This is a genomic window from Anabaena sp. PCC 7108 (assembly GCF_000332135.1).
Classification (GTDB): Bacteria; Cyanobacteriota; Cyanobacteriia; order Cyanobacteriales; family Nostocaceae; genus Anabaena.
Genome location: NZ_KB235896.1, coordinates 829,355 through 887,025 on the forward strand (window position 1 = coordinate 829,355; position 57,671 = coordinate 887,025).

At 38.7% G+C, this 57,671-nt stretch carries 38 protein-coding genes, 1 rRNA gene and 2 pseudogenes; 24 read left to right on the forward strand and 17 right to left on the reverse strand.

Annotated elements, in window-relative coordinates; genetic code table 11:
* The first annotated feature begins 189 nt into the window (after positions 1-189).
* Positions 190-307: ribosomal RNA gene (gene rrf / locus ANA7108_RS0104465) — 5S ribosomal RNA — on the forward strand.
* A 404-nt stretch (positions 308-711) separates the two neighbouring features.
* Here rrf and ANA7108_RS0104470 read toward each other — a convergent pair.
* Positions 712-1,344: a CPP1-like family protein gene (locus ANA7108_RS0104470; RefSeq protein WP_016949569.1), complete on the reverse strand. Its 633-nt coding sequence runs from the start codon at positions 1,342-1,344 to the stop codon at positions 712-714.
* A gap of 646 nt (positions 1,345-1,990) precedes the next feature.
* Between ANA7108_RS0104470 and ANA7108_RS0104475 the strand changes: the two genes are divergently transcribed.
* The gene (locus ANA7108_RS0104475) at positions 1,991-2,704 is read left to right on the forward strand and encodes a response regulator transcription factor (RefSeq protein WP_016949570.1); all 714 of its coding nucleotides are present in this window, start codon (positions 1,991-1,993) and stop codon (positions 2,702-2,704) included.
* A 40-nt stretch (positions 2,705-2,744) separates the two neighbouring features.
* Here ANA7108_RS0104475 and ANA7108_RS28545 read toward each other — a convergent pair.
* Positions 2,745-2,951 (reverse strand): annotated as a pseudogene (locus tag ANA7108_RS28545) (DUF2811 domain-containing protein).
* Between the two features lie 758 nt (positions 2,952-3,709).
* Here ANA7108_RS28545 and ANA7108_RS0104480 point away from each other — a divergent pair.
* Complete coding sequence (locus tag ANA7108_RS0104480) at positions 3,710-5,440, forward strand: iron uptake porin (protein ID WP_016949571.1); 1,731 nt, start codon at positions 3,710-3,712, stop codon at positions 5,438-5,440.
* 126 nt (positions 5,441-5,566) lie between these two features.
* Here the strand turns inward: ANA7108_RS0104480 and hisIE are convergent, their stop codons facing one another.
* Entirely contained in the window at positions 5,567-6,217 is a 651-nt protein-coding gene (hisIE, locus tag ANA7108_RS0104485) for a bifunctional phosphoribosyl-AMP cyclohydrolase/phosphoribosyl-ATP diphosphatase HisIE (protein WP_016949572.1), read from the reverse strand.
* A 783-nt stretch (positions 6,218-7,000) separates the two neighbouring features.
* Here hisIE and hemL point away from each other — a divergent pair.
* On the forward strand, positions 7,001-8,299 hold the full coding sequence (gene hemL, locus ANA7108_RS0104500; RefSeq protein WP_016949575.1) for a glutamate-1-semialdehyde 2,1-aminomutase: 1,299 nt from the start codon (positions 7,001-7,003) through the stop codon (positions 8,297-8,299).
* A gap of 444 nt (positions 8,300-8,743) precedes the next feature.
* Positions 8,744-10,327, forward strand: a complete 1,584-nt coding sequence (locus tag ANA7108_RS0104505) for a serine/threonine-protein kinase (RefSeq protein ID WP_016949576.1) — start codon at positions 8,744-8,746, stop codon at positions 10,325-10,327.
* Positions 10,328-10,331: 4 nt separating this feature from the next.
* On the opposite strand, the gene ANA7108_RS0104510 is transcribed toward ANA7108_RS0104505, so the two are convergent.
* Positions 10,332-10,946, reverse strand: coding sequence for a TetR/AcrR family transcriptional regulator (locus tag ANA7108_RS0104510; RefSeq protein ID WP_016949577.1), 615 nt, complete (start codon positions 10,944-10,946; stop codon positions 10,332-10,334).
* Positions 10,947-11,229: 283 nt separating this feature from the next.
* On the opposite strand from ANA7108_RS0104510, the gene ANA7108_RS0104515 reads away from it, so the two are divergent.
* From ANA7108_RS0104515 to ANA7108_RS0104530, 4 genes are all read left to right on the forward strand, one after another.
* Positions 11,230-12,423, forward strand: a complete 1,194-nt coding sequence (locus tag ANA7108_RS0104515) for an ABC exporter membrane fusion protein (RefSeq protein ID WP_016949578.1) — start codon at positions 11,230-11,232, stop codon at positions 12,421-12,423.
* A 57-nt stretch (positions 12,424-12,480) separates the two neighbouring features.
* A complete protein-coding gene (devC, locus tag ANA7108_RS0104520; protein ID WP_016949579.1) occupies positions 12,481-13,692 on the forward strand; it encodes an ABC transporter permease DevC in 1,212 nt (403 codons plus the stop codon).
* Positions 13,693-13,938: 246 nt separating this feature from the next.
* Positions 13,939-14,859, forward strand: coding sequence for a M23 family metallopeptidase (locus ANA7108_RS0104525; protein WP_016949580.1), 921 nt, complete (start codon positions 13,939-13,941; stop codon positions 14,857-14,859).
* An 83-nt stretch (positions 14,860-14,942) separates the two neighbouring features.
* Positions 14,943-15,488 (forward strand): late competence development ComFB family protein, encoded by a 546-nt coding sequence (locus ANA7108_RS0104530; RefSeq protein WP_016949581.1) that lies wholly within the window; start codon positions 14,943-14,945, stop codon positions 15,486-15,488.
* Between the two features lie 197 nt (positions 15,489-15,685).
* Here ANA7108_RS0104530 and ANA7108_RS0104535 read toward each other — a convergent pair whose 3' ends face one another.
* A complete protein-coding gene (locus tag ANA7108_RS0104535; protein WP_016949582.1) occupies positions 15,686-16,510 on the reverse strand; it encodes a L,D-transpeptidase in 825 nt (274 codons plus the stop codon).
* Positions 16,511-17,095: 585 nt separating this feature from the next.
* Between ANA7108_RS0104535 and ANA7108_RS0104540 the strand changes: the two genes are divergently transcribed.
* Together ANA7108_RS0104540 and ANA7108_RS0104545 are read left to right on the forward strand one after the other, a co-directional pair.
* Positions 17,096-17,752 carry a sigma-70 family RNA polymerase sigma factor gene (locus ANA7108_RS0104540; RefSeq protein ID WP_016949583.1) on the forward strand — a complete coding sequence of 219 codons (657 nt, stop codon included), beginning with the start codon at positions 17,096-17,098 and terminating at the stop codon, positions 17,750-17,752.
* Between the two features lie 157 nt (positions 17,753-17,909).
* Positions 17,910-18,542 carry an anti-sigma factor gene (locus ANA7108_RS0104545; RefSeq protein ID WP_016949584.1) on the forward strand — a complete coding sequence of 211 codons (633 nt, stop codon included), beginning with the start codon at positions 17,910-17,912 and terminating at the stop codon, positions 18,540-18,542.
* A gap of 12 nt (positions 18,543-18,554) precedes the next feature.
* Here ANA7108_RS0104545 and ANA7108_RS0104550 read toward each other — a convergent pair whose 3' ends face one another.
* Positions 18,555-18,977 (reverse strand): gamma-glutamylcyclotransferase, encoded by a 423-nt coding sequence (locus ANA7108_RS0104550; RefSeq protein WP_016949585.1) that lies wholly within the window; start codon positions 18,975-18,977, stop codon positions 18,555-18,557.
* Positions 18,978-19,084: 107 nt separating this feature from the next.
* Here ANA7108_RS0104550 and ANA7108_RS0104555 point away from each other — a divergent pair, with 107 nt between their 5' ends.
* Positions 19,085-19,495, forward strand: a complete 411-nt coding sequence (locus tag ANA7108_RS0104555) for a hypothetical protein (RefSeq protein WP_016949586.1) — start codon at positions 19,085-19,087, stop codon at positions 19,493-19,495.
* Between the two features lie 89 nt (positions 19,496-19,584).
* Positions 19,585-20,940 (forward strand): caspase domain-containing protein, encoded by a 1,356-nt coding sequence (locus ANA7108_RS26765; RefSeq protein ID WP_016949587.1) that lies wholly within the window; start codon positions 19,585-19,587, stop codon positions 20,938-20,940.
* Here the strand turns inward: ANA7108_RS26765 and ANA7108_RS29465 are convergent.
* Positions 20,908-21,126 carry a hypothetical protein gene (locus ANA7108_RS29465; RefSeq protein ID WP_144052350.1) on the reverse strand — a complete coding sequence of 73 codons (219 nt, stop codon included), beginning with the start codon at positions 21,124-21,126 and terminating at the stop codon, positions 20,908-20,910. The two genes, ANA7108_RS26765 and ANA7108_RS29465, sit on opposite strands and share 33 nt — an antisense overlap.
* Here ANA7108_RS29465 and ANA7108_RS0104565 point away from each other — a divergent pair.
* On the forward strand, positions 21,109-21,996 hold the full coding sequence (locus ANA7108_RS0104565) for a DUF4351 domain-containing protein (RefSeq protein WP_016949588.1): 888 nt from the start codon (positions 21,109-21,111) through the stop codon (positions 21,994-21,996). The two genes, ANA7108_RS29465 and ANA7108_RS0104565, sit on opposite strands and share 18 nt — an antisense overlap.
* A 231-nt stretch (positions 21,997-22,227) precedes the next feature.
* On the opposite strand, the gene ANA7108_RS0104570 is transcribed toward ANA7108_RS0104565, so the two are convergent.
* Entirely contained in the window at positions 22,228-22,671 is a 444-nt protein-coding gene (locus ANA7108_RS0104570; protein ID WP_016949589.1) for a DUF29 domain-containing protein, read from the reverse strand.
* Positions 22,672-23,007: 336 nt separating this feature from the next.
* Here ANA7108_RS0104570 and leuS point away from each other — a divergent pair, with 336 nt between their 5' ends.
* Entirely contained in the window at positions 23,008-25,587 is a 2,580-nt protein-coding gene (gene leuS / locus ANA7108_RS0104575; protein ID WP_016949590.1) for a leucine--tRNA ligase, read from the forward strand.
* Between the two features lie 203 nt (positions 25,588-25,790).
* On the opposite strand, the gene tnpA (ANA7108_RS0104580) is transcribed toward leuS, so the two are convergent.
* Positions 25,791-26,228: an IS200/IS605 family transposase gene (tnpA, locus tag ANA7108_RS0104580; protein ID WP_016949591.1), complete on the reverse strand. Its 438-nt coding sequence runs from the start codon at positions 26,226-26,228 to the stop codon at positions 25,791-25,793.
* Between the two features lie 114 nt (positions 26,229-26,342).
* Between tnpA (ANA7108_RS0104580) and ANA7108_RS0104585 the strand changes: the two genes are divergently transcribed.
* The gene (locus tag ANA7108_RS0104585) at positions 26,343-27,575 is read left to right on the forward strand and encodes an AAA family ATPase (RefSeq protein WP_016949592.1); all 1,233 of its coding nucleotides are present in this window, start codon (positions 26,343-26,345) and stop codon (positions 27,573-27,575) included.
* A 17-nt stretch (positions 27,576-27,592) separates the two neighbouring features.
* Entirely contained in the window at positions 27,593-28,543 is a 951-nt protein-coding gene (locus ANA7108_RS0104590) for a hypothetical protein (RefSeq protein ID WP_016949593.1), read from the forward strand.
* Between the two features lie 291 nt (positions 28,544-28,834).
* Here the strand turns inward: ANA7108_RS0104590 and tnpA (ANA7108_RS0104595) are convergent, their stop codons facing one another.
* Entirely contained in the window at positions 28,835-29,272 is a 438-nt protein-coding gene (gene tnpA, locus ANA7108_RS0104595) for an IS200/IS605 family transposase (protein ID WP_026103982.1), read from the reverse strand.
* Between the two features lie 130 nt (positions 29,273-29,402).
* The gene (locus tag ANA7108_RS0104600) at positions 29,403-35,261 is read right to left on the reverse strand and encodes a choice-of-anchor I family protein (RefSeq protein ID WP_042490794.1); all 5,859 of its coding nucleotides are present in this window, start codon (positions 35,259-35,261) and stop codon (positions 29,403-29,405) included.
* A 426-nt stretch (positions 35,262-35,687) separates the two neighbouring features.
* Here ANA7108_RS0104600 and pabB point away from each other — a divergent pair, with 426 nt between their 5' ends.
* Entirely contained in the window at positions 35,688-37,853 is a 2,166-nt protein-coding gene (pabB, locus tag ANA7108_RS0104605) for an aminodeoxychorismate synthase component I (protein WP_016949596.1), read from the forward strand.
* A 218-nt stretch (positions 37,854-38,071) separates the two neighbouring features.
* On the opposite strand, the gene ANA7108_RS0104610 is transcribed toward pabB, so the two are convergent.
* The 5 genes and pseudogenes from ANA7108_RS0104610 to ANA7108_RS0104630 form a co-directional block, all read right to left on the reverse strand.
* Positions 38,072-38,674 carry a TIGR02466 family protein gene (locus ANA7108_RS0104610; protein WP_016949597.1) on the reverse strand — a complete coding sequence of 201 codons (603 nt, stop codon included), beginning with the start codon at positions 38,672-38,674 and terminating at the stop codon, positions 38,072-38,074.
* Between the two features lie 113 nt (positions 38,675-38,787).
* Positions 38,788-41,082, reverse strand: coding sequence for an alkaline phosphatase (locus tag ANA7108_RS0104615; RefSeq protein WP_016949598.1), 2,295 nt, complete (start codon positions 41,080-41,082; stop codon positions 38,788-38,790).
* A 686-nt stretch (positions 41,083-41,768) separates the two neighbouring features.
* Positions 41,769-44,681, reverse strand: a pseudogene (locus ANA7108_RS0104620) (esterase-like activity of phytase family protein); the annotation flags it as partial.
* Positions 44,682-45,052: 371 nt separating this feature from the next.
* A complete protein-coding gene (locus ANA7108_RS0104625; RefSeq protein ID WP_016949600.1) occupies positions 45,053-47,227 on the reverse strand; it encodes an alkaline phosphatase PhoX in 2,175 nt (724 codons plus the stop codon).
* Positions 47,228-47,887: 660 nt separating this feature from the next.
* Positions 47,888-49,411, reverse strand: coding sequence for a phenylacetate--CoA ligase family protein (locus ANA7108_RS0104630; RefSeq protein WP_016949601.1), 1,524 nt, complete (start codon positions 49,409-49,411; stop codon positions 47,888-47,890).
* Positions 49,412-49,539: 128 nt separating this feature from the next.
* On the opposite strand from ANA7108_RS0104630, the gene ANA7108_RS0104635 reads away from it, so the two are divergent.
* The 6 genes from ANA7108_RS0104635 to ANA7108_RS0104670 all read left to right on the forward strand — a co-directional run bounded on the left by ANA7108_RS0104635 (position 49,540) and on the right by ANA7108_RS0104670 (position 56,963).
* Positions 49,540-50,658, forward strand: coding sequence for a WD40 repeat domain-containing protein (locus ANA7108_RS0104635; RefSeq protein ID WP_237741480.1), 1,119 nt, complete (start codon positions 49,540-49,542; stop codon positions 50,656-50,658).
* Positions 50,659-50,746: 88 nt separating this feature from the next.
* The gene (locus tag ANA7108_RS0104640) at positions 50,747-51,253 is read left to right on the forward strand and encodes a DUF1993 family protein (protein WP_016949603.1); all 507 of its coding nucleotides are present in this window, start codon (positions 50,747-50,749) and stop codon (positions 51,251-51,253) included.
* 214 nt (positions 51,254-51,467) lie between these two features.
* Positions 51,468-51,695: a hypothetical protein gene (locus ANA7108_RS0104650; RefSeq protein ID WP_016949604.1), complete on the forward strand. Its 228-nt coding sequence runs from the start codon at positions 51,468-51,470 to the stop codon at positions 51,693-51,695.
* Positions 51,692-52,114, forward strand: a complete 423-nt coding sequence (locus ANA7108_RS0104655) for a type II toxin-antitoxin system VapC family toxin (protein WP_016949605.1) — start codon at positions 51,692-51,694, stop codon at positions 52,112-52,114. Before ANA7108_RS0104650 ends, ANA7108_RS0104655 begins: the two co-directional genes overlap by 4 nt.
* A gap of 962 nt (positions 52,115-53,076) precedes the next feature.
* The gene (locus ANA7108_RS0104665) at positions 53,077-54,795 is read left to right on the forward strand and encodes a serine/threonine-protein kinase (protein WP_016949607.1); all 1,719 of its coding nucleotides are present in this window, start codon (positions 53,077-53,079) and stop codon (positions 54,793-54,795) included.
* A gap of 65 nt (positions 54,796-54,860) precedes the next feature.
* A complete protein-coding gene (locus ANA7108_RS0104670) occupies positions 54,861-56,963 on the forward strand; it encodes a serine/threonine-protein kinase (RefSeq protein ID WP_026103983.1) in 2,103 nt (700 codons plus the stop codon).
* A 275-nt stretch (positions 56,964-57,238) separates the two neighbouring features.
* Here ANA7108_RS0104670 and ANA7108_RS0104675 read toward each other — a convergent pair whose 3' ends face one another.
* Positions 57,239-57,604: a helix-turn-helix domain-containing protein gene (locus ANA7108_RS0104675; RefSeq protein WP_016949609.1), complete on the reverse strand. Its 366-nt coding sequence runs from the start codon at positions 57,602-57,604 to the stop codon at positions 57,239-57,241.
* Positions 57,605-57,671 lie beyond the last annotated feature (67 nt).

The following is a 57,671-nucleotide window of genomic DNA, read 5'->3' on the forward strand; positions in this document are numbered from 1 at the left end:
CAAGATGAGTGCTCTCACTACATAAGTAGGTAAGGTCACGGGCAGAACACCCGTTCTTAGGCGGTAGGTGGAAGTGCAGTAATGTATGCAGCCGAGCCGTGCTAATAGACCGAGGGCTTGACCTCTATATATCATTGGTAAATATCTCGTTACTTGCAGTCTTCAGGGTTTTGTGACCCTACAGTTTTTCCTGGTGTTTATTGCGCGGTGGAACCACACTGATCCCTTCCCGAACTCAGAGGTGAAACGCTGCTGCGGCGACGATAGTCTGGGGGTTGCCCCACGCCAAAATAGCTCGATGCCAGGTCTTTTATTTCCATAACATCATTATCCTCCCTTCTCATGAACGGAGGATTTTGCTTTTTTCCTACCCTAAGCTTGCACACACCAACAAAAAGCGGATAAAGTAGTACAAGGGAACTAACTTCGATGATATGAGTATCCGGTTTAATTCCTGATAGCTTGCGTGGCGTAGGCATATTCATTTCTTTAGGAAGGGAAGAGGGAAGAAGATTAGTAGTGAGTTTTGTAAGCACAGATAATACCAACAGAAATCAAATATGAGTCCTATAAAGACTTTTTACCCGGTGGGTGGATCGTGGATTTAATAAGCTACTATTTTGCTAAGGTTTTTATCAAAATACTGTAAATTATCTTCTTCTGCGATCCTTTGGGTGGTTTAATCTGTGTCTCTCTCTATCTCCAATATTTTTACCGAAGAAAGCTGCTAATTAACCACATCAGTATAAACGTTAGTACTGTTGAAAACTGATTTGGCATTAGCCTCATAAATGGTATTTGTTGCAGCAATGAAGAGGTAGAAATCAGTCCGCCAGCAATTAAGCCAATACTTAGAGTGATCAGTGTGAACAAAACTGCACGACCAAATCTGCTTTCCTTGCGATTGAGAAAGTAAATGCTAATTCCTATGCCAACCACCAGAGCTATTTGTAAAATCTGGTCGTTATCAGCAGCATAAAAAATGCTGATAGCACTTAAACCTAGATAACAAGCTCCTGGCAATAACACATCTGATAGTGTTGGTTGATCCAACATTTGCTGTAGCCATGCTGGTGAATGCTCACGAGGGATAGGACTTTCTTTCGGAGGAGATTGCACTCGCATTTCCGGAAATCGGATACGCTCAGGCACTTTAATTTTCCCTTCCTGGCGCATCCGTAAACGCTCCATTAAAATAGCATCATAAGCTGCTTCAATTAGTTCTAATCTATTACCATCGCCACTACCAGGTTGCTCCAATAGGCGATTGCGAGCATCCTGAATTTCATCGAAGCTAGCATCTTCTGACACCCCAAGTTTTTCGTAGGGATTTTGATCGCTCATGGCAGTTTATTACTTCAGCCTTAGTAAGCGGCAGTCTTTTGTTGAGAAAAAAACAACCTTAGGTTTTACCTAAATTGAAACAAACGTACTAACAGATTTTAATCCTTTACTCAGGATATTAGCGCAGATTAGTTTGTTCGACTTAGGAATTTTAACTATAGTTAGTTTAACATATTGCCATAACACCGTGTAGACCCTCAAGTTGTTTACTAGTTGGGGTTTTCCCTCAGTATTTTAACTAGGAATATTTACTATTTGAGGATAGTATTTTTATTTAGATGCGTCATCTTCTTCTAATCGTGTTTTTCTGAATGAGGCATTATGATCACCATTTATGGTATAAATTTACATATACGTCTAAAATTAGAAGATTTTAAACTCCATCTTACTAAATAGGCAGTATAATTTTTGACAGGAACTTGACGACTAAGATGAGAACATAAGTTTAGTGGATATACTAAAGTATCTATCCGCTTACTAGAAGTTTAGTTTACTTGTGTATTTCATAATGGTGATTACAACTTCTCTGAATAATCAGGATATTCGTACCTTAGCCTTGTAGATTCTTAATTACTGCCAAAGTGGAAACTGCGTTCTTACGCAACACCCCTGTTAATCCTATGAATATTTGTGCAAAGTGATGGTCATGGCTCCTGCCAAGATTCTTGTAGTTGATGACGACCCTGCGGTTCGGAATTTAATCCAACGCTTTTTGATCAAACAGAACTATCAAGTAGAAGCTGCTGAAGATGGTAAGGCAGCCCTATATCTATTTGAGCAATTTAATCCAGACTTGGTAATTCTAGATGTAAATCTACCAGATGTAATTGGTTTTAACCTCTGTCAAGAGATGCAAAGTCGTAATGGTGTTTTTGTACTCTTGCTCACTAGCCGGACAGATGAAGCCGACAAAATTCGTGGTTTTTCTAAAGGTGCTGATGACTATTTGACCAAACCATTTGGTCTGGGAGAACTAGAAGTTAGAGTTGCAGCAATTTTGAGACGTCAGCGGGTTGTGACTACCGCAGAACAAAAGCGCCTCATTTTTGAAAAGCTGATGATTGATCCAGTACGAAGAGAAGTAACACTTAACAACCAAGCAGTACCATTAACTGCGCTAGAATTTGACCTGCTGCATTTTTTAGCTAGTCATCCAGGTCGAGTTTGGCGGCGAGCAGAGCTTATTCAAGAAGTCTGGGACTATGAATATGTGGGAGACCAGCGGGTTGTGGATGTCCACATCGGTCAAATTCGCAAGAAAATTGAAATTGATGCTACTCAGCCAGCTTTAATTCAGACTGTGCGTGGTGTAGGTTACAAGTTTGAATCTACCACTAATCCACAGGAAGACAGATTTTAGCATATAGGGTGTAGGGTAAGAATTTTCTCTTTATTCCCCATCACCCCATTTTCTTCAAGCATTTCAACTTACACTGATGGAACAAAGTTTCTAAATAGATACGCGCAGCGTGGCGATTTCCATGTCTAGTTTGCAGCAAAAACAAGGATAGCGCCGCAGTCAAGACTTATCCTTGATCTCAATCAGGATGGGTTTCTCAATAGTTTTTTAAGAGGATGTCTGTAAAGATATTAACTGTTACATTCATAATATTTTCGCTTTAGGAGGATAATTGCAGCTAATGATAAAAATTACAAAAATATCAAACTTTGGTCATATGTTCATCAAATTAATACATATCTAAAATTCTATAGTAATCATAAATAATATCTGATAGCTTGCGTGGAGTAGCCATAAAATTTTAAATTTTTTGGTTTACGTAATACAGATAATATCTATATTACAAAGAAACTCAAATAGAAGTCATATAGTATTATATATAGTACACAAATGCGTGAATAAACTAACCATAAAAATCTCCAAAAGCATACCATACAAGCTTTTAAAAATTTTTAATTTTGTAAAAATGTCCCACTGTCGGCACTATTTCTAATTCCCAGAAAGCGGTAATAGTCATTGTCTCTCATCTATTCTTCCACATGTAAATATTTTTTTAGTTAATCACAGGTATAAAAAAAGTTAACGATTATTTGTGTTGATTTCTGATATAACTAAATTTACGATAAATATCGTTCTTAGAATGACAAATTTATCAAAAGTTGTACTTAAAGATCACCAGTTATCTTCAGAAATATAATGCTGAAGATAACATATGCTTCTCTAAATCAAGGAATCTAGAGGAGGATTTTCTCTGCAATTAACCCAGTAGTCCCAGAGGAAGAAGGCATTTCAGAGATGGAATCACATATATTACTGCATCTGTAGTAAAAATTGTTGACCAGTCAAGAGCCTCATTAGCTCTTGATCTAAAAATCTTACATTCAAATTTAGCTGTGAGGAGTCATCATGAAAGTAAATGTCCCCAATTTTGGTAAAGTAGGTTTACTCTGCTTACTGTCTGGATTTTTGCCTATACAGGCTATGGCTGTTGAAAGCCCTCAACAGGATTCAGCTATTGTCAGTCAAAAACAACAAAGTGCTGATTTATCCACATCATCACCTCAAGTTGTAGCTTCAGATGGGATAGAGCAAGTTACATCTGTCTCCCAACTGTCAGACGTACAGCCTGAAGATTGGGCTTTTGGTGCATTACAATCTTTAGTTGAGCGATATGGTTGTATTGCAGGTTATCCCAATGGTACATTCCGGGGTAATCGCGCCATGACCCGTTATGAATTTGCTGCGGGTTTAAATGCTTGTTTAGACAGAGTCAACGAGTTAATTGCTACTGCTACAGGTGATTTATTAACAAAACAAGATTTAGCCACCCTGCAAAAACTACAAGAGGAATTTTCTGCCGAACTGGCAACGCTCAGAGGTAGAGTCGATGCAGTAGAAGCCCGGACAGCAGAACTAGAAGCAAATCAGTTTTCCACCACAACTAAATTGAGTGGTGAAGCCATTATCGCCGCTATCGGTGCTACAGGTGGCGTAAAAGGAGGATCTGATCCAAATATCATCCTTACCAATAGAGTCCGTTTAAATCTCACCACCAGTTTTACAGGTAAAGACTTACTGATTACAGGTTTACAAGCTTATAATTTTCAGGGTGGTGTAGATGGTTCTGGTAGTCTGCAAAATAGTTTAGGATTATCCTCATCATTATTGAGTGCTAGTAGTGCGCGGACTAGCTTTGAACCACAATTTCCGGGAGTGGATGTAAAGACTTTAAATTCCGTTGGTGCTAACTCACTGGAACTTTATAAACTGCTGTATATCTTTCCCGTTGCTGAGAAATTAACCTTGTTTGCGGGGACTGCGGCGGAAGTTTCTGATGCTTTTCCTGCTATCACTCCCTTTTATGGAGAAGGACAAGAATCTATTTCCCGTTTTGGTAATTTAAACCCTGTTCTTCGCATTTCTGGTGGTACTTCCGGTACTGGTTTAGCATCTGCGGCTGGTTTTATTTATAGTTTTTCCCCAAAACTCGATTTAAGAGCTTTGTATGGTAGTGTAAATGCTAACCTACCTCAAAACGAAGGTTTTCCTGGAACACCTTTAGGTGCAGGTGTATTTAATGGTAGTAGCGTAATTGCTGCCCAATTGACATTTAAACCCACCAAATCCATAGATGTGGGATTAAACTACGCCAATAGTTACCACCAAATAAATATTTTAGGTACTGGTTTAACCAGTAGTGATATTGGTGCTTTAAATAATGTCGCAACAACAACACCTGTAAACATTAACTCTGTTGGTGGAACTTTAACCTGGCGCTTTTCTCCAAACATAGCTTTATCTGGTTATGGTGCAGCAATGTTTGTAGATTCTCCTAGCGTTGATGCTTCCACAACTTTCACCAGTTGGATGGTAGGTTTGCATTTTAATGATTTAATCAAAAAAGGGAATAATGCAGGTTTGCTTTTTGGACAACCTCTTTATCGTACTGAAGCTAGTGGTGCAGCCACATTAGGTACAAATAGAGCCACACCTTACCATCTCGAAGGTTATTACCGTTTTCGCGTTAATGACAATGTGAGTATTACCCCTGGCGCGTTTGTGCTGTTTAATCCAGAAGGTAACACCAACAACGAAACCACTACTGTAGGTGTACTCCGGACTACTTTTACTTTTTAGGTGATTGGTAATTGGTGATACAATTTTGGATTTTGGATTTTGGATTGTATTTCATGAACTCCAATCTAAAATCTAAAATCTACAATCAATCTACAATCTAAAATTTTTCTCCCCAGTCCCCAGTCCCTATTTTCGACGTTCTTCTAATTTGCGATAAACTGCTTTTAAATCAACTTGATGATGAGCCAAAGCTACAAGAGTATGATAAAACAGATCCGCAACTTCACCAGCGATCGCATCAGCATCATCATCTTTACAAGCCATCACTACCTCGGCGCTTTCCTCCCCAATCTTCTTTAAAATCTTATTATCACCACCTGCTAACAGCTTACAGGTATAGGAACTTTCATTGGGATGATCACGGCGATCGCATATCACCCCAAACAATTGTGATAACATATCTGCTGGTGGTGGGTTAATTTTCCCATCAACCTGATGAAAACAACTCCGTTCCCCAGTGTGACAAGCTACATCTCCCAACTGCTCAACACCAATCAGTAAAGCATCACTATCACAGTCATAACGAATAGTCTGTACCTTTTGAATATGTCCAGAAGTAGCGCCTTTATGCCAAAACTCCTGACGAGAACGACTCCAAAACCAAGTTTCTCCAGTTTCCAAAGTCTTTTGTAGAGACTCCCGATTCATCCAAGCCATCATCAACACAGTCCCATCCAAATAATCTTGGATAATCGCCGGTACTAAACCCTTGTCATCATAGCGAATTTTTTCTACAGGGATAGCAGATTGGAGCGTTAGCATTTCAGGAGAAGACATACCAGATAACTTTCTTGAATTTAACAATTACTAATGGATTCAAGATATCATTCCTCAAAAAAAATAAAAAATAAAAAAATAAAAAATGAATATCCGCGTTTATCTGCGTTTATCTGCGTTTATCTGCGTTTAATAAAATAATTTGTCAGAATCAGGATATCCAGGATTAAAGGATTTACAGGATGGTTTTTTTGTTAACATCAGGATTTCAGGATTTACAGGAATTTTTGTCAGAATCAGGATATCCAGGATTAAAGGATTTACAGGATGGTTTTTTTGTTAACATCAGGATTTTAAGTATAGGGTGTGTCAGATTGCATAGCCCAATTTTTGATATCTGATGCACCCTACTGATGTGCTAGTTGCGTAAGTTTTGATGTGTATATATTTATTCTGTAAATTTTTAAATCCTACACATCCTGATTCTGACAGTTTATCAAGTGCCTCAGACTACATAAATCTATCAAATAAACAGATTGAATTATCCTGTAAATCCTGAAATCCTGGACATCCTGATTCTGACAAAAATTCCTGTAAATCCTGAAATCCTGGACATCCTGTTTGTCTAGTGACTTCACTGAAAATTATATAATTTTTTACCCTGTTCCTTGCCTCAATGAAAAAACTTTTATCCTTCTGCGCCATACTCAGAAATTTACAGAAATCACAACAGCCAAAAAAATTACAGCAGTAGCCAATTCTCAGAGGATAGAAATTTTCAGCATTATTTTGTCTTATCCTCAGATAGAAGCTCAATTTAGTTACCTCTTATAGGAGATAACCTTGGTAAACACCTCGATTAAAACCACAAAATCACAAGAAATCTTTAGTGCTGCTCAAAACCTGATGCCAGGAGGCGTTAGTTCTCCAGTTCGCGCGTTTAAATCTGTTGGTGGACAACCTATAGTATTTGATCGCGTTAACGGTGCATACATCTGGGATGTAGACGGTAACAAATACATAGACTACGTTGGTACTTGGGGTCCTGCTATTTGTGGTCACGCTCATCCAGAAGTTATCAGCGCACTACACACAGCCTTAGAAAAAGGTACAAGCTTTGGCGCTCCTTGTGTACTAGAAAACGTTTTAGCAGAAATGGTAATTGATGCTGTTCCTAGCATCGAAATGGTAAGATTTGTCAACTCTGGAACTGAAGCTTGTATGGCCGTACTCCGGTTAATGCGAGCCTTCACCAAACGAGATAAAATCATCAAATTTGAAGGCTGTTATCACGGACACGCTGATATGTTCCTCGTTAAAGCTGGTTCTGGTGTAGCTACATTGGGTTTACCTGACTCCCCTGGAGTTCCCAAAGCTGCAACCAAGGACACATTAACAGCACCTTACAACGATTTAGAAGCAGTTAAAGCCTTATTTGAAGAAAACCGCGACGAAATCGCCGGTGTAATTCTTGAACCCGTGGTTGGTAATGCTGGCTTTATTACTCCTGATGCTGGGTTCTTAGAAGGGTTGCGTGAACTTACCCAAGAACATGGAGCCTTATTAGTATTTGACGAAGTGATGACTGGGTTCCGTATCGCTTACGGTGGCGCTCAAGCTAAATTCGGTATCACCCCTGATTTAACCACAATGGGTAAAGTCATTGGTGGTGGCTTACCAGTGGGGGCTTATGGTGGTCGCCGCGATATTATGTCAATGGTTGCTCCTGCTGGACCTGTATATCAAGCTGGGACTCTTTCTGGTAATCCTTTAGCGATGACTGCTGGGATAAAAACGCTGGAATTGCTGCAAAAACCCGGTACTTATGAGTACTTGGCACGGATTACTCAAAAACTTGCCGATGGTTTAGTAAAAATTGCTCAAGAAACTGGTCACTCAGCTTGCGGTGGTAATATCAGCGCTATGTTTGGCTTATTTTTTACAGATGGACCAGTTCATAACTATGAAGATGCTAAAAAGTCAGATACAGCTAAGTTTGGGCGGTTTCATCGTGAGATGTTAGAGCGTGGTATTTACTTAGCACCATCTCAGTTTGAGGCTGGATTTACTTCTTTGGCTCACACAGATGAAGATATTGAACAGACTTTAGCTGCTGTACGAGATGTGATGTCCAATCTATAAACAAACTCTTCTGAGTGGGGAGTTTTGAGATCGTCGTCTCTCTCAAAACTCCCCACTATTTGACCAGGAATTTGAGATTTGAGATTTGAGATTAAAAAAAATTTGATAAACTGCCATTATAATATAGAAAAAATACTGAAATATTAAGAATCTAATTATACAGGTTAAAAGTATAAAAAATAATTAGGTTTTCCAGTAACTTTACATAAAAAAAGCAGACGTTCTGTCTCAATTTTAATGAGATAATATTAGAGAAAAATATTTTAATCCTGGGTATAGTTAACAGAGATCAATTATTGAAGCTTGAATTAACTTCACCATAACTTTAAAAACTCTTTAAGAGATTTCCAGCAGAAATGACCTGGCAAAATTCAAATTTGCTCTCAATAATGTAATCAGAGTTTCACTTTCTCAGTTATTTTTCGTGCAGCGAGTTAACAGTGCATGAGCTACTGCTTCAATCCTACCTGTTCCCATCCAAAAAATTTGGCATCTAGCCAAAGATGTCAGTCTTGTGGTGAGCCGCTATTTTTGCGCGATCGCTATCGAGTCATCAAACCTTTAGGTCAGGGGGGCTTCGGAGCAACCTTTGTAGCACTCGATCAAGCCTTACCTGGAGAACCAAGTTGTGTAATTAAGCAACTACGTCCCTCAGGAACAGCCCCCCACATATTACACATGGCAAGAGAACTGTTTGAGAGAGAAGCCAAAACTTTGGGTAAAATTGGCAATCATCCGCAAATACCACGACTCTTGGACTATTTTGAAGAGCAAAAGCAATTTTACTTGGTTCAAGAATATGTCAGTGGTGCAACTCTCCAACAAGAAGTCAAAAAAACCGGACTCTATAGCGAAGCTGGAGTCAAGCAGTTCTTAAGTGAAATCCTGCCATTACTGCAATATATCCATGAGCTAAAGGTAATTCACCGGGATATCAAACCAGCTAACTTAATTCGTCGCGCTCAAGATGCAAGACTAGTACTCATTGATTTTGGTGCTGTCAAAAACCAAGTCGGCCAAGTGGCTGCAAATCAATCGGGACAGACAGCTTTAACTGCTTACGCCATTGGTACTCCTGGTTTTGCTCCTCCCGAACAAATGGCTATGCGTCCAGTTTATGCCAGCGATATCTACGCTTTAGGGGTAACTTGTATTTATCTACTGACTGGCAAAACTCCTAAAGATTTGCCATACAATCCCACAACAGGTGAAATCATGTGGGAGCAGCTGGTGGATATAAGTGACCATTTAACCAGCGTATTAAAAAAAATGTTAGATGTTTCAGTCCGCAATCGCTACCAGTCAGCCCCAGATGTACTCAGAGCGCTAGAGATAGAACCATATTTAGACAGTTTAGCAAAGGGATTAATCGTCAAATCGGATGTTAGTGTTAAAGAACGAATCAACAAACGCCCAGAAAATTCCGGTGTTTTATCCAATAATCCTGGTGCCAATAATGTAGCAGCGGCGATTCGTGCTAGACGAGCTAAGTCAGCAGAAACATCAGGATTTCAGGCTGGAAGCATCCAACATAGGCAGTTAATATCCAAATCTCCAGATGTAACTACTAGTAATAGCAATGGTTCTCAAGGAACACGCAAATTAGATTCTCAAGGTCTGCTCACAGCTTATTTGAAGGGAAGACGGGATTTCGCTTCCTACAACATCAATCTATTAAACTTACAAGGTGCTGATTTATCAGATACTAATTTCCATTACGCTCAATTACAAAAAACCAACCTCCAAAGCGCTAATCTCAACAATAGTGATTTTGGTAGAGCTAGTCTCATCTACGCGAATCTGAAAGATGCTAATTTGAGCAAAGCTTACCTCAGTCATGCAGATTTAGAAGGGGCAGATATGAGAGGAGCTGATCTCAGCTATGCTTATCTGAGTCAGGCTAATCTCCGGGGTGCTAATTTGTGTGGTGCTAATCTCACTGGTGCTAAGGTGACTGAGGAACAACTAGCATTAGCTAAAACTAATTGGCTGACAGTACGCCCCAATGGAAAACGTGGCTTTTTATAGATCGCTATTCGGCACAATTGACAATCAAATGTGTCAAAGCATCAATCAAGCGATCGCTCTCCATCGGCATAATCTCCTTACCATGTAAAATTTGCTGAGTAATAGCAAAATGTGCTAAGGAACCAATCAAAATCCTCGCTGTTGCCTCTGGATCAGGTATTTTTAGTTCTGGATGTGATGCTAGATATTTAGTGATGGTCTCAATTGCTGGTTTAGCAATGCAACGCACAAAAACTTGAGCTAGTTCTGGAAAACGCACCGACTCACCAATTAGCACTCGCTCAAAAGCTAAATATTCTGGATCTGTTGTCATCTGCTCTAAGGCTGTTTTAGCCAATCCCCTCAAAACTATGTAGGGTTCTCCCACTAGAAGATGTTGTCCAAAAATCGACTGAAACCTTTTTCTTGCTAATTGCTCTATCAGCGCACTAAAAAGTCCGACTTTATCTTGAAAGTGGCTGTAAACCGTTGCTTTAGAAACTCCGGCAGCTTCAGCTACCCGATCCATACTAGTCGCTGCATAGCCATTTCTTAAAAACTCCTGCATCGCTCCTTGGAGAATCTTTTCGACTTTATCTGAATTTGATCGCTGTATCTCCCCAATTTTTGGGCGTGCCATTTTGTTAATATCCTTTTTGTCAACGATTCTTTATAAAGAAGAGGACTACACAGTTGACTAATCTAGTCCGTTTAGTTTACATTTTAAGACTAAACGGTTTAGTTTAAATGTGACTTCAAACTTTTAATCTTTCCATCCAGGCCGGTTCTTAGAGTTGTAAATGACAGTATAACGGGCGGAAAACTGCCAGAGTGTTAAAAATCTACAGTTGAATTTGCTCATACTGTTTTCCTCCACATTTACATTTTCAACGAATTTTGAATCGCTTCAAAGGTATGCTGTTGTGCAAAACCCCAAGCTACAAGGTTCATTATCTTCTCAGTCTATTATTTGGTTACTGATTACAATACCTACAATTGCATCACTAACTGTAATCAGCATTAGTATTTTCACTGTACTAAGACTGCGGGAAACAGCCGAAAAAGCAATAACACCCGTGGTGATCATGCCGGAACTAAAAACAGTTACAGCCTTAGGAAGAATTGAACCACAAGGAAAAGTCATTAAACTGTCTGCTGCTGTATCTAGTGAAGGAAGTCGGGTAGAAAAGTTACTAGTACAGGAGGGAGATAGAGTAAAAGCAGGCCAAGTGATAGCCATTTTAGACAGTCAAAATCGCTTGCAAGCAGCATTGCAAGAAGCCCAAGAAGAAGTAAAAGTCACAAAAGCTAACTTAGCTCGCATTCAAGCAGGTGCAAAACATGGGGAAATTGACACCCAAAAAGCCACAATTGCCCGCTTGGAAGCAGAACGTCAAGGTGATATTGACACCCAAAAAGCCACAATTGCCCGCTTAGAAGCAGAATTAATTAATAGTCAAGCAGAAGACAAACGTTATCAGCAACTGTATACAGAAGGGGCAATTTCTGCTTCCCAACGGGACAGTAAACGTTTAACCCTAAAAACTGCTCAAAAAAGTTTGCAAGCCGCACAAGCTTCTTTAAAGCGTATCCAGTTAACTGGACAGCAGCGACTTAAAGAAGCCACAGCAACTCTAGATCAAATTTCCGAAGTCCGTCCGGTGGATTTGGTAGCAGCTAAAGCCGAAATTAGTCGTGCTGAAGCTACGGTAAAAAAAGCAACCACTAATCTCCAACAAGCTTACGTTCAATCACCCCAAAATGGCCGAGTATTTGAAATCCATACCCGTCCAGGAGAATTAATCTCAAATGAGGGAATTGTCGATATTGGACAAACTAATCAAATGTATGCAGTTGCCGAAGTCTACGAAAGCGATATTAGCAAAGTACATTTAGGGCAACAAGTGCGGGTATTTGGTGATGTTTTACCAGTGGAATTACAGGGAACAGTTCAGCGGATAGGCTTACAAGTGCAGCGGCAAAATGCGATTAATACTGATCCCTCTACCAATATTGATAACAGAATTGTCAAAGTCCATATTCAACTAGATCCAGTTTCCAGTCAGAAAGCAGCCAACTTAACCAATATGCAAGTTAAAGTAGTCATTGAAATTTAATCAGTGATTAGTGAATGGGATTGAAACAGGAAAACGGTAAGAATCACACGAGTAAATATGGCTACGCAACGCAAGCTGTCACAAATCAAACATATAATTGGCATACTCCGACAACTGCGACGAAGGACACCTTTGGGATGGTTCCAACTAAGTCATGAAAAAAGTCGCTTGCTGGTAGCATTATCGGGTATTGCTTTTGCTGATGTGTTGATGTTTATGCAGCTAGGCTTTCAAACGGCACTATATGACAGCAATACTAGACTGCATCGTAGTTTACAAGCAGATATTATTTTAATTAGTCCCCAAACTCGTAACCTGCAAAGTATGTCTACCTTTTCTCGAAGGCGACTATACCAAGCAATGGATATACCAGGTGTTGAATCAGCAGAAGCAATATATTTCAATGTCATCACCTGGAAGAATCCCCAAACTCGTAGAGAGACAACCGTGTTAGCAATTGGCTTTAATCCTAATCAGCCAGCTTTTGATTTACCGGAAGTTAATCAACAATTACAGGCTATTAAACTACCAGATACAGTCCTATTTGACCGAGGTGCAAGGGGTGATTATCAACAAGCGATCGCAAAAATTGATCAAGGTAAAGTTGTTACTACCGAAATCGACGGTCGCACAATTACTGTCAGTGGTTTATTTAAAATTGGTGCTTCTTTTGGAACGGATGGTAGCTTAATTACTAGTGATCAGAATTTATTGAGGCTAGTTCCCAACCGCCCAGCAAGTAGCGTTAGTCTCGGTTTAGTGAGGGTAAAACCAGGCTATGACTCGCAAAAAGTAGCCGCCAATTTGAGAATTTACCTGAAAGACGATATCCGAGTGCTGACTCATGCAGAATTTATTGAATTTGAGAATAATTTTTGGCGAACTAACTCCCCCATCGGATTTATTTTTAGCTTAGGTGTATCAATGGGGTTTGTGGTCGGGGTGATTATTGTTTATCAAGTCCTTTTCACCGACGTTAATGCCCATTTGCGGGAATATGCGACTTTAAAAGCGATTGGTTATCCTAATTACTATTTATTAACTGTGATATTTGAAGAAGCACTGATTTTGGCTCTATTGGGTTTTATCCCAGGGTTAGCAGTATCCTTGGGGCTTTATCAATTGACCCGAAAAGCTACAAATTTACCTATGTATATGACCATACTTCGTGCCTTACAAGTGTTAATTTTAACGATACTCATGTGTAGCATTTCTGGGGCGATCGCTACTCGTAAGCTTCAAGCTGCTGACCCTGCGGATATGTTTTAAGAAACAGCATTGAGTGCTGAGTATTGAGTGCTGAGTATGGGGAATCAGGTACTAAGGAGTTGAGCCTACAAGAAAAGTTTTAGTCTCAACTCCAGTAAAAATTTTGAATTTTGAATATAGCCAACTCCAGAATTGTTAGATTTCCAGGACAACATCAAGCTGATTTTTTTAATCCAGGGACGGAAACAGTAGCGGGAATAAGTTAGTCTGTTGAGGAACAGCAGCAATAGATTTTTTCATAACTTTATGACTACCAAAGCTCAACCTATCAATCCGCAGAATTGGTTGCACAGTGTTAGCATCATCAACCGTACAAACAAGATTTTCATAGGAATAGTTGCGGCTGTCCCCATAGCTTTAGCATTACCAGCAGAAGCTTTACAAGTACAGGTAATACCAACTAATCCTCAATTGGGGGACACCCTGTCAGTAGTAATTGATGTAGATAGTCAAGAAAATACCGATAAACCCACGGTAACAGTTGGTGAAAAAACATATCCAGCATTTGCAATAGCCCCTAATAAATATCGTGCTTTTATTCCCACAACTCCATTAGAGAAACCTGGAGTCAGAAAATTTCAAGTTTTCGGGGATGGTCAGCAGAGAAACCTAGCTGTACAAGTGCGCGATCGCAAATTTCCCGTTCAACGCATTAATTTACCCCCAGGAAAAGCCGGATTAGAAGCCACAGAACTGGAACTAAAACGCGTAGCAGCTTTCAAAGCCCTACAAACACCCCAAAAATATTGGTATGGTGTCTTCCGCAAACCAAACACTGCTAGGATGACGACAACCTATGGTGTACGTCGTTACTATAATGGTAAATTTGCCAATGATTACTACCATCGTGGTCTTGACTACGCGGGTGCAGCCGGTTCACCCGTAATTGCCCCAGCTAATGGACAAGTTGCTCTAGTAGGTAAAGTAACCGAAGGGTTCCGAGTTCACGGCAATATAGTTGGTATTGACCACGGTCAAGGAGTAACTAGCATTTATATGCATCTGAGTCGCATCAATGTTAAAGAAGGCGATTTCGTCAAAGCTGGTCAAGTAATTGGTGCAATAGGTTCAACAGGTGCTTCTACCGGACCTCATCTGCACTGGGGTCTATATGTAAATGGACAATCTATTGACCCAAAACCCTGGCTAATCAAGGCGATTGATTAATCAGTTCAGAGTAAATCAGTGATAATGATAACTGAGTATGGGTACTAATTGACCTGCGTAGCTTAAATTAAATGGTGAGAGTTATGAGTATTGAAAAAATTGTGGAACAGGCTCTCCAGGATGGTTATCTGACACCAGCAATGGAAGCAGAAGTCGGGCGAATTTGTGATAATGCGTCAGACCTCTCAATTGAAGAGTATATGGCACTGGATCGATTGATGGGTTCATTGTTAACTGGTGAGGTAATAGCAGTACCTCGTAAACAATTTATTAACGTTATGGAAGAGTTGGTACTGACTGAAGTAATCGCTAAAGTAGCAGAAATTGAAGCGACCAGTGAAAGCTCTCTAGATGTTGGGGATATTACTGCTTATGCCCTCAATCGTCTTCCACCCTTATATGCTACTACAGAAGAAGGTGCTAACTATCAACGCAACCGTGCTAAGACTGAACTTCAGGAATTGATTTCTCAGCAAGTCGGTGAGGCTATTGATCGTTACTTAGATCAGCCTAAGTTCTTCCCTGAACGCCAAGCCTTAAGCAAAAATACTGGTAATGAAGTTCTGCATCAAGTCAGTAGCTTACTCCAAGTCCACGCACATAATTTTGAACAGAAATCACAATCTTAGTCATTAGTCAGTCGTCGGTGGCAAAATTAACAACTGACTAAATTCTAAATATTAAATTTTGGATTTTGGAATGCTCTAAATTTAAAATCCAAAATTTAAGTCTTACTATCTTGAAAACAGGTTTATGGCTGTGATAGACCAGTCCTATTGGATTTTTGTACAGGTAGGGTCATCATTATCAATCAGCCGGAAAGATACTAATCACGCACTAATACTGGTGTGCCTAAACTCACCTGGCTATATAACAACCGCACATCAGAATTACGCATCCTTAAGCAACCATGAGATACAGCCGCTCCCAAAAGGTCAACATTAGGCGTTCCATGAAAGCCAATTTCATTTCTTCCATCTGACCAAAAACCAATCCATCTCTCTCCCAAAGGACTATTAGTACCGGCATCAAATACTTCTCCAGTAATTGGATGCCGCCAAATCGGATGGTGTTCCATATGCATGACTTTAAAGTCACCTGTGGGCGTTTCCCACCCTTTCTTTCCTACAGCAATTGGGTAGCTGGCTATAACTTGATCATAGCGATAAACATAAACACGGCGATCGCTTAAATCAACTACCATTTGTGTCTGACTAGTCCCCAGTCCCTGAACAGATTTTGCTTGAGCTACACCCGGAAACAAAAAATTCTTTGGCCGATTTTCCACCTTTTGATTCTGTCTTTCAGGTTCTGGAACCACCAATTTTGTCTTTTTTGGCGTATCCGCAGCACTAGATACATATTTTCTTCCTGCTGTCAACTTAGGATGAGGCTTCGTAGCAGCGGAATTTATTACAGGTGCAGGGACATCTGCCCCTAAAGCAGTTGCCCCAATCCCAATCCCTTCTGAACGACTTTGATTGGAGTCGGTTTGGGGATAAGAATTTTTTCTCAATGTAGTGGATGCAGACTGATTTAACTGCTCTGTTGTTTTCATAACGCGCCAATGGACAGCCAGAGACAAAATTGCTGTGCCAAAACAGAGGAACATTACCATCCGCGCTACAGATTCATTTCTTGCCATTGCCATCGCCTATTGTTTATCCCTGACATATCTGGCTGACTGTACCGATTTTAGGTTTTAGATTGCCGATTTGAGCTTTTTTGGCTATGGTAGCCCTCGCAGCGATAACTATTATACATAGTTATGACTACGTAATAAATCTCAAATTTTTTAGAGCAAGGGAATTCATTTGCAGTGACAATCCAAAATCCAAAATCCAAAATCTAAAATTCAATAACTAATTGACTGCTTAGAGCCAGCAATTAGCAAAAAACTGATAATTTTTTAGCAGTTTTTTCATTCATCTACCAATACTTTCATAGTTTATAGATGCTAGTTTTTGTCAAGCCCTAGTGGTCAGTTGTCAATCTGATTACAATCTTCCCCATAATGGGTAAGTCTCCGTAGGGTTTGTCATTAACCTTGTTTATCTCCTCCTTAGTCCCCTAGTCACCTTGTTTATCTCTCTAGATAATACTTGTTTGCTCATCTCCTAAAGAGTGTCTTTTCTTATATTTCTGTGTTCCGGTCATAAATCCGTCACCTGACTCAGGAACCTCTGACAAATTATCAGGTCTAATAGAAAGGGATTATTTCAAGCCAGTACGATCTATGAGTCAGTCGATTACTGTATCCTGGTCAGCTGTTGATGCAACTTATTCGGAAGCATCGGTGCAAGTTGACAAACTCTCAAATCACGATCTCATTTTGCGCTGTCAAGCAGGATTGCGTCCAGACCGTACTGCCTTTGCAGAACTGTTGCGTCGCTATCAAACCCAAGTCGATAGGGTTTTATATCATCTTGCTCCTGATTGGTCTGACAGAGCTGACTTGGCTCAAGAAGTTTGGATTCGGATTTATCGGAATATCAACCGATTACAAGAACCAGCTAAGTTTCGGGGCTGGTTAAGCCGCATTGCTACTAACTTGTTTTACGACGAGTTGCGTAAACGCAAACGGGTTGTCAGTCCGTTATCACTAGATGCCCCCCGTACGCTAGAAGACGGTGAGATGGATTGGGAAATCGCTGGTGATACTCCAGGCCCTGAGGAAGAACTCACAACTAGAGAATTTTACGAACAATTGCGAGAAGCGATCGCGGATTTACCAGAAGTATTCCGTACTACAATTGTCCTCAGAGAAATTGAGGGCATGGCCTATGAAGAAATTGCCGAAATCACGGGCGTTTCTCTAGGAACTGTGAAGTCGAGAATAGCTAGAGCCAGATCCAGATTGCAAGCCCAGTTGCAAGTTTATCTAGATACCTAAATTTACAATACCTTTCCTCAATTCAATGGCAGAATTTAAGAAATATTAAGAATTTCGGAAAAATTCTCATTTTATCTGCCATTTAAAGGCAAAATTGCTTAAATTCTCAAATTCATCCGCTGTATTTACCCGTGCATGAATTGGTAAAAACGTTAAAATGGATACTGGTTCTCAGTTTTATGACCGTTCCCGTTCCCAACTTCCTCAGGATGTACCAGATGGAATGGATAATCATACCAATGAATCAACGGGTACTATGGATATAGAGAAGCGTGACAGTCTAGGTTACAGCGAAGCTAATCGCTTTGAGTTATTGAGTGCTTATCTCGATGGCGAAGTGACAGCCGCTGAACGCAAGCAAATAGAAACATGGCTCACAAATGATGCCTCAGTCAAATGTCTATATGGGCGACTATTAAAGCTGAGGCAAGGCTTAAAAGCAATACCAGTTCCCGTCCAACAGTCACCAGAAGCGGCCTTCCAGCAAGTGTGGAAACGCTTGCAACGCCGTTCTTACGTAGGTTGGTTGGTTGGTGGCGCAGCTGTAACAGCTTGTGTTATCGGGACAATATCTGGCTTATTTCCAGATACTGCATCCAAAATGCAACTGGCGCAACAGCAAATAAAACCAACAGTAGGAACCACTCAGCCAGCCATGCCGGCTTCACCGCTAATGGTAGCCTTAAATAACCCAGTCATTGAAATTCCCAAAACAGCTGTGGCTTTTCCAAAAAAGCCAGTTAACCCAGTTAGAACTCAACCGACAGACACCGAAACAGGTATTAACTAATCTAATTAACTTTCAGCGTTGAGCAGTCCAGCGACCATCAAGTTGTTGTATGCCTCCTACCTGGTTAATTTTTTCTGGAGTCATTAAATAAACCCAAGCTAAACCCAAGTACAAACCGGTTGGCTCAAAAATCTCTATAGATTGGCGATTGTAAAGGTTATCTGATGTTTTTCGAGTCGGCTGGTAATCTTCTAAATCATCTAATACTGTTAACAGCGTTGAGTCAGTAAAAGAGAGTAAATATCCAGAAACTTTACTCTCCCCCTGTGTCATCGCTGGATATCCCATTGGTAAAGTAAATAGCTGACCATAAGCGATAGCTTTTTTTGCTTTTAAAACATAATTTTTACAGAGGTGATAATTAGCTTCACCGGGTTTGAGAGTACCGTATACAAAAACTCGTAATTCTTCAGAACAATTATAGTATTTAGTCATTATACAAATTTACGAGTTCCCTGTTTTCCACCTTTTTTTTACAGGAAAGTGGAGAATTTTACTGTATATTCTATATATAAGCATATAAAGGGACTCTGGGTGTGAATATGACGGATAACCCCACAATTCAATTTACTTTTGCTGTTGATGACCCAGAATTAGATGATGACAGAAGGCTAAAAATAGCAAGTAAGCTGCTGCCAGAATTGCGTAATTCGGATGAAGTGGAAAAAGTAGATCGCACTGAAGATTTTAACCCAGAAGCAGGAAGTAAGCCAGGTTTTGCCACTTTAGTCGGAGTTCTGACAGCGGAAGTGAGTATAAAAAATATTAAAGGGTTTTTAAGTTTTTTGAGCGATCGCTTGGGAGATAAACCCATAGAACTTACTGTCAAAGTCGGCGATAAAGAAGTCAGCATCAAAGCCAAAAGCCGCCAAGAACTGCTAGAAAGCGAAAAAATAGCACAAAACCTATTAGCCGCAATGGGTGGTGATAATGGCCATACTCAAAACGGTTAGGAACTTTACCTTAATTAAAAAACTAAGTTTTAAGCCTCTCCTCGTTTACGGGGAGAGGTTTGGAGAGGGGTTCCATATTTGGTTAAACTATGAACAGCTTAGAGTATAAAAAAATAGCCTTACTGATTGGAGTCAGCGAGTATGGTGCAGATATCCCACCCCTATCATCTGCACTCAATGATGTAGCGGCTATGGAACGAGTTTTGCAAAACCCCAACTTGGGAAACTTTACCCAGGTAGAACGGCTGCTGAATCCTGATACAGTAGTGATGAGGATGGCAATTCAAAAGCTGTTTAGGAACGCAAGTCAAGAAGACTTATTGTTATTATTTTTTTCTGGACATGGGATTACTAATGATGACAATCACCTTTATTTAGCAACTCGTAATACTTCAAAAGAAGACTTTGAAGCAACCGCTGTAGATGCAAATTTTATTCAAACACAATCAAATTATTGTTATTCTAAACGCCAAGTTCTAATTTTAGATGCTTGTTATAGTGGTGCTTTTGCTAATGGTTGGCACAAAAAAAGTGTCGGTGTAGATATCAAAAAACAATTAGGTGCAGAAGGACGAGTTGTTCTCACATCTTCCAGCGCAACACAAACTTCTTTTGCACAAGAAGGTGCAACACTTTCACTCTATACTCAATATTTAGTTGAGGGAATCGAGACAGGTGCAGCAGATACAGATAATGATGGCAATATTCATGTCCAGGAACTGCACGCTTACGCCAAAACCAAAGTCCAAGCTGTGAAGCCTAACATGACACCAGATATTATTCTGGATAAGGAAGGATACAATATTTTATTGGCCTATGCTCCCAGAAATCCAGAAACAGAGTATCGCAAACTAGTTGAACAATATGCTCAAAATGGTCAACTGAAAAATGTTGCTATTTTAGTTTTAACAGCAAAACGGAAAACTCTGGGAATTACAGATACAAAAGCTGAAGAAATAGAAACGGAAGTTCTTGAACCTTTTCGTAGACGGTTAGCAAATTTGCAAAATTATAAACAACATTTTGCTGAAGAAGTTGAGCAAAAATATCCTCTAGATGCACATACTTTGAAGATATTAAAAGATTATCAGCAAGATGTTTTAGGTTTGAGAGATGAGGATGTAGAATCAATTGAGTTAGAAATTACATCTGTTAAAGAAGCAGAGTATCAAAAACAGCTTCAGATACAAAAGCAGCGAGAAGTGGAAGCATTGCAACGCCAACGAGAGGCACAAGCAGCCGAGCAATTACGTTTGCAGCAAGAAGCAGAAGTGTTGCAACGTCAACGAGATGCGAAAGCAGCAAAGCAATTACGTTTGCAGGAAAAAGCAGAAGTGTTGCAACAGCTTAGATATATTAGATATAAAACGGGCATGGGATGTTCAGAGGGATTTCAAGAGGCGAAGAGGAGTCTAAAGCGAACAAACCGCCAGCGCAAAAATTGAGATTCCTAAATTGTGGATTCTCACCGGCACAGCCTCAAGAAACATCATCTCAGGATTTAGCGGTACAACAAAACCAGATTCCTTACCCGGAATATACCATTTACCAAAATCATTACACACCGCAACTTTGGCTAAAATTGTATAACGTAACTCCGCCCAACCCAAAAAATGACTCGCTTTATACATGACCAATTCGCAAAAGATTATTTAGAAGAATTACTCAAACCATTCGGAGAAGTGCAAGCAGCCAGTCAAGTAGCTGGAGAAATCCGAGAAATAGACGTATTATTTACACCATTTCCCAATCAAACAACCAACGTAGAACTATTAGGATTATTAGGAAAATTAGCCACAACACCAGCTATTTTTGAGCCATTTCGTAACCCAGCATCAACAGAAGAAATCTGTGATTGTCTGCTAAAATCATTAGAAGTCAGAGGTGCATTACGAAGAGCAGCCAAGCGCGAACAAACCAGCAAAACAAAAATAGAGATACCCAAATTATGGATTCTCACCCCCACAGCCTCAAGAAACATCATCTCAGGATTTAGCGGCACAACAGAACCAGATTCCTTACCCGGAATATACCATTTACCAAAATCATTACACACCGCAATTGTCGTCATTCATCAACTACCACAAACTCAAGAAACACTGTGGTTAAGACTTTTAGGTAGAGGCACAGTCCAAAAACGAGCAATTGATGAATTAGCTGCGTTACCATTAAATCAACCTTACGTCAAAATCACCTTAGAACTACTCTATAACCTCCAGAAAAATTTAAAACTCAATCAAAGTTCACAAACAGAAGATCAGGAGTTGATTATGCGATTAGCACCACTTTACCAACAAGACCGAGAACTAGCTAAACAAGAAGGAGAACAACGTCTAATTATCCGTCAATTAAATCGCCGAGTTGGTGAAATCGATTCATCATTAATTCAAAAAGTTCAAGAATTATCTGTTGAAAAACTAGAAGAATTAGGAGAAGCTTTATTAGATTTTAAATCAGTTACAGATTTAGAAACTTGGCTGGTAGATAATTCAATTAATTAGCTGCAAATTACTAATTTTTCTGTACTATCAACAATAGCGATAGCTCTGCCAATTGTATCCTAATTTTCGCTAATTTCTTGAGTGTTGCTGAGGGTGCAGGATGCGATCGCTATGTAGTTGATTTAATTATTTCATTTTCACGGATAATGTGATTATTTTGTTTGAATCAGGATTTATGGATGTGATAGTACCGTAGGTTGGATTAAGCAAAGCTCAACCCCGTCTACTGCTTTATAAATAATTTTCATCTAACAATTGTTCAAGAGTATAGGGACATTCTTCAGGAAAATCAACTTGAAAATTAGTTTTAATTTTAACTTGTTTTAAAGCTTTTTTATAAATATTATTGATTTCCTGTTGAAGATAATTACATAAATTTTTGGTTAGTCTCCCTTCAATTTGATCCCGAAACGTTACCACTTCTGATCGCCAGTGATAAACATTATTTTCATATTCGACTGTCCAATACTGTAACAATAATAAATGTTTAATAATTTGCATTAATAAACTACTAACAGCATTTTTCTTTTCACTACCCAAATCTTCTAACTCCTCAATTAAATTTTCTAAATCTAATTCATTAAATCTTTTTTGCTTCAAAAGATTAATATTTTCTGATAACCATTGTTGATCATCAATCTCATAAAGTTGTTTTAAATTAGTTGCTGATGTCATACATTTTACCTCTAGCAAGTTTAATTATATCACTTAAATTTTACCAAAAAATTTGGAGAAGTTTTGTTAGATTTTACTTGAGTTACAAATTTAGAAACTTGGCTGAGACATAATTCAATAAATTAGCTGCAAATTACTAATTTTTCTGGACTATCAACAATAGCGATAGCTCTGCCAATTGTATCTTAATTTTCGCTAATTTCTTGAGTGTTGCTTGGGGTGGAGGATGCGATCGCTATGTAGTTGATTTAATTATTTCATTTTCACTCTTATGTCTGATATCTATAATTATGCCACAATAGCGAAACTAGGAAAAAACATTAGGAGTTTTTAGTTGTGGAGTCCCCCCAAAAACCGTCATACCAACCAGCCACAATTGAGGAAAAATGGCAAAAAACATGGTTAGAACTCGGCTTAGATAAAACATCTCAAAATCAAAACAAGCCAAAATTCTACGCGCTTTCCATGTTCCCTTACCCATCTGGTAGCTTACACATGGGTCACGTCCGTAACTACACAATCACAGACGTAATTGCCCGCCTCAAAAGAATGCAAGGGTATCGGGTATTACATCCAATGGGTTGGGATGCTTTCGGACTACCCGCAGAAAACGCCGCCATTGATAGAGGTGTACCCCCTGCAAAATGGACATATCAAAATATTGCCCAAATGCGGCAACAATTACAACGTCTGGGTTTATCCTTAGATTGGGAATGCGAAGTTGCTACCTGTTCTCCTGATTATTATAAATGGACACAGTGGATTTTTCTGCAATTTTTACAAGCTGGTTTAGCGTACCAAAGAGAAGCCGCAGTTAATTGGGACCCTATCGACCAAACCGTATTAGCAAACGAACAAGTTGATGACGAAGGACGGTCTTGGCGTAGTGGTGCAATAGTAGAACGTAAGTTATTGCGACAATGGTTTTTCAAGATTACCGACTACGCCGAAGAATTATTAAATGACTTAGATAAACTCACCGGTTGGCCAGAACGAGTTAAATTAATGCAAGCCAACTGGATAGGAAAATCCACAGGTGCATATTTAGAATTTCCTATTGTTGGTGCAGATGAAAAAATCGGCGTTTATACCACTCGTCCTGATACCATTTATGGTGTGAGCTACGTCGTATTAGCCCCAGAACACCCCTTAACTCAAGTTGTTACCACGTCAGAACAAAAAGCAGCCGTAGAAGCCTTTATTAAGGAAGTTAGCAACCAAAGCGAGTTAGAACGAACTGCGGAAGATAAACCAAAACGCGGTATTCCTACAGGTGGAAAAGTCGTGAATCCCTTCACTGGGGAAGAAGTACCCGTATGGATTGCAGATTATGTTCTCTATGAATATGGTACAGGTGCGGTGATGGGTGTACCAGCCCATGATGTGCGAGATTTCAAGTTTGCCAAAGAACAAAATTTAGCAATTAAAGTTGTAATTGTCCCGGAAATTGGTGCAGAAGAAACTTTAAAATCAGCCTATACAGAAGCGGGAATTTTAGTTAATTCCGGTGACTTCAATGGCATGAATTCTGTAGATGCGAAAAAAGCCATTATCGAATTTGCAGAAAAACAAAATTTTGGTAAATTAAGAATACAATATCGCCTCAGAGATTGGTTGATTTCTCGACAACGTTATTGGGGCGCACCTATCCCTGTAATTCATTGTCCTAATTGTGGAATTGTACCTGTACCTGACAAAGATTTACCTGTACAATTACCAGAAGAAATTGAATTAAGTGGACGTGGTGGTTCACCTTTAGCACAATTAGAAAGTTGGGTAAATGTACCTTGTCCAACCTGCGGTACTCCAGCAAAAAGAGAAACCGACACAATGGATACTTTTATTGATTCTTCTTGGTATTACTTGCGGTTTACTGATGCTAAAAATGAAAATCAGGTTTTCGATTTTAATAAAGTAAATGATTGGATGCCAGTAGATCAATATGTGGGGGGAATTGAACACGCAATTTTACATTTATTGTATTCGCGTTTCTTCACCAAAGTATTGAGAGATAGAGGTTTATTTAACTTTGATGAACCATTTCAACGTCTATTAACTCAGGGAATGGTACAGGGTTTAACTTACATGAACCCAAATAAAGGTGGTAAGGATAAATGGATTCCTTCTAATTTAGTTGATGCTAATAATCCTGTAGATCCGCAAACTGGAGAACCTTTACAACGTCTTTATGCTACCATGTCCAAATCAAAAGGAAATGGTGTTGCACCGGAAGATGTGATTAATAAATATGGCATAGATACGGCGCGGATGTTCATTTTATTTAAAGCACCTCCAGAAAAAGATTTAGAATGGGATGAGGCTGATGTTGAGGGACAATTTCGCTTTTTAAATCGGGTTTGGCGGTTGGTGACAGATTACGCTGCGGCGGGAGTTTGTAAGCAAAAAGCGGAAGTTGATAAGTTAAATAAAGCGGAAAAAGATTTGCGTCGGGCGATTCATTTAGCTATTCAAGCAATTACGGAAGATGTAGAAGATGAATATCAATTCAATACTGCAATTTCCGAATTGATGAAGTTAAGTAATGCCATGAATGATGCTGATTGTCATAATTCTCCAATTTACGCGGAAGGGATTCTAACTTTGGTGATTATGTTAGCGCCTTTTGCACCTCATATTGCTGATGAATTATGGCATTTGTTGGGGAATAAGGGGACGGTACATACTCAAGTTTGGCCGAGTTTTGATCCTGCGGCTTTGATAGCTGATGAAATTACTTTGGTAATTCAAATTATGGGTAAAACTCGCGGTTCTATTCAAGTTCCTTCGCAGTTAGATAAAGCTGGGTTGGAGAAATATGCGCGGGAGTCGGAGGTTGCACAGCGTTATATTGAAGGGAAGGAAATTAAAAAGGTAATTGTCGTTCCTGGTAAGTTGGTGAATTTCGTTTTGGGTTAATTTCAGGAAACATAACCTATTATAGTCGGCTTAAGCCGACTTTGATTATTAGACTGGGAATTAATTCCCAGTTATTGCGTTTTGATAATTCATTCTCGCACAGTCTTGAAAATCCCATTCACATCAATCATTATCCCCAATTCCGCCTCAGAATGAATTCTGAGTCTAATAGCAAAAGTCAGCTAAAGCTGACTAAATATAAACTACATATAAAATTTTTGAGGTGGATCATCATCTTGATTAAAATCTTCTAAAGACTTAATTATTGTACCCTGTGCATGATGTTCCTTTTGATTTTTCACATAAATAACAGCTTGTTCAAGTTGCTTTCTCCCTAACGAAAAAACACCATAACCTCTTTGCCAACCAAACATATCTTCTACAGAAAATACATTATTAATATAATGAGTGCTGCTACCTTTTATTTTTTGCACAAATTCAGATATGGAAATTTTGGGAGGAATAGAAGCTACTATATGAATATGATTTTCTGTACCATTAATAGCATGAATAATGGTTTCAAGTTCATCGGCTTTGCTAATAATATAACTGTAAATTTTCGGTTCTCTCTCATTGGTAATTAATAACTGACGCTCTTTTGTAGCCCACACCAAATGATAATACAATCTCCACAAAGCCATAATGTAATCTATTTATGATTTTCAAGGTTTTCATAATTATCTCTATAATTATATACCAATATTAAATAATTTATAGTATGATATAGTAAAAAGCTTCAACCACTATATTAATTTATGCACATACAAAGAATCCAAGTACCTGATTTTCGGGTTTTAAAAAACGTAGATATTAGTTTTGAGAAGGAATTTAATCCGCGTATTTTTCCCCTTGGTAGTCAAAATGGAGGGGGGAAAAGTACGTTGTTACAGTTGATTTTTGTTTTGTTGCACTGTGCTGGTAATCCTGATAGAGTGGAGTTTATTCAAAATTTACTACATGATTTTCATGTTAATGATGAATCTGGTAAAAGAACATCAGCAATTATTGATATTTGGGATGGAAGTAAAAATGTAAAATTAGATTTTTTTGCTTGTAATGAGAGCTATATTTTGAATTTCTTGAGAGAAAATGATGAAATTGAAGCAGCTAAATATAAAACTTTGTCTGTTATTGATACTAATGAAATAGAAGGTTCAATAACTAAATTAACCCGTCCAAAATCTCAAATGTCTATATTAATTGATTTTTTCAAAAAAAGTCATTCATTGCTTATCTTTACATATAAAAATATCTCTATTAATCACGATGAAACTAAAGAAGAATATCTAGTATGTAAAATTGATGGTATTGATATAAATGAAGCAGATGAGTTTTTAACAACTATCTCAAATAATATATTTTTAACTTCTCATATTTCGCAAATATTCCTCTTTTTACAACCAGATAACAGGAAATCTCTATTTAAAAAACAGGAAAATAATCAAACTAACTATTACCAACAAATTAAAACAGCTAATTCTAAATTACCAGGATTTTTTACCTATGACTTCCTAGCAATAGATATCCTAATTGAAGCATTCAAAAAAGCACGGGATGAAGATTTTAAGCAAGCTGTAGAACAAGGGGGAAATTATGGTAACAATTATGTAAAACTATTAGCTGAACTGAATAATCTTTTAAGTAACAAGAGAATTAATGTACAACCTGATTTATCTGGAATTAATTTTAGAATTGATGGTGATGAAACAGAACTTTATCCAGAAGATTTAAGTCATGGAGAATTAAAAAGATTATGTATATATATGTGGCTAAAACATAATAATATAGAAGATGCAATTGTACTGATGGATGAACTAGAAATATCATTTCATCCAGATTGGCAATATCAAATAGTCAGAGATTTAGAAGAATGGGGTGCGACTAATCAATATATTCTCGCAACTCATTCCTATGAAATTTGTCAAGCAGTTACACCTGCTCATGTTAAGGAATTAGAACCAAAATTACAAGCAAAAACAATTAAATAATCAATGTCAAATAGAATATGAGTTTAAGTGAAACTGAACTAAAAGAACATTGTTTAAATATTATTAAATCTGCGAGGATCAGAAATAAAATAGTTATTCTCTGTGAAGGTATTATTTCCGAAGTACAAGGAAGACGTTCACCGCAATTATACAAGCAAATGGAACAGATGCCAGATGCTAATTTTTATAATGCTTGTGTACCGATGTGGTGGAAAGAATATAGACCGCAATTTTTCAATTGTGGTAATAGAAATGATGTGTTAAATACATATTTTAAAGTTTTAGATTTGCATAGTGTTGATAGTAGTCAATCATTTTTAAATCCTGATCTACTTTTTGCTATTGTAGATTTAGATGTCCAATTTGCTGAAATTAGGGAAAATTACAATTTTCAAAATACAGAAGATATTTTTTATAGTCTTTATCATCAAGGAAATATCAATGAATCTAACACAAACCATCATCGTATTTGGGTGACTGGTTTAATTCATAAAGAGGGTTATTTTTTATCACCTGGTATTCAGGAAGTTTTTGATAATCATTATGTGACTCCATTATATAAAGAAAATGCTGTGAATTTAGCAAATATTTATATAGATATGGTTAATGATTTGACTAATGATAAGGATTTACAAATTCATTGGTCAAGAGTCATTCAGAGAATTAATTATTTTGCTAATTTAGATAGTATGGAAATAGATAAATTTCAATATTCATGGAATCAAGAGTATTGTAATTATCAAAGTTTAGATGATAAGAATAAATTAATCAATGCTTTATTAATGTTAGTGAAATCTAAGGAATATTGGCGGCAGATTTTACCGGATGATAATTGGCCTCATTCACCGTATAAATTTAGAGAACAATTATCTCTAGAAATTGGTAAATTTTATTCAAAACAAGATTGTATTGTTGAAAATCATATTCCTTTTTTCTTTAATACACTATACAAATTAATTGAAGAATAAACTATTTTGTAGGTTGGGTTAAATGAAATGCAACCCAACTTATGTATTCTTGCTCGTTAATGTTGGGTTTCCTTACGTCAACCCAACCTACGGACTATAATAGATAAATAACAGATATCCTTAATTAGCATTATGACTACAGGGAAGTCATTCCCAGGCGTGTTATTGTGTTTCGACTGGCTTAAAAATTCCACTGATATCCACATCCAATCCTCTAATCATTCCCAAGTCCGCCTCAGAATGAATTCTGAGGCTAATAGCAAAAGTTAGCTAAAGCTGACTAAATATAGATTACATATAAAATTTTTGCGGTGGATTATCATCTTGATTAAAATCTTCTAAAGACTTAATTATTGTACCTTGTGCATGATGTTCCTTTTGATTTTTCACATAAATAACAGCTTCTTCAAGTTGCTTTCTCCCTAACGAAAAAACACCATAACCTCTTTGCCAAGCAAATATATCTTCTCCAGAAGATACATTATTAATATAATGAGTGCTGCTACCTTTAATTTTTTGTACCAACTCAGAAATAGAAATCTTTGGAGGAATAGAAGCCACTACATGAATGTGGTTCTCTGTACCGTTAATAGCATGAATAATTGTCTTCAGTTCATCAGCTTTACTAATAATGTAAGCATAAAGCTTCTCTTCGCGTTCATCGATAATTAGTGACTGACGCTCTTTTGTTGTCCAAACAAGATGATAATAAAGTCTCCACAAAGCTATAATAAATCCTATTAATAATTAATTATGTTTTCATGTTTATTATTCCCGCAATTATTAAAAAAAATAGTCGGCTTAAGCCGACTATAGTTATTAGCCTGGGAATTGATTCCCAGACTGTAGTTTAAACAGATTAAACAATCGAAAAATCGGATTTAATAATCAAGTCATTGTAATCAAAATCGCCACCATTTGGTAAATCTTCAAATCCGAAAGTGTTATCTCCTAACAAACGAATGTGATCTACTCCATCAGAATTCACTCCCAAATATGGGAAATAAACTTGAGGATTATTATCGACGTTAGTATCAGTTAATTGGGAAAGAGTACCATTGATAATGATCAAAGGAGCAAGTATTGAACCACCTGCAATCATCGCACTATTTGTAAATAAACCTTGGTTAGCAACAGCAAATTTGATTGTTTCACCAGTATCTGCATCTTTAATCAGATTGTTGATTGCAGCTTGCAGATAATTTGCTTGATTAGCTGTATTTACTTGCAGACTGCCAATTTGTCCTTGAGCATTATCTACCTTATAAAAGTAGACTTCATTATTGAATGCAGCTTCTCGATAAACAGAGAAATCTGCTTTTACTAGACCGGATATACCTGTTAAATCAATGAGTTCTGATTGATTTATCCCTTGCAGTGCAGTACCTAAAGTTAAGGGTTCATTTGTGGACTCAATCTTAACTACTAGATCCTTAAAGTCTGCAACATTAGATCCTTCTTCCCAAGCAATTGTAAAACCATCAGCATTGCTTGTGATTTGTTGAGTTGAGGTTTCAGCAAATAAAACGTTGGTACTTGGAGTGAGTCCGGCTCTAAAGGAATCAATTGTACCGTCTTTGACTAAAAAGAAGTTCAGGTGATCACCAGAATCAAATCCTAGCAAACGAGCTAAATCGATAGTATTGAACCCATTAGGAATATTGGAAATGGCGGAGAAAATAGCTTTACCTTGGTCTTTTACTCGGTCTAAAGCTGCTTGTTCATAACCTTGTTCCCCTGGAGCAATACCGTCGATTTTACCTTCGGCATCGTCAACAGTAAAGACACCCAATTCACTAATAAAATTGGAATTGCGTTCTATTAGAGTTACTTTGAGTCTGACTGTGTCATCAATACCTTTGATGGTAAAGATGTTGTTGTTATTAACAACAGCTAGTGAAATGTCATCGTCAGTAATAGTTCCCTGGGCTGTGCTGTTTGTGGAACTTATAACCGCACCATCTGTAGCATTACTTAAAGTGACAGTAAACGTCTCATCTTCTTCCACAATGGCATCTTGAATTGTGGCTACAGTGAAAGTTTTCTCGGTTTCACCAACTGCAAAAGTCAGAGTTTGAGTATTAGCAGTAAAGTCAGCAGCACTTGCTGTATCCCCAGTACTGATAGACGTGGCTACAGTCACACTTTGAGGAGTTAAGTTATCCCTTGAACGAGTCACAGTGAAAGTAACATCACTTCCTTCTAATCCCTCAGCAGAAGTAATGCTAAATTCAGCCGGTGTATCATCGTCGGTAATAGTTCCTTGGGCTGTGCTGTTTGTGGAACTTATAACTGCACCATCTGTAGCATTACTTAAAGTGACAGTAAACGTCTCATTGTCTTCCACAATGTCATCTTGAATTGTGGCTACAGTGAAAGTTTTCTCGGTTTCACCTGCTGCAAAAGTCAGAGTTTGAGTGTTAGCAGTAAAGTCAGCAGCACTTGCTGTATCCCCAGTAGCAATAGAAGTGGCTACGGTAACACTTTGATCACCCAGTGCATCTCCTGTACGAGTTACTGTGAAAGTAACATCACTGCCCTCTAATGCAGAAGCCGCAGCGATCGCAAATACAGGGATAGGATCATCATTGTTAATAGTTCCTTGCACTGTATCTTGTGTATCATCGATGATTGCCCCATTAGTGGCATTACTTAAGGTGACAGTGAAAGTTTCATCACCCTCGAATAAGACATCTTCAGTAGTTTGAACAGCAAAGGTTTTCTCGGTTTCACCTGCTGCAAAAGTCAGAGTTTGAGTGTTAGCAGTAAAGTCAGCAGCACTTGCTGTATCGTCAGTAGCAATAGAAGTTGCGACAGTCACACTTTGATCAGCCTGGGCATCTCCTGTACGAGTAACAGTAAAGCTGATAACATCTCCTTCTAGTCCTTCAGCAGCAGCAATGCTAAACACAGGGGCAGGATCATTATTGGTGATAGTTCCTGTAGCTGTGGCAGAACTAATCACCGACCCATTAGTGGCATTACTTAAGGTGACAGTGAAAGTCTCATCACCCTCAAATAAGACATCTTCAGTAGTTTGAACAGCAAAGGTTTTTTGGGTTTCTCCCTGGGCAAAACTCAGAGTTTCGGTTTTAGCAGTGAAGTCAGCAGCACTTGCTGTATTACCTGTAGCTATAGATGTGGATACAGTAACTGTTTGGGCAGCCAATATATCATCAGTGCGGGTAATAGTGAAAGTAATAGCATTACCTTCAACTGCTGAAGCATCAGTAATTGAGAAAACGGGAACTATAAAGCCGAAGTCATCTGCTGTCAGAGTATTGGCTTGAACATTTCTTAAAATGCCTAACTCTTTTGGAGAACCATTGATATTAGCTTTAATGCTTGTATCAGCCCCAACTTGCTCTAAGATCAGGTCTGCAAAATCTTGAACTTCAGGGATACCAGCAATTACAACCTTATCATCACCCTTCGTAAAATCTAAGACTTCACCAGGTACATCTGGGACTGAACCGTTGCCAAGATAAAAGAGGTCTAATCCAGCACCCCCAGTCATCTGAGTACCTTGTTTACCAGCAAACAGCGAATCATTACCAGCATCACCAAATAAGCTATCGCTTGCTAGTGTCCCAATCAGAATATCATCGCCATCACCACCCTCTAGGGTGTTGCTACCTGTTGTGCTGGATGTGTTGAGTAGATCATCTCCAGCACCACCTCTGAGGGTGTTATTGCTACCTTCTATGACAAATAGTTGATCATTTCCATCATCACCATCAAGGGTATTGTTCTCACCTTCAACTACATAAAGTTGATCATCTCCAGCGCCACCTTTCAGAGTGTTCTTGACACCTTCAACTACATAAAGTTGATCATCATCATCACCACCATCAAGGATATTCTCGCCCAAAATGCCTTCAGCAAATAAGCGATCATTTCCTTCCAGTCCTTGGATTTCCTCACCCTGTTGAGCATATAACTCATCGTTACCCGCAGTACCCAATGTGAGGAGAATATTATTAGGTAATTCAATAATCCCTAGTTTTTCAGGAGTTGTTGTGCCGGCAACATTGAAGTCATTATCATTAATCACAGCCAGAGTATTGGGTGAAACTAATGCTAAACCCTCTAACTTTTCAACACCTGTATAACCTATTTGTGCGGCATTAACAATTAAACTCTTACTGACTGGAGTAATATTAGCAGTAGTTAACTCCGCCTCAGTTAGTTGTTCAATTGTCTTATCTGCTGGCAACGTAAAGTTAGCAGAATTATTGATATTAGTTGCCCCTGCTAAATCAATTTGGTAAATAAGTTTGTTAGAAGTTTCATCACTTCTGTCATCCCGTTCTACAACTGCAAACTTACCATTACCTAAAGAAACAGCATCACCGATTTTATCAGTTTTGGCATTACCACTGCCTGTAATATCATCGAGAAGATAGAGATACTCACCAGTAACTTGTTGAGATACTATATCAAATTCCAGAATTCGCAAATTACGAGAATTTCTAGAAGTTGTATCTCCAGAACTATCAGGGTTATCAATGGGGGTCTGAATAAAAGCATAAAGCTTATTACCTTCCAAAGCTACAGCTTCAAAACCCCGGTTAGCACGTCTTTGGGCGTAAACCGCTGGTAATACCTCAGTTCCAAAAGTTCCTGCCGGTTGATCTGGGTCTGTTGCTGCTGCTGTTCCTTCGGGAATAAAACGGTCAAGTAACTTCCCATTCACATCAAAATGGTAAATCGCCGGACGGTATTCATCAACTAGCCAATAGTCACCATTTTCGGCAATAACAATACCCTCTAAATCAGCACCCAAAGTATCGTTAGGTAAGACTTGACCATTTAAATCCACACCAATTTCATCAGTGTAAGCAGTACCACCTTCCCCAGCTTGTACATTGGGAAGTCCAGTTAATGGGGTTGTACCATCTTCACGAAATAACCCAGTTCTCTTAGTGATAGTGATTTCACCAGTAGTTTGATTAAGTTCAAAACTAACTATTTCTGGTTGGAAATCGGGTAATAAAAACGGTCTATTTTGACCAGTGGGTTCACCATTAGGACCACGGTCAGTATTAGTCACAAATTGCAGATTTCCGTTTGCTGCTACTCCTTGGAAATACAAACCAGAAAAACCACCTAAAAAGATATCCTGACCTGTGGTAGTTGTTCCTAATTTGGGTAAGTCTTCAAATTCATAAGTAGTTAACTTCGGCTGGGGAGCTATTTCATAAAAGCTAACAGTATTACTAACTTCATTAGAAACAGCTAGTAGTGGTTTAGCATTAGGACTATCTTCCGCAGAGATGAATTTTAAGCCTTCAGGACTAACATCACCCTCAGTTCTAATATACTGAATAAACTCAGGTGCAGTTGGGTCACTGAGGTTATAAACCATTACCCCACCACCAGCACGTTCTAAGCCGATGAATCCATAAGGGACATCATCAATAACACCAACAACTGCACTTTCTGGTTCAGGTCCTTTGTTATCCGAACGAGTATCAACATCGTCAGGAGAAGCATTATTAGCATTAAAAAGTGTCGGTGTTGCTTGAGCTAAAATTTGTTCAATTTGGTCGCCACTGTCGAATACTAATTGACCTTGATCATTCCAAATTGAGAAAGAACGACCACCGTAAGCATAAAGTTGATCAAAATCACCATCTCCGTCCGTATCTCCCAGAGTCTTGGTAATGGTGAGACGACCTAAATTTTCATCAGCTTGTAATTCAGCAGCATTAGGGAAAGCGGTTGGATCAAGTATGACATCCTTAACTCTTGTTTCTTCATTGAAGATATCACCTTCTCCATTATTAGGAGCAGGTAAAATATCATCACCAGTGGGACGAACACGGGAATCTCCTTCATTTGCAGTGATGTAATAGGTTGCACCACCAACTTGAAAAGAGCTAATCCCATCGGGTTGATACATCCCAAAAACAGGCCAATTTTGGATGTTAATACCATTATCTCTATCACTGGCATCTAGACCATTTCCAGGTAAACTATGGTCTTTGAAACCCAAAGGGACAATGTCGTTAATAGTTCCGCTGGCGATATCAAGAACAGCAACCGCATTATTTTCTTGGAGAGTGATAAAAGCAGTTTGATTATCAGGTGAAACTGCAATATACTCTGGTTCTAAATCTTGAGCAACACTAGCATTAAGCCCAAAAATCCTCACGCCATCTGCTTTTACAGTGGCTTCTTGTCCATTAAATGCCGTGAAATCAGCAGTTGTAACTTTACTGTTATCTAAACTGGCAATATCTCCAGAAACATCAATAATACTAACTGAACCTTCTGGATCAACAGTATAATCTTCATTTGGTTCTCCTTCATTAGCAACAAGTAATTTGCTACCATCGGGAGTGAAAGTGATCATGTCAGGTAAAGCGCCTACTGTCACTTCTGAAAGTTTAGTGAGAGTAACAGCATCATAAAAAACCACTTTACCAGGGTCGGTACTCATATTAGCGGAAATAGCCACTGCAATAATGCTATTTGCAGTTCCTACTCCTTTTCTGACTGCGACACTTTGAACTCCTGAACCTAAGCTAGAAAGATCAATGTCAGTAACTTTAGTAGGGTTGGTTGGATCAGAAGCATCAATTACTTGAATAACTGGTTTATCTTCAGATACTCCAGTTACAAACAGCCGTTGAGACTTGGGGTCAAAATCAGAAATTTCTGCACCGCTTAAGCTAACAGTGCCAATATGGTTAAGTTGAATTGAATTTGTCATTTTTATATTTGCAATTAGAAGTTTATCGTCGCTGGTTAAATCAATCAGAGAAATCTGATCACCAAAAAATGGTATTTGCGGTGAATTAGCCGGAAATTCCACACATATCATACCGTCTCTGGTATTTACCAAGGTAGGGATCAAGTAATTTCATCAGTAGTTATTTTACGGTTATGATGTAGTTGGTATTAAATATGATCAGCTAGACTAAGTTATCTCAGTTTTATTAAGGAATAACTAGCTAAAGGTTAAGAATTGCGGTTTTTTGGTTTTTCTTAGAGAAAATCAGGTCAAAAATCATTGAAAGCTTAATCCTGTAAGCATTTCATTGAAAATTCAGATATTGATGATTCCCAAACAGATCATATCCTCTGGCTGCTAAAGCTTTCATACACAGATTAAAAAGTTAATTGAGAGGATGACAATATGAAAACTCTGATTATTGACAACTATGATTCTTATACTTTTAACCTTTACCAATTGATTGCAGAAGTCAATGGAGAGTATCCCACTGTAATTTACAATGATCAAATAGTATGGGATGAACTCAAACAGTGGGAATTTGATAACATCGTGATTTCACCAGGTCCTGGTCGTCCAGAGAAATCAAAAGATTTTGGGATCTGTTGTCAAATAATTCAAAATACCCAAGTGCCACTTCTAGGTGTTTGCTTGGGAAATCAGGGTCTTGGTTATGGGTATGGAGGAAAAGTTATTCATGCACCTGAAGTTCGGCATGGTCGGCTGAGTGAAGTTTATCACACTGCTACTGATTTGTTTGCGGGAATACCTTCTCCTTTCTCTGTTGTGCGCTACCATTCTTTGTTGGTTTCCGATGATCTACCGGACTGTTTGGAAAAAGTAGCATGGACGGATGAAAATCTGGTGATGGGAATTCGGCATCGCCATTTACCACTCTGGGGTGTGCAGTTTCATCCAGAGTCAATCTGTACTCAATATGGACATACTTTATTTGGGAATTTTAAAGAGATTACCCGAAAATTTGCCCAAGAGCAAGACAACAATCCGAAAAAACAATATTGGATAGGAAATAACCAGACTGCAACCTTACCGACAAGTGATTCTGATCAAAAACAGCAACAGGAATTTGAACTTTGTACCCGCAAACTTAATTTGTGTGCCGATACAGAGCAGATGTTTGTGCATTTGTTTGGCAACTCTGCCAGTGCATTTTGGCTAGATAGCAGTCGGGTTGAACCTGGTCTTTCTCGCTTTTCCTTCATGGGAGATAACAGTGGTGAAAATAGTCTGTTGATTCATTATCAGACGCAAGGGCAGGAACTGACAATTACACAGTCCGATACTGTCAGTTTCAGAACCGAGGGGATTTTTGATTATCTCCAGCGGGAAATTGAACTGCGGCACTGCCCATCTGATCACCTACCCTTTGATTTCAATTGTGGATTTGTGGGTTACTTTGGCTATGAATTAAAGGCAGAATCTGGATCTCAATTCAACTATTCCTCTAGTTTACCTGATGCCATGTTCCTGTTAGCTGATCGGATGATTGCAATTGATCACCAAGAGCTAACTATCTATCTAATTTGTCTAATCCAGCAAGGACAAAAATCTTCTGCAGAAGATTGGTTTGAAGCGACCAAATACCAAATTGACAATCTTTCTCCTCTGTCGCCTATTGTTGCTGAAAATAAAAAAATACCTGTTATTTTTCGATTAAGTAGGTCGGAAAAGACTTATCTTGATGATATTGAAAAATGTTTACAGGAAATTCACGAAGGAGAAACTTATCAAGTTTGTTTAACAAACCAGATTCACACAGACATAACACCTGATCCGCTAGAGTTCTATCGTTCATTACGCCGCATCAATCCTGCTCCTTATGCTGCATTTTTGCGCTTTGGGGATGTGGGAATTGCCTGTTCATCTCCAGAGCGATTTTTGCACATTGATCGTCAAGGTTGGGTAGAAACAAAGCCCATTAAAGGGACTCTACCCAGAGGAAAGACAGCTACAGAAGATTTCATTCTCCGTGAACAATTACGGAATAGCGAAAAAGATCGAGCTGAGAATTTGATGATTGTGGATTTACTTCGCAATGATCTGGGACGGGTTTGTGCTGTTGGTACTGTCCATGTACCCAAATTAATGGATGTGGAAACCTACGCTACAGTGCATCAATTAGTGACGACAATTCGCGGTCAATTACGCCCTAATATGAGTGCCGTAGACTGCATTCGTAACGCCTTTCCTGGAGGTTCTATGACTGGCGCACCTAAGATTAGAACCATGGAAATTATTGATCGATTAGAGCAAGAAGCACGGGGAGTTTATTCAGGGGCAATCGGCTTTTTGGGTTTGAATGGTTCAGCCGATTTGAATGTTGTCATTCGTACCGCTGTGTTGACGACTGCACAAACTTCGATTGGTGTTGGTGGTGGTATTGTAGCACTTTCTGATCCTCAGATGGAGTTTCAAGAAACTATGCTGAAAGCCAAGGCATTGATTCAGGCATTGATGATCACAACACATGGAGTTTTTGATGCCGACCAATATTATATCCAGGGAATAGAAACAGAGGTTTTTGATAATTATGAAAAAGTGGGTGTATAAGCCCTCAATAAACAGCTAATTTTCGCAACTCTTAGACCTGCTGTAACTGATCATAAAATATCGAATCAATCTTACAAAAGAAGGGAACTCTTAACAGGGAACTCTTAACAGGGAACTCTTAACAGGGAACTCTTAACAGGTAAGGAATACAGACATTCTTGTTTTCAATCAATATGTACAATTAATTTTGCTTGGGTACTTATTGTTATGACAACCAGTTAAACTTTTTGTTTAACACCAATATTAAAACTAATACTGACTCTTTCTTCATTACTTAAATTAGGTTCTACACTATGCATTAGCCAACTGGGAAATATTATCATATTTCCTTCCACGGGTTTGTAAGCAACACTGGGCATAGTCCAAGGAGTAAATTCTAAATAAGGTGGTAGAAGTCTATGGGCGCTAATTCTAGGGTCATGAAATAAAAGTCCCCCACAATCTTGCGGTGACTTAATATAGTAAACACCACTTAATAATGAATTAGGATGTTCATGAACTGAATTATAAGCAAATTTTCCATTAACTATTGCCCAGGCAGTTTTGATATTAATATCTAACTGATTTAAATCCCATTTAAGTAAATTAGTTACTTCTAAAACATTAGTTTTGATAATTTTCATCAAATCTTGGAAATCATCTCGTTTATTGAGATTGTCTAGGCTATGCCAACCAAGGACATTAGACATTTTCATGCCTTTTTTATCATTAGCATATTCCATCTGTATTAATTTCATTAGTTTTTTATTTAAATGTGGATACTCATCAATAGAAAAAAGCCATATTGGGGTGGGAAAACAATCTTTTTGATTACTTGTCATTGGTGAAAAGCTGTTACAAACTAGATATAAAAATTTCAGTATTGCCAAATTTAATCAAAGAATATGGGAGAGGTAAGATCAACTACTCTCTCCCAATTGCCTAAACTAATTCACTACATAAAAGCGAAATTATCCGCAGTCAAACTAGTGGTATCAATTCCTTTCAACATAGCCACGGTTGTTGCACCGATCATAATGCTATTACCACTTAAAGTTAGGTCATCAAAGCCAAAACCAGCACCTTGACCGCTAATACCTAAAACATCAGTACCCATTTCAAAGTCAACAACGGTGTTAGCGGCAAGAGGTAAATCACCATTAACTATCCAGAATTGGTCAGCACCTGCACCACCTGCGAGCAAGTTACCACCACCTTCTTGGGCATAGAATTCATCATTACCAGCTCCACCCAGAGCGCGATCGCCACTACCCAGGTAGAATGTATCATTACCAGCACCACCAGACATCCGGTTTTCACCTAAAGAATCGGTAGCATCAAATTTGTCATTACCAGCACTACCAAAAACTCTATCCTTACGACTAACATCGATAGTATCATCACCACTACCAGCATTGACGCGGTTGTTACGAGCATTACTATTGAATACGAAATCTACCTCATCATTACCACCACCAGTAAATATGGTGTCTTGAACGCCATCTATCTCTACAGATGCAATTAAGATGTCTGCAACAGAAGTCCCAGAAACCAAGTCTTGTTGATTGACTTCAGTTACTGAAGCAAACATTGTTTGAGCAATGTTGACTTGATCAACTGCATTAGCAAGACCGGGGATTTGGAAGCCGTAGGACTCAAAACCTTCACCGATAGAATTTGTCAGCGTTTCTGAATCAACACCTTGATAGTAGACAGGTACAGGACGATTAGTATGGGTTCCCCAGTCGTACTTGTCAGTGTCACTATTTCCCCAGAAGTTACCAGATTCGGCAATTGTATCAATCGCAGTTAACTGTTCAGCACCTAGACTGCTGAGTAATGCGGGAAAATCATCAGTTAAGTTAAGATAATGGTCGTGGTCAGCAGTAACGATCAATTGGTTATCTTCCCAACCACCATTGCTTTCAATCCAATTAATAACAGAGCCAATGGCTTTGTCAAAGTCCAAAACTGTTCCAATCAGGTTATCAATGTTGTTATCGTGGGCAGACCAATCGATATCTCCACCTTCAACCATCAACCAGAAACCATCAGGATCTTTACCTAACACTTCTAATGCAGCCTGAGTCAAATCGTCGAGTGTTGGGTTTTCGTTGACTTCTCTAGCAATAAAAGATTCATCGGTTTCACCGGGTAAGAGAGGTCTAACGGTATCTGGATTTAGCCCTTTGGTAGAGTTGTTGGTGAACATCGCTAAACCAGTGGTGCTGTAGTCTCCATCGGCAGAACTAACAGGCAAGTTACCATCTTGACCACGTGCGCCATACAGACCAAGTAAGCGATCGCCTTTTTCTGGATCAAGTGCAGCTGCTGTATCTGCCAACACCTGAGCCGCATTTGTACCACGCTCTAAAAATGTGTAGTCATAGATATTGGAGGTAGGATTGTTACTTAACTCCTGGTAGGTTGTTTCCTTAATATATGTATTGTCTCTTGGTTCAACACCATCGGGTAATGGTTCTCCAGTATTGGAAAGTGGATGACCACCACCAAGTAGTACGGTTGGTTGGTAAATACGCAGTTCTTGCTGCAAGATAGTGTCTAATGAAGCAGTTTCACTATCAAATTTGTTACGGTTATTGACATTTGCTGCTGCGGCCGCCGGGGTAGCATGATCAATAGGAACAGATGTTACCAAACCTGTTGATTTTCCTAACTCAGCCGCTTCAGCTAAAACGCTTTTAACTGGTTTTTCAAAAATATCAACGCCAACAGCACCGTTATAACTCTTGATGCCAGAATAAAGTGTGGTAGCTGTATTCGCGGAGTCAGGATAGCTGTTTTTGATGTAACCAGAATCATTCCCTGGAGTCCAAGGATTGATCCCACCTTTTACTGGATCGTAACCCACAAGGTTGCCAACTGCACCTTCGCTAACTTTTGCACCACCACTAGATGTAGTACCAGGATTAAATGTAGGATCAAATACAAAACCATCACGTACAGGAGTAGTTCCTGTGGGAGTGTTGATAGTTTGGTTAGAATCGTTCAGGGCTGAGTTAGATACGTTAAATGTGCCGTTAGTACCTGCGATTGTAGTTCCGTAGGTAGTGGCATAAGTGTAACCTGTCAGTGTTTGAAAGTTAAGTCCTTCTCCCTTGCCTTCCGTATAAAAATCACTGAGAGTAGCACCCGTTTTACCTTCTCGAATTTGTTTGTAAATAGCAGCAGCACGAGCCATTTCCCAGCCCATACCATCGCCAATCATGATGATTGTATTCTTAGCCATGATGGTTGATTTTCCTTAAGTAAAATAACACCGATGAAAATTAGTTGGTATAGATTTAAAAGAGGTCGATTACTTCTTGAAAGAATCCATTCCATCCTGTAGTTTTGAGGAAAGATTCTTTGATGATCATTCTTCGACAAGTGGATGAAAATTAATATTCCGATTGATATGATTTCAGTCTTAGGTTAAAAAAAAATTATAATTTGGCTATTTTTTGATTAAAAGTCACGATATTGAGTAAGTATAAATTAAATCTTTTGTAGTAGGGTGCGTCAGACCCGATAATTTAGCAAAAGAAGATTTTCTCTATCTGACGCACCTTTTGTAGTAGGGTGTGTCAGACCCGATAATTTAGCAAAAGAAGATTTTCTCTATCTGACACACCTTTTGTAGTAGGGTGCGTCAGACCCAATAATTTAGCAAAAAAAAGATTTTCTCTATCTGACACACCTTTTGTAGTAGGGTGCGTCAGACCCGATAATTTAGCAAAAAAAAGATTTTCTCTATCTGACGCACCTTACTCAATAAGTTATTTTCAAAGCCTAAAATGAAGCAATTTTGTTCATTCATATCATGGCATTTTTCTATAAAATTTAAGTTATAGATGTCATCAACTAGATTAGAAAAAAATAAAAAAATGGGAGAGTTAAGAAAATTTTCCTCTCCCAATTGCCTAAACTAATTGACTAAACAAAAGCGAAATTATCCGCAGTTAAACCAGTGGTATCAACTCCTTTTAAAATAGCCACGGTTGTTGCACCGATCATAATGCTATTACCACTTAAAGTTAGGTCATCAAAGCCAAAACCAGCACCTTGACCGCTAATACCTAAAACATCAGTACCCATTTGGAAGTCAACAACGGTGTTAGCAGCCATAGATAGATCACCGTTAACAATCCAGAATTGGTCAGCACCAGCACCACCAGAGAGCAAGTTACCACCACCATCTTGGACATAGAATTCATCATTACCATCTCCACCCAGAACGCGGCCATCTGCACCTAGGAAGAACATATCATTACCAGCACCACCAGAGATGCGGTAGCCCATTGCATCAGTAGCGTCTAGTTGATCATTTCCACTACCACCAAAAGCGCGATCGCTATCAGCAACGAAAATGGTATCTTCACCACTACCAGTAAAGATGCGATTATTGCCAGCTAAAACACCACCGAAGGGAATGTCTACTGTATCGTTGCCAGCGCCTGTGAAAACTGTATCATTAATGCCATCAAAGTCAGAACCTGCTACTAGGTCATCTGCGTTTGGTGAACCAGATACCAAGTCTTTTGCAGATTGACCTACACCTGGTGCTACGTTAAGAGGCTGATCTAATTTCAACTGAATGATTTCGTTGTTGTCGATATCTGGACCACGACCGACGGAGAAAGGATAGTTATTATCATTAGCCACCAAAATGGTATTTTGATCAACAACTAACACATCTTCAATTGTCACAAATGGGAAATCAAATGTGGTTTTACCATCTCCATTCAGGTCGTTGGGGTCTTGGATATTCAGCAGGTCAACTACTTCCTGTTTCTCAACAACGCCATTAGCATCTGTTTTGGATAAATCAACTTTGAAGATTTTTTTGAATTTAGCATCTGCTCCTTGACCATTATCTCTCTCAATCACCAGATACTCGTTATCATTAATAACTGTCATGTCGCCAATCGCATTGGCGGGACTGCTGAGTTGATAATAGAGTTTCCTGTCAGTGTATTCACGACTAGCTAGGTCAAATTCATTAATCCGCAAAGCCCCTGGAGTGTCACCTTGTACTGTACCCTCCAACAGCATATACAGCTTGGTTTTACTGGCGTTGATAGCACCACCTTCAAAACCTTTAGAACCACCTAAATTAGCGATAGCATCTCCAGCGATTACTTCAGGATTTTGAGGAGAACGCACTATATTGTAAAGAGGATCATCTTTGAGTTGATCACGAACTCCTACTCCGGTATCGGAAAAGTCCGTAAACAGCGCATCTACCCCTAATTGGAAAAACTGTTGAAACTCTAATTCTGGGTTTCCTTGATAATCTTGCGCTAAATAGTTATCTTCATTACGGAAGGTATAAGGGTGAACTTGCAAACCTGCGTTGTGAGCATCTTGAATCAAAGTTGAAGCAGGTAACAGAGTCTTATCGGCATCATTTACTGAACCATCTCCATTGACATCATCAGCTTTTCCATCACCATCAGCATCGGTACTTTTGACGCTAACAATCATCCGTTTCCAAGGACCAATACCATCAGCATAATTAGCAACTTCAGCTAAACCTTCAGGAGTTCTTAAATCACCATAGGTACGACTGTCACCACTCACGACAAAATCATAGGGTTGACTTTCGATGATATTACCATTGAGGTCAATATCTTTAGCATCTAAAAGCTGCACCAGTGGAATATCTACACCAGCTGCTGGCATAATCGTATCATGCAGTTCTTTGAGATTACTTACTTCAAAAGACTGGATGAAAATGCGACTAGGATCAGTGAAGTTTTCTGCCTTGAGGGTATCAATCAGTATCTGACTGATATTTCTATTAATTTTGTCTGTAGTTCCTACATAAGTAGCTTCTTCGGCTAAATAAGTAGGATGTTTAGTTTCAGGATAAATGCCAATCTTTTTCCCTGTGGTTGCTTCCACATTCTTCACAAGGTCAATAATTTCTGAGAGAGTAGGAATCTCAAATTGACCATCGAAAGAGTGATCACGGAAAGGTAAACGTTCTATTGCTCGTAATTCTTTGATTTCCGCTAAGGTAAAATCTTCAGCAAACCAACCAGTGATTTCATTGCCATCTAACAATACTGTTTTTTGGCGATCAGCAAATTTTTCAATCTCATAAACATTGGTAGTTGTATTGCCAAAATTGACGCTACCATCAGCATTCAAAATAGCTAAAGCTGGTTCATGACGGGCAATTAAAACACCATCTTTAGTCACGACTAAATCAGGTTCAATAAAGTCTGCACCTAGATCAATAGCTAGTTGATAAGAAGCTAATGTGTGTTCTGGACGATAGCCAGATGCACCTCTATGACCAATAACTTCTGGTGCAGTTCCATCTAAAGTCTTGAAGCGATCAGGTGTAGCAATAGGAGCTTCTAAAAGTTTACCAGTCGCATCAAAATGCAAAAGATAAGGACCAAATTCTTCTCCTACCCAAAGACTACCATCTTTATCGATCACAAATGACTCGATATCAAAATCTGCCCCAGTTAATAATCTTTCTGTAGTTCCTTCATTGACTATCGAGAAGGGAACTTTATTATCAGGATCAGAAAGTTGAATGTAGTCTAAAAACTTAACACTACCATCTCCATTTTCTGTTCCTTTAAAGTTAGGATCTAGGTGTTGGATACGCAGCAAGAAGTCTGCACTATTTCCTTGTGCGCCGTAACCATTATCTGATAAGAAGTAAAAAGTATTGTCGTCGGCAAATTGTACACCACTAAAGCCTTGTACTGGCTGTCCGGGAAATGGACCAGTTCTGCCATTTCCTGAAATACCATTTCCTGAATCTGGACCTTCAGCAAAGGTATCAGCAGGTAAAGAAGCAAAACCAATCAATTCAACATTCTGAACCATATATTTAATATCTCTCTTTTTGATTTTTATCTACAGATAATACTGGATTTTCTCTAACTCACCTCAATACATAAATTCTCTATTTTCAACTAAAGAAAAATATAAAGATGAGTATGAGAAAATCCACTAAGTGACCATAATATTTTCATAATAAGATTAAGATTAAAATAAGTTTCAGAAAATAAATGGTTAAGATAAATTTTATGATTTGCCTTAAATTTTTGAGTTTTAAATACCCAAGACTTGAATCTCTTTCATCAAATTAAATATGCGATTTTTAGTTAATAAAAAAATCCTCGACTTCTTAGAGAAATCAAGGAGATGAGAATTTTTGAAAGCTAAAAATCAAAAAATAGTACTATGGTTTTCTAGATGAAAGCGAAATTATCAGCAGTCAAACCAGTGGTATCAACTCCTTTCAAAATAGCCACGGTTGTTGCACCAATCATAATGCTGTCACCACTTAAAGTTAGGTCATCAAAGCCAAAACCAGCACCTTGACCGCTAATACCTAAAACATCAGTACCCATTTGGAAGTCAACAACGGTGTTAGCAGCCATAGATAGATCACCGTTAACAATCCAGAATTGGTCAGCACCTGCACCACCAGAGAGCAAGTTACCACCACCATCTTGGACATAGAATTCATCATTATCATCTCCACCTAAAGCGCGGCCATCTGCACCTAGGAAGAACATATCATTACCAGTGCCACCAGAGAGACGGTAGCCCATTGCATCAGTAGCATCTAGTTGATCATTTCCACTACCACCAAAAGCGCGATCGCCATCAGCAACATCAGTCATATCTTCACCACTGCCAGTAAAGACACGATTATTGCCAGCTAAAACACCACCGAAGGGAATGTCTACTGTATCGTTGCCAGCGCCTGTGAAAACTGTATCATTAATGCCATCAAAGTCAGAACCTGCTACTAGGTCATCTGCATCAGAGGAACCAGATACCAATTGAGAATCTTGAACTAAGGAAGCATTGGGAGCAATTAGGAACGCCAACTGACCACCTTGTACCAGGTTTTCGTTAGCAGTTGCGGTTCCATCTCCATTCCCATCAATGTTGGTGGCAGTAATAATGGAGCCATCACGAAGGCTGTGAGCCTGCACATCAAAGATAAACTGTGTACCAGGAGCGTTACCGAACAGTGTGGAAACATCTAAAATACCGGAACTTTCCCAGTTACCAATATCGGTGGGGCTAGAATCGGTTTGGCCTGAAGGCACACCAGAGCGATCAACCTGTGCAATACGGGTTGCAGTTGCAGCAGGATCTGCTGCGGAGGGATCAATAGTCCAGATAGAAGCTTCTTCCCCAGAAGTTGCACCAAAAAGGTCAGCACTAATAGCGCGGTCTTCTTGAAGATAGATTAAGCCATTATCAGCCCAATCTAAGTTGTCAGGACTACGCAGACCGAAATCTTTGTTACCTTCATCGTTACCATCGTAAAGGATGTTCAGGTTAGCTGTGATTTCAGTTGCGCCAAAGTCAACGTCAATTTTATACGTTGTACCCCAAGTATCGGCACCATCGAAAACTTCTGGGCGACCCGTAGAAGCTAAAACTGCTTGAGTACCGTCGAAGGGGTTGGTGGCTACGTCTTCAGGACGAGAGAATTTGAAAGCCCCAACAGCCGCTGCAAGAGCATCTTGTTTCTCTTGGGTAGCAAAACCTTGAGCATCGTAGCCATTAGTACCGGCTAAGTCGGGACGGTAGTAGTCAATTTCCACAAACTTACCATTTGTGCTGCTGCCACTGCCGCTAAAATCTCTGGGGTCTGCTTCAATGGGATCTGAGGCATTTGCTGTATCGTCAGCAACCCAAACATATAATTTGCCTTCAGATAGTCCATTGCGATCTAAGAAACTGCCATCACCAGCAGCATTCTTCTCACCAACGTATAGTATTAATGGAGCAGTTTGGCGGTCATCTCCAATCAAGAGAGCCACTTGATCTGTATTCCCAGTGTCTAGTTCAGTTGCGCTTTCCCAAGCCGCACGACCTAACCAGGGTAAAGCCCACAGTTCATTAGTAGCAGTGTCTAGAGCAAACTGTGTACCACCATCGGTTTCTTCACCAGCAAAGTAAATGCGATCGGTAAAACCTTTACCATTACCAAAATGGTTGGCTTCCATCAAATTCGCTGAACAAAAGCGGTTGATACCGCCAAATTCTAAGTCAGAAGCAGCATCTACAACGTCACCTGCGCGGTTATAAATTGTGTCATACGCCAGACCTGAATCAACTATTTGCAGTGTGCGTTTATCAATATCAAAATAGCTGATTCGTGCGCCTGGTAAAGAAGCACCGCTTTCTAGGGTGTAATTGTAGCCAACATCATTAGCCAATTCATGGTTAACCAGGACTCGAACTGTAGTTTCATTCAGTTCAAACGCACCTGTACCATCGAGAATTCCTGGAGGGGTATAACTGTCTATAGTTTCCCCAACAGTGAAGATAGGATCTACGGTATAACCGTCTAGTCCCTGAATTTGGGCGGGCTGGGTTGTATCAAATTGTGTAGTCATAAAATTCCTCAAATTTATAATTGCTATGCTTTTTGAGCAATTAGTTCAAAAGCATTTAGTGACGATGTTTAATAGCTGTAAAAATAAGACCTTCTAAAACTTTTTTGTTTACTCTAGTAAGACTTAAATTTACTAGCTATTTAGCATTACTTGTGATAGGTTTTCACTTTTAGGTTAAGAGGAAACTATGACTTAGCTATTGGGTGATTAAAAATAGTTAAAATTACAGAACTATAGTTAGCTTGTTTATATTCAGTTTAATAAAAAATTAAAATGTGAATAACTTTAGATTAAAATTTAATAAATTCGGAAATTGGCTCGTAGTTAGGGCTTTAGCCCGAATTTTAGATATAAAGACCTGACTACAAACCTTTAATTATTTACATTACTCTACTTATCTAATTATCTAATTACAGATAAAAACCGATTTTTGTCTGCGTCTTCTTTTACCTGTAAAATAAATTTACCTGTTACCCAACTATGGTTAGCTTGTTTATATTAAGTTTAATAAAAAATTAAAATGTGAATAACTTTAGATTAAAATTTAACAAATTCGGAAATTGGCTCGTAGTTATGGCTTTAGCCCGAATTTAAGGTCTAAAGACCTAACTACAAACTTTTAATTATTTACGTTACTCTACTTATCTAATATTATGGATTCTACTTCCTTGTATATCGATGTTTCACACCAATAGGAAAATACTCTGCATCCCCATTTGCAGTTAATGTCACCTGTGGTGTTTGATATTCTGAGGGAACATAATTAGCAAATTCGCTATTCAAACGCAACAATTGGGAAAGAATGGAAGAGGTTATAGTTTCTTTCTTCTTCTTGTTACTCTTCACTCCTGGTGCTAATTCTACAACTACAGATAAAAACCGATTTTTGTCTGCGTCTTCTTTTACTTGTAAAACAAATTTACCTGTTACCCATTCTCTAATTATCGGTTGTTCTAACCCGACTGTGACATTTTCTGGGTAAATATTTGCGCCAAAATAGGAAACTGTAAAATCCAACCTTCCGAAAACATAGACGAAAGGTAATTGATGAATTCCTCTGGGTGAATGGTGAGTAGACGAAGAGAGATTTTGATCTTCTAAGGGATTAAATCCCCATTTTGCTAAAAACTTCAGCATCTCTTCGTAACTAATTAACCCGCCATGATCTAAAATGTTATATCTAATTAAGGGAATACCATTGTCACCAGAAAATAGCAAATTCCCATTTTCAACTTCAAAAAATCGACTACAGGGGTCATACTGTACTAATGTCGGTAATCGAGATTCCCCAAATAATGCTTTAGCAGCATCAGGATTTTCTGCTAAAAAGCGACGAATGCAGATACTCAAAGGTGTTTCATTTCCTAAAACTCCTGCGTCTGCTGTTCCATACATGGAAGCAAAATCATAACAGGGATTTTGAGAACCTACTCTTTCACCAACTAAACTTCGCCATTCTTCACTAAATACTTCTCCTGCCATCACTAATTTAATCTGATATTGCTGCCATTGCACACCAGCAGCAATACCCGTATCAATAACATCTTTGAGAAATGGCGGATATCCTAAGAGGACAACTTGCTCAAAATGATTACCCAGTTCTTGCACAACTCGCAATATTTCGGTTTTGTTGTTGCCAGGTGTAATTACTGTGATAGGATAACCCTTGGTAGTAAGATGACGACAGCAATTAGTGGTAAACATTCCCCCCACCCATGTTCCCAAAGTGAAACAAATTACTGCTAAGGTGTTTTTGGTGTCTGCATCAAAACTATCGTGAAAAATCTGCTCAAACCTTGTGGCTATTTGTAGTTCATCTGTATAAAAACGCGGCCAAAATGTCGGTTTACCCGTTGAGCCAGAGGAAGCCGCGATCATATCACAGCTTCCTAATTTTCCATTATTACACAATTGGGGCAAAGAATAACGGGAAATATAATTTTCTTTATTGATTATGGGGATTTTTGGGAAATCTTCGACAGTTTGAATGGTTTGAGGATTGATGCCCCGTTCTGCTAAAAATGCTTGATAAGCGGGTACAGTAACAGCTATATGTTGAAATAGTGCGATCGCTAATTCTTCGCTGGGTATATCGAGATGCTCTACTAGTTTCTCTTCTAAGGGAGTAGACAAAAAATTTTCTAATGCTAAAATTGCCCTTTCTGTTGGTATTTCGTGCTTCATAAGAGTTGTGGGTGGAAAAAATCTGGTCGCTCTTTGTGAGTATTTTATCTATAAATGTAATTTTTTAGCGTGCTAAGTACTAGGACAGAATTAATTACACAATGTCATTGCGAATGGAACGCAGTGGAATGACGCAATCGCAAGGGCTGGGATTGCTTCGCTTCGCTCGCAATGACTGTAAATATTTTTGTCCAATTACTTATTCACCTATGAATCTAATATCCTGGAAAATTTTGACAGCAGCTACTCTGGGTATTGCTATTCCTTGGCTTCCCTTCAATTCATTGATTCCTACTACTACTCATTCAATTACTCATCTGAGCCAAAATAATCAACCAATTTTTACATTGAAAGAACCGGAAAGAGTCCCAGCAATTATGATTAGTTCTGATGGTAAAAAATTAATCGGTGGTAGTCGCTCAGGAAGCATCAAAATTTGGAACTTACAGACTGGTAAACTCCTGAATACTCTGACAACAAAATCTGAAGGAGTTACCTCTATTGCTATAGGTGGGGCAAATGGGGATATTCTTGTTAGTGGAGATATTGATAGTACCATCAAGGTTTGGAATCTGCTTACTGGAAAACTAATTCTGACTCTAAAAGGACATTCACAGCCAGTAGAAACAGTCGCTATTAGTGTTGATGGAAAAATACTTGTTAGTGGTGGTGATGATCGTCAAATCCAGATTTGGAATTTACAGACTGGAGAACTACTTCATACTCTTATAGGACATTTAGATTATATTAGTCGTGTGGCTATAAGTCCCAATGGTCAAGTTCTGGTTAGTGGTAGTGGTGGAGCAGCCAAAGAGGAGATTAAACTGTGGAATCTGCATACAGGAAAACTCTTACACAGTATGGGACATCCACCTGGTATTGCTGCATTGGCTATGAGTTTAGATAACAAAATTTTAATTAGTGGTAGTTTTGGTCAGCTTGTGGATAAAAATAGTGCCATCAACACTATCAAGCTGTGGGAGTTAAGTACAGGTAAATTGTTACGTGATTTTAATCAAAACCCAGATTCAATTAATTCAATCATCCTGACTCCAGATGGAAAAACTATGATTACTGGCAACTTTAATGGCAAAATCAAATTCTGGAATTGGCGAACTGGGGAACTACTCTCAACTATTATAGGTGATTCAACTCCGGTAGAGGCAATTGCTATCAGTCCCGATCATAAAACTCTAGCTAGTAGTAGCGAAGATGGCACAATTAGAATTTGGCAACTTCCTGAATAAATTCTAGCTTTTTACCTACTGTTAATTAATCCTTTAAGATTAGATGGGACATATCAAACTTGTTTGAACTCTTTCTGGAGAAATATCCATGACAATTTCCATGTACACAGCTTCAATACCCGTGTCTATTCACTCACTGAATAACCTGATAGCTATTCTTGAAAAGGGTGCTGAATATGCAGAAGCAAAAAAAATAGATCCTGCTGTTTTGATCAACAGTCGTCTATATCCAGATATGTTTCCATTATCAAGACAAGTACAAATTGCCTGTGACGTAGCAAACAGAGGTACTGCAAAACTAGCAGGGATAGAAGCACCTAAGTTTGAAGACAATGAAACTACATTCCCTCAACTTATTGACCGCGTTCAGAAAACTATCTCTCAGTTAAATACATTGAAACCTGAGCAAATCGATGGTTCAGAGGAGAGAACAATTACCCTAGAGATGGGTGACAAAGTTACATCTTTTCAAGGAATATCATTTCTCCTGTATCTTATTTTACCAAATATTTACTTCCATGTCACAACAGCTTATGACATTCTCAGACATTGCGGTGTAGAACTTGGGAAAAAAGACTTCCTTGGTCAGCCATAAAAAGAGACGTAATTAAGCCCCTACCAAGGGGTTTAATTTTAGATCATGCCCATTAACCCAATGGGTTGGTTCAGGAACTTCTGATTCTTGTGACATAAATTTCTTCCTGAGCGATGCCTAAAGCTACGCGGAGAGTCTCGTTGGCGTAGCCTCTACGTAGAGATAGAGAGCGCAGCTATAATAGATAAATACCATGATTCCCTAATATTATAATATGACGGCAAAATTAATCCAAAAAGTTATAGAAACAGTTAAAACTTTACCAATAGAAGAACAAAGTAATATTCTTCAACGTTGGTTATATGAGTTAGAAACACATAAAATTGCTCAATCAAATCAATCTCAAGTTAAATTATCGGAATTACTTCTTTTACCTGAATTAGAAGAAACTGAAACGTTGTTTGAACGAGATCAAGACACAGGTAGAGATATTACATTATGAAATATTTATTAGATACGTGTGTTATTTCTGAATATGTAAAAAAACAACCCAATCAACAAGTTATTAACTGGATAGATGAGCAAAAAGAAAGTAGTTTATTCATTAGCATTATAACTATAGCTGAAATCAAAAAAGGAATTGTAAAAATAGAAAAATCTCAACCAAGTCGCTATCAAAAACTAGAGCAATGGCTACAAAAACTTGAACAAAGATTTAATAATAGAACTTTACCGTTAAATGAGAATATTCTTGATACTTGGGCAAAAATTTGTGGTCAATCTGAAGCACAGGGGAAAAAACTACCGATTATGGATAGTTTAATAGCTGCCACTGCATCTGAAAATAACCTCATAATTGTTACTCGTAATATTAGTGATTTTGGTTTCTCATCTGTTAATGTTTTTAGTCCTTGGGATTAATATCTGACAGGATGGTTAGGATGTTTATTATTCGAGAAGCTGTTGGGTTTCATACTTCAACCCAACCTACGGCTGGTTTCGATGTAAACGGTTTCACTCATATGGAATAGGTTTGGGGTCTTTCCATTTTAGGTCTGTTCGGCTTAGGAACATTGTGTGTGAGTCAGTCTCAATACAAATAAAAATAATGTGCGTTACATTTCATTAACGCACCCTACAAGATTGGCGATCGCACTATTTGAAAGCCTTTGTGTAAAATAAGCACTCAATGTTTATTCAAAATCGTCAGGTTCCTCAAAGCTTGACGGCTGAAGACGAACAATATAGCCCTCCTCAATTCCTTCGATTTTGTTGAGGATCTCTTTTGGGGATTCTTCAGAGAATGTGACTATATATTCATAGAGCAAACCATCATCGCTCTCGTTTGTATCAATATCCTACTCCAACTCAAGCAACTCGTCGTATGATATGCCAAGCTCAGATGCTAATTTCTGATTTTTCCGCTCTTCTTGTTCATCTTCAAGTTGTTGGTTACTCATTGTCCTAATCTCCGTAGTGATTTTCAAGCCAACTTATACTTTAACCGTACCTGCGGTACAATTACTCTCATGAAATAAAATTACCACGTAATTGTACTTTTATATCCGTAAAATAGTATTTTTACTGAATTAAATATAATTTAATGTTTGTCAATCTTTAGTAGAATGGCTCTCTAGGAAACGAGAGTTTTCGTAAAATTCTCTAAGTATTTAAACGACTTTGAATATTTCTACAACAAATCTGCGTAAATTGCTTTTTAGGCGTTGTAGCCATTAATAATATCTGGAAATATTGACTTGCTGGGAAACAGGAAACATAGAAATTTCAACCTGCTCTATGGCATATTCTTTCCAGGTGATACAATCTAGAATTCAAAATCTCAAATCCAAAATCTCAAATTGGTTAATTCATCCTCCCGTACCATGCTGGTATATTGCAGTAAAAAACACGCAAATAATAGTAGTCACAGTTTTTGTACTAACTGTGGGGAAGCATTACCTCTGACTGTCGGACAGGTAATCGATAATCGCTATGAAATTGCGCGTATATTGGGACAAGGTGGCTTTGGACGCAGTTATTTGGCGCTTGATAGGCAAAAATCGCGTCAAACTTGTGTTTTAAAGGAATTTGCACCTCAAGTTGTCAAACCACAAGATTTACAAAAAGCTAAAGAACTATTTGAACGGGAAGCAAGTGTCCTCCGAAAAATTCAGCATCCTCAAATTCCGCGTTTTCACGCTTCCTTTGCAGCAAAAATTGGCACTAAAGATTTTTTCTTTTTGGTACAAGATTATATTGAGGGTGAAAATTATTACCAATTATTTGAACATCGTCAAAGTCTGGGAAAATCTTTTAGTGAGGAGGAAGTTGTTAACCTCCTGCACCATATTCTCCCTGTGCTGACTTATATTCACTCTCTAGATATTGTTCACCGCGATATCTCACCGGATAATTTAATTTTACGTCAAAGTGATAATTTACCCGTATTGATTGATTTTGGTGGTGTGAAACAGTTACCCGCTTCTCAGGGTTTTTGGCGAACGCAGTTGGGTGGAGATGGAACTTTATTAGGTAAAAAAGGCTACGCACCGGAAGAACAGTTAATCCAAGGAAAAGTATTTAAAAGTAGTGATTTATATTCTTTAGCGGTGACGGCTTTGGTGTTAATTACTGGGAGAGAACCGCAATCACTTTATGACAGCTATAACGGAAATTGGTACTGGGGAAAGGAAATTAAGGTGAGTCCGAAATTAGAATCGGTCTTAAAGAAGATGTTGGCATATAAACCGAGCGATCGCTATCAACAAGCTGATCAAGTTCTTCAAGATTTACCCGCACCATCTTCTGTCCATACGGCAAATACCATGCTAACTCCTGTCAAAAGCCAGAATACTTATATGACTAAACTGAAAACTATGGTAGCTGCCCCAGGTATAAAAAACGCTAAGGCTATTAGTAGTAAATTCCATAACAAGACTCAAGTTATTGTCCAACAAATACCTATGCCAGCATGGTTACGCCCCTTTGCTGTCAGCTTTTTGGGAACTAGTGCCATTGTTTTAGCTGGTGCTGGTGTTTGGGCATTAGGAACTTATGCTTTTCGCTCCGTAACATCAATTACATTTCCAGGAATTTCATTACCGCAAATTCCCTTAGGAGGAAATCCAGCTAGTCAACCAGTAAGTGACAAAACAAGAACCCGCGACATTCAAAAAATTTTCAGTCGTCGTCAACAGCTAGAAATTCCTTCAGGATTTTTCACAAGGATGGTAGATGAAATATTTTATACTCAAAAACCAGAACTAAAAGGACGCAGTATCTCTACTAAGCCCGAAGATGCAGCTTTACGGGATGTATGGTATGGTGTTGCTGATGATTTATTAGATAAAATAGAACGTGCTAATCTCAGTGTCTCAGCCCGTCGTCAACTAGGAAGCTATACTAGACAAGATTACGAAAATTGGGGAAAACTGGCACGGTTAGGTAAATTGGGTAAATATAAATCTCTTGAACAACTTAGGGCGGACACTTATGAAAAATTTGACCCGTTGTTTCCTGGTCAAGAGCGTGGGAAACTAAATCAACAGACATTCCTACAAGTTTGGTATGCGATCGCATCTGATAAAGTAGGGAACAGGTGACAGGTGACAGGTGACAGGGTAAGAACCTATTTTCTCAATTACGAATTACGAATTACGAATTACGAATTACTAATATGTATTGTTCTCAAGGACATCAAAATCCCTCTGGTAGTAAGTTTTGTCTCCAATGTGGGGAGAAAATGTTAGAGAAGACTATAAGTTCTGGTATTCAAGCTGGACTAACTTTGAATGATCGCTATGTCATTGTACGTCAACTTGGACAAGGAGGGTTTGGACGGACTTATTTAGCTGAAGATATCAACCGCTTCCGAGAACCTTGTGTTTTAAAAGAATTCTCTCCCCAAGTTCAAACTCCCTACGTTGTCCAAAAAGCTGAAGAACTATTTCAGAGGGAAGCAAGTGTTCTTTATAAATTGCAACATCCCCAAATTCCCAAATTTAGAGAACTATTACAGATCAATTTACAAGGGAAAGAATACTTATTTTTGGTACAAGATCATGTAGACGGGGAAACTTATAATTCTTTATTAGATAGCCGTAAACAACAGGGTTTAAGATTTACAGAAATAGAAGTCCGTCAGCTATTACAGCAAATTTTACCAGTATTGGCATATATTCACTCGGTCGGTGTGATTCACCGCGATATTTCCCCTGATAACTTAATGCTGAGGAATGCTGATCAATTACCAGTATTAATTGATTTTGGTGGTGTTAAACAAGTTGCCGCAACCGTCGCTTCTCAATATTACCAAACCGAAACAATGGCATCTCCCACACCTGCAACGCTATTGGGAAAAATCGGATTTGCACCCCCAGAACAAATGCAAACCGGTGTGGTGTCTCCTCACAGTGACTTATATGCGTTAGCAGTGACAGTGTTAGTTTTACTGACAGGTAAACAACCCCAAGAGTTAATTGATACTTATAATTTTAGTTGGCAATGGCGGCGGGAAGTGAGTGTTAGTCCGGCATTGGGACAGATAATAGATAAAATGTTATCGACAAATGTGAGCGATCGCTATCAATCAGCCCGTCAAGTTATTCAAGCCCTTAACCCACCACCAGTTAATTATCCCGCTACACAACCACCTACTCCCACACAACCCCCCATATCTGCAACTGTCGCAGTTTCTCCCCCCAAAATCCCAGCACCCCAACCTGTGCTGAGTCCCACTCCGCCAACCCCAAGTATTTGGACAGCAACCAACGTCTTTATTGTTACCTTAGCTGTATTTGCCAGCGCAGGTATACTTTGGTGGGGATTCCATAACCGTACACAGGATATAGGAGGAAGTAGTGCGACAATTACATCTAGTCCTACCCCGACTGAAACTGAGTCACCTGAACCGGAAGTAAATTATTCACCAGAGGAAAAACAACGCAAAGAAAGATTGAGCGCTCGCCGTCAACAATTAAGTATAGATTTTAACTTCTATATTAGTTTAGTTAATCAAGTATTTTGGGATAAAAACCCCAGTTTAAAAGGACGTACCCTCAGCAATAATCCAGAAGATGAAAGTTTAAGGGCAGAATGGGATAAAACCGCCGCTCAAGTCCTAGAAAAGCTGTCAGCAATCAGTTTTAACTCCCGTCGTCAACTGGGAACTTACACAGCAGCAGAACGCGATCGCTGGAAGGTGGAAGTTAACAAAATCAACGTTGGTAGTCGTTCTTTATATGATTTAGGTGATGCGGCTTTTTTAAGTGAATTTCCTGAACAGCGCGGTAAAGATTTTCTCAAACAACCCATTGGGCAAGTTTGGTACGGATTTGTAAATGATCAACTTAACGCTATTCTTGCCAACAGCGCATTTCAAAGAATAGTATTTCCTGAAGGTGGTACAAGTAAAACAGTTAGCGGAACTCTCCAACCAGGAAGAGGTAAAGTTTTCATTGCGGGACTTGCTAAAGATCAAATTATGGAAGTTAATCTAGAAGCAAGTTCAAAAGTTTTACTATCAATTTATTCTCCCTCTGGGAAAATCGTATTTTTAGAAGATTCCCAACAGCGGACTGTATCCAAGACATTACCAGAAAAAGGATTTTATGAATTTGTCGTTGTTTCCACAGCCTCAGAACCCCTAGAGTATCAACTGACTGTCAGAGCAGAAAATCCCCCAGAACCAGAACCCACAGAAACACCAACGGAAACACCCACAGAAGAACCGACACCAACACCTACACCTACAGAAACACTGACACCATAATTCGTAATTCGTAATTCGTAATTCGTAATTCGTAATTCGTAATTCGTAATTCGTAATTCGTAATTCGTAATTCGTAATTCGTAATTCGTAATTCGTAATTCGTAATTCGTAATTCGTAATTCGTAATTCGTAATTCGTAATTCGTAATTCGTAATTATAGCCGTGGACAGGGTGGTTAGGACATCAATTGATAATAAAACTCTCACTACAAGAGGGTTTTACTCCTGACTCCTGACTCCTGACTCCTGACTCCTGACTCCTGACTTCTGCTGTAATTACATCCGGTTACGTCTATAAATAAGATTTAATTCCTCTTGATGTTGCCAAGCCCAATCTGCTAACACGGCGATGGGTTCAATTAATTTTTCACCAAAGGGCGTAAGTTTATATTCTACTTTTGGCGGTACGACTGGATAAACAGTACGTTCAACAATTCCGTCTGATTCTAACTGTCTGAGAGTTTGCGTCAGCATCTTTTTGGATATTCCCGGAATCTGGCGTTGAAACTCACTATATCGTATAGTTCCAGAACGCAGGATACACAAAATTAGCGGTGTCCATTTATCTCCCACTATATCAAGCATTTGTCGTACAGGGCAGTCTTGACTCAGGAGAATTGGACGCTGTTCCTTGGGAACCATAAAGTGCCTACTTGTCAAAAAGATTCCATTCAATCAGACTACTGTAGTGCTGGAACTGGAGTAAAGA

Coding starts and splice junctions, on each gene's coding strand:
- ANA7108_RS0104470 (WP_016949569.1), bottom strand. CDS start 1,344: ATGAGCGATCAAAATCCCTACGAAAAACTTGGGGTGTCAGAAGATGCT.
- ANA7108_RS0104475 (WP_016949570.1), top strand. CDS start 1,991: ATGGCTCCTGCCAAGATTCTTGTAGTTGATGACGACCCTGCGGTTCGG.
- ANA7108_RS0104480 (WP_016949571.1), top strand. CDS start 3,710: ATGAAAGTAAATGTCCCCAATTTTGGTAAAGTAGGTTTACTCTGCTTA.
- hisIE (WP_016949572.1), bottom strand. CDS start 6,217: ATGTCTTCTCCTGAAATGCTAACGCTCCAATCTGCTATCCCTGTAGAA.
- ANA7108_RS0104505 (WP_016949576.1), top strand. CDS start 8,744: ATGAGCTACTGCTTCAATCCTACCTGTTCCCATCCAAAAAATTTGGCA.
- ANA7108_RS0104510 (WP_016949577.1), bottom strand. CDS start 10,946: ATGGCACGCCCAAAAATTGGGGAGATACAGCGATCAAATTCAGATAAA.
- devC (WP_016949579.1), top strand. CDS start 12,481: ATGGCTACGCAACGCAAGCTGTCACAAATCAAACATATAATTGGCATA.
- ANA7108_RS0104525 (WP_016949580.1), top strand. CDS start 13,939: ATGACTACCAAAGCTCAACCTATCAATCCGCAGAATTGGTTGCACAGT.
- ANA7108_RS0104530 (WP_016949581.1), top strand. CDS start 14,943: ATGAGTATTGAAAAAATTGTGGAACAGGCTCTCCAGGATGGTTATCTG.
- ANA7108_RS0104535 (WP_016949582.1), bottom strand. CDS start 16,510: ATGGCAATGGCAAGAAATGAATCTGTAGCGCGGATGGTAATGTTCCTC.
- ANA7108_RS0104540 (WP_016949583.1), top strand. CDS start 17,096: ATGAGTCAGTCGATTACTGTATCCTGGTCAGCTGTTGATGCAACTTAT.
- ANA7108_RS0104545 (WP_016949584.1), top strand. CDS start 17,910: ATGGATACTGGTTCTCAGTTTTATGACCGTTCCCGTTCCCAACTTCCT.
- ANA7108_RS0104550 (WP_016949585.1), bottom strand. CDS start 18,977: ATGACTAAATACTATAATTGTTCTGAAGAATTACGAGTTTTTGTATAC.
- ANA7108_RS0104555 (WP_016949586.1), top strand. CDS start 19,085: ATGACGGATAACCCCACAATTCAATTTACTTTTGCTGTTGATGACCCA.
- ANA7108_RS26765 (WP_016949587.1), top strand. CDS start 19,585: ATGAACAGCTTAGAGTATAAAAAAATAGCCTTACTGATTGGAGTCAGC.
- ANA7108_RS0104565 (WP_016949588.1), top strand. CDS start 21,109: ATGACTCGCTTTATACATGACCAATTCGCAAAAGATTATTTAGAAGAA.
- ANA7108_RS29465 (WP_144052350.1), bottom strand. CDS start 21,126: ATGTATAAAGCGAGTCATTTTTTGGGTTGGGCGGAGTTACGTTATACA.
- ANA7108_RS0104570 (WP_016949589.1), bottom strand. CDS start 22,671: ATGACATCAGCAACTAATTTAAAACAACTTTATGAGATTGATGATCAA.
- tnpA (WP_016949591.1), bottom strand. CDS start 26,228: ATGGCTTTGTGGAGATTGTATTATCATTTGGTGTGGGCTACAAAAGAG.
- ANA7108_RS0104585 (WP_016949592.1), top strand. CDS start 26,343: ATGCACATACAAAGAATCCAAGTACCTGATTTTCGGGTTTTAAAAAAC.
- ANA7108_RS0104590 (WP_016949593.1), top strand. CDS start 27,593: ATGAGTTTAAGTGAAACTGAACTAAAAGAACATTGTTTAAATATTATT.
- ANA7108_RS0104600 (WP_042490794.1), bottom strand. CDS start 35,261: ATGACAAATTCAATTCAACTTAACCATATTGGCACTGTTAGCTTAAGC.
- pabB (WP_016949596.1), top strand. CDS start 35,688: ATGAAAACTCTGATTATTGACAACTATGATTCTTATACTTTTAACCTT.
- ANA7108_RS0104610 (WP_016949597.1), bottom strand. CDS start 38,674: ATGACAAGTAATCAAAAAGATTGTTTTCCCACCCCAATATGGCTTTTT.
- ANA7108_RS0104615 (WP_016949598.1), bottom strand. CDS start 41,082: ATGGCTAAGAATACAATCATCATGATTGGCGATGGTATGGGCTGGGAA.
- ANA7108_RS0104625 (WP_016949600.1), bottom strand. CDS start 47,227: ATGACTACACAATTTGATACAACCCAGCCCGCCCAAATTCAGGGACTA.
- ANA7108_RS0104630 (WP_016949601.1), bottom strand. CDS start 49,411: ATGAAGCACGAAATACCAACAGAAAGGGCAATTTTAGCATTAGAAAAT.
- ANA7108_RS0104635 (WP_237741480.1), top strand. CDS start 49,540: ATGACGCAATCGCAAGGGCTGGGATTGCTTCGCTTCGCTCGCAATGAC.
- ANA7108_RS0104640 (WP_016949603.1), top strand. CDS start 50,747: ATGACAATTTCCATGTACACAGCTTCAATACCCGTGTCTATTCACTCA.
- ANA7108_RS0104650 (WP_016949604.1), top strand. CDS start 51,468: ATGACGGCAAAATTAATCCAAAAAGTTATAGAAACAGTTAAAACTTTA.
- ANA7108_RS0104655 (WP_016949605.1), top strand. CDS start 51,692: ATGAAATATTTATTAGATACGTGTGTTATTTCTGAATATGTAAAAAAA.
- ANA7108_RS0104665 (WP_016949607.1), top strand. CDS start 53,077: ATGCTGGTATATTGCAGTAAAAAACACGCAAATAATAGTAGTCACAGT.
- ANA7108_RS0104675 (WP_016949609.1), bottom strand. CDS start 57,604: ATGGTTCCCAAGGAACAGCGTCCAATTCTCCTGAGTCAAGACTGCCCT.